This is a genomic window from Sphingobacterium sp. Ag1, assembly GCF_000988325.1.
Taxonomy (GTDB): domain Bacteria; phylum Bacteroidota; class Bacteroidia; order Sphingobacteriales; family Sphingobacteriaceae; genus Sphingobacterium.
In genome coordinates this window covers 115,344-173,014 of record NZ_LBGU01000041.1, presented here as the reverse complement: position 1 = coordinate 173,014, position 57,671 = coordinate 115,344, and the positions used below count along the sequence as shown (strand labels likewise).

General features: G+C 40.4%; 45 protein-coding genes (2 of these 45 cut by a window edge). 25 read left to right on the top strand and 20 right to left on the bottom strand.

What is annotated here, in order from left to right:
* The 3 genes from AAW12_RS15545 to AAW12_RS15535 all read right to left on the bottom strand — a co-directional run.
* On the bottom strand, window positions 1-1,388 hold the 5' portion of the coding sequence (locus AAW12_RS15545) for a BamA/TamA family outer membrane protein (protein ID WP_046674557.1). The gene continues 1,168 nt to the left of window position 1, outside the view; the window shows 1,388 of its 2,556 coding nt (coding positions 1-1,388); it begins with the start codon at window positions 1,386-1,388; its stop codon lies beyond the left edge, outside the window.
* A 90-nt stretch (window positions 1,389-1,478) separates the two neighbouring features.
* The gene (locus AAW12_RS15540) at window positions 1,479-1,904 is read right to left on the bottom strand and encodes a GNAT family N-acetyltransferase (protein ID WP_046674556.1); all 426 of its coding nucleotides are present in this window, start codon (window positions 1,902-1,904) and stop codon (window positions 1,479-1,481) included.
* A 55-nt stretch (window positions 1,905-1,959) separates the two neighbouring features.
* On the bottom strand, window positions 1,960-2,415 hold the full coding sequence (locus tag AAW12_RS15535; RefSeq protein WP_046674555.1) for a DUF1572 family protein: 456 nt from the start codon (window positions 2,413-2,415) through the stop codon (window positions 1,960-1,962).
* Window positions 2,416-2,916: 501 nt separating this feature from the next.
* Here AAW12_RS15535 and AAW12_RS15525 point away from each other — a divergent pair.
* The 13 genes from AAW12_RS15525 to AAW12_RS15465 all read left to right on the top strand — a co-directional run bounded on the left by AAW12_RS15525 (window position 2,917) and on the right by AAW12_RS15465 (window position 21,781).
* A complete protein-coding gene (locus AAW12_RS15525) occupies window positions 2,917-4,233 on the top strand; it encodes an ATP-binding protein (RefSeq protein WP_231585281.1) in 1,317 nt (438 codons plus the stop codon).
* Between the two features lie 90 nt (window positions 4,234-4,323).
* Window positions 4,324-4,923 (top strand): TetR/AcrR family transcriptional regulator, encoded by a 600-nt coding sequence (locus tag AAW12_RS15520; RefSeq protein WP_046674552.1) that lies wholly within the window; start codon window positions 4,324-4,326, stop codon window positions 4,921-4,923.
* 78 nt (window positions 4,924-5,001) lie between these two features.
* Entirely contained in the window at window positions 5,002-6,204 is a 1,203-nt protein-coding gene (locus AAW12_RS15515; protein WP_046674551.1) for an efflux RND transporter periplasmic adaptor subunit, read from the top strand.
* Window positions 6,205-6,218: 14 nt separating this feature from the next.
* On the top strand, window positions 6,219-9,407 hold the full coding sequence (locus AAW12_RS15510; RefSeq protein WP_046674550.1) for an efflux RND transporter permease subunit: 3,189 nt from the start codon (window positions 6,219-6,221) through the stop codon (window positions 9,405-9,407).
* A gap of 24 nt (window positions 9,408-9,431) precedes the next feature.
* Entirely contained in the window at window positions 9,432-10,859 is a 1,428-nt protein-coding gene (locus AAW12_RS15505; RefSeq protein ID WP_046674688.1) for an efflux transporter outer membrane subunit, read from the top strand.
* Between the two features lie 263 nt (window positions 10,860-11,122).
* Window positions 11,123-11,605 carry a DUF4822 domain-containing protein gene (locus AAW12_RS15500; RefSeq protein WP_046674549.1) on the top strand — a complete coding sequence of 161 codons (483 nt, stop codon included), beginning with the start codon at window positions 11,123-11,125 and terminating at the stop codon, window positions 11,603-11,605.
* A 386-nt stretch (window positions 11,606-11,991) separates the two neighbouring features.
* Window positions 11,992-13,095 carry a sensor histidine kinase gene (locus AAW12_RS15495; protein WP_046674548.1) on the top strand — a complete coding sequence of 368 codons (1,104 nt, stop codon included), beginning with the start codon at window positions 11,992-11,994 and terminating at the stop codon, window positions 13,093-13,095.
* Window positions 13,095-13,856, top strand: a complete 762-nt coding sequence (locus AAW12_RS15490) for a LytR/AlgR family response regulator transcription factor (RefSeq protein ID WP_046674547.1) — start codon at window positions 13,095-13,097, stop codon at window positions 13,854-13,856. The genes AAW12_RS15495 and AAW12_RS15490 overlap by 1 nt, the downstream gene beginning before the upstream one ends.
* Before the next feature lie 241 nt (window positions 13,857-14,097).
* Window positions 14,098-15,216, top strand: coding sequence for an efflux RND transporter periplasmic adaptor subunit (locus tag AAW12_RS15485; protein ID WP_053003740.1), 1,119 nt, complete (start codon window positions 14,098-14,100; stop codon window positions 15,214-15,216).
* Window positions 15,217-15,402: 186 nt separating this feature from the next.
* Window positions 15,403-18,564, top strand: coding sequence for an efflux RND transporter permease subunit (locus tag AAW12_RS15480; protein WP_046674546.1), 3,162 nt, complete (start codon window positions 15,403-15,405; stop codon window positions 18,562-18,564).
* A gap of 1 nt (window position 18,565) precedes the next feature.
* A complete protein-coding gene (locus tag AAW12_RS15475; protein ID WP_046674545.1) occupies window positions 18,566-20,002 on the top strand; it encodes an efflux transporter outer membrane subunit in 1,437 nt (478 codons plus the stop codon).
* Window positions 20,003-20,307: 305 nt separating this feature from the next.
* The gene (locus tag AAW12_RS15470; RefSeq protein ID WP_046674544.1) at window positions 20,308-21,177 is read left to right on the top strand and encodes a DMT family transporter; all 870 of its coding nucleotides are present in this window, start codon (window positions 20,308-20,310) and stop codon (window positions 21,175-21,177) included.
* Between the two features lie 238 nt (window positions 21,178-21,415).
* A complete protein-coding gene (locus AAW12_RS15465) occupies window positions 21,416-21,781 on the top strand; it encodes a VOC family protein (RefSeq protein WP_046674543.1) in 366 nt (121 codons plus the stop codon).
* 72 nt (window positions 21,782-21,853) lie between these two features.
* On the opposite strand, the gene AAW12_RS15460 is transcribed toward AAW12_RS15465, so the two are convergent.
* From AAW12_RS15460 to AAW12_RS15450, 3 genes are all read right to left on the bottom strand, one after another.
* Window positions 21,854-23,080: a DEAD/DEAH box helicase gene (locus tag AAW12_RS15460; protein WP_046674542.1), complete on the bottom strand. Its 1,227-nt coding sequence runs from the start codon at window positions 23,078-23,080 to the stop codon at window positions 21,854-21,856.
* Between the two features lie 143 nt (window positions 23,081-23,223).
* On the bottom strand, window positions 23,224-24,411 hold the full coding sequence (nhaA, locus tag AAW12_RS15455; RefSeq protein WP_046674541.1) for a Na+/H+ antiporter NhaA: 1,188 nt from the start codon (window positions 24,409-24,411) through the stop codon (window positions 23,224-23,226).
* A 513-nt stretch (window positions 24,412-24,924) separates the two neighbouring features.
* On the bottom strand, window positions 24,925-25,905 hold the full coding sequence (locus AAW12_RS15450) for a hypothetical protein (RefSeq protein WP_053003739.1): 981 nt from the start codon (window positions 25,903-25,905) through the stop codon (window positions 24,925-24,927).
* 272 nt (window positions 25,906-26,177) lie between these two features.
* On the opposite strand from AAW12_RS15450, the gene AAW12_RS15445 reads away from it, so the two are divergent.
* Complete coding sequence (locus tag AAW12_RS15445; protein ID WP_046674540.1) at window positions 26,178-27,803, top strand: ABC-F family ATP-binding cassette domain-containing protein; 1,626 nt, start codon at window positions 26,178-26,180, stop codon at window positions 27,801-27,803.
* 134 nt (window positions 27,804-27,937) lie between these two features.
* Here the strand turns inward: AAW12_RS15445 and AAW12_RS15440 are convergent, their stop codons facing one another.
* Window positions 27,938-28,924 (bottom strand): endonuclease/exonuclease/phosphatase family protein, encoded by a 987-nt coding sequence (locus AAW12_RS15440; protein WP_053003738.1) that lies wholly within the window; start codon window positions 28,922-28,924, stop codon window positions 27,938-27,940.
* 203 nt (window positions 28,925-29,127) lie between these two features.
* Here AAW12_RS15440 and AAW12_RS15435 point away from each other — a divergent pair, with 203 nt between their 5' ends.
* Genes AAW12_RS15435 through AAW12_RS15425 form a run of 3 tightly spaced genes read left to right on the top strand, consistent with a single transcriptional unit; the run spans window position 29,128 to window position 32,433 of the window.
* The gene (locus AAW12_RS15435) at window positions 29,128-30,303 is read left to right on the top strand and encodes a glycosyltransferase family 4 protein (RefSeq protein WP_046674539.1); all 1,176 of its coding nucleotides are present in this window, start codon (window positions 29,128-29,130) and stop codon (window positions 30,301-30,303) included.
* Window positions 30,291-31,292, top strand: coding sequence for a lysylphosphatidylglycerol synthase transmembrane domain-containing protein (locus tag AAW12_RS15430; RefSeq protein ID WP_053003737.1), 1,002 nt, complete (start codon window positions 30,291-30,293; stop codon window positions 31,290-31,292). The genes AAW12_RS15435 and AAW12_RS15430 overlap by 13 nt, the downstream gene beginning before the upstream one ends.
* Window positions 31,293-31,341: 49 nt before the next feature.
* Window positions 31,342-32,433 carry a glycosyltransferase family 4 protein gene (locus AAW12_RS15425; RefSeq protein WP_231585280.1) on the top strand — a complete coding sequence of 364 codons (1,092 nt, stop codon included), beginning with the start codon at window positions 31,342-31,344 and terminating at the stop codon, window positions 32,431-32,433.
* Window positions 32,434-32,606: 173 nt separating this feature from the next.
* On the opposite strand, the gene AAW12_RS15420 is transcribed toward AAW12_RS15425, so the two are convergent.
* The 6 genes from AAW12_RS15420 to holA all read right to left on the bottom strand — a co-directional run bounded on the left by AAW12_RS15420 (window position 32,607) and on the right by holA (window position 40,021).
* The gene (locus tag AAW12_RS15420; protein ID WP_046674537.1) at window positions 32,607-33,836 is read right to left on the bottom strand and encodes a sterol desaturase family protein; all 1,230 of its coding nucleotides are present in this window, start codon (window positions 33,834-33,836) and stop codon (window positions 32,607-32,609) included.
* Window positions 33,837-34,173: 337 nt separating this feature from the next.
* Window positions 34,174-35,757: an MDR family MFS transporter gene (locus tag AAW12_RS15415; RefSeq protein WP_046674536.1), complete on the bottom strand. Its 1,584-nt coding sequence runs from the start codon at window positions 35,755-35,757 to the stop codon at window positions 34,174-34,176.
* A 2-nt stretch (window positions 35,758-35,759) separates the two neighbouring features.
* Window positions 35,760-36,863 carry an HlyD family secretion protein gene (locus AAW12_RS15410; RefSeq protein WP_046674535.1) on the bottom strand — a complete coding sequence of 368 codons (1,104 nt, stop codon included), beginning with the start codon at window positions 36,861-36,863 and terminating at the stop codon, window positions 35,760-35,762.
* Between the two features lie 14 nt (window positions 36,864-36,877).
* Window positions 36,878-38,188: a TolC family protein gene (locus tag AAW12_RS15405; RefSeq protein WP_046674534.1), complete on the bottom strand. Its 1,311-nt coding sequence runs from the start codon at window positions 38,186-38,188 to the stop codon at window positions 36,878-36,880.
* Window positions 38,178-38,795, bottom strand: a complete 618-nt coding sequence (locus tag AAW12_RS15400) for a TetR/AcrR family transcriptional regulator (protein WP_046674533.1) — start codon at window positions 38,793-38,795, stop codon at window positions 38,178-38,180. Before AAW12_RS15400 ends, AAW12_RS15405 begins: the two co-directional genes overlap by 11 nt.
* A 218-nt stretch (window positions 38,796-39,013) precedes the next feature.
* Window positions 39,014-40,021: a DNA polymerase III subunit delta gene (gene holA, locus AAW12_RS15395; protein ID WP_046674532.1), complete on the bottom strand. Its 1,008-nt coding sequence runs from the start codon at window positions 40,019-40,021 to the stop codon at window positions 39,014-39,016.
* 499 nt (window positions 40,022-40,520) lie between these two features.
* On the opposite strand from holA, the gene AAW12_RS15390 reads away from it, so the two are divergent.
* From AAW12_RS15390 to AAW12_RS15355, 8 genes are all read left to right on the top strand, one after another.
* On the top strand, window positions 40,521-40,982 hold the full coding sequence (locus AAW12_RS15390; protein ID WP_046674531.1) for a type I restriction enzyme HsdR N-terminal domain-containing protein: 462 nt from the start codon (window positions 40,521-40,523) through the stop codon (window positions 40,980-40,982).
* 168 nt (window positions 40,983-41,150) lie between these two features.
* Window positions 41,151-41,852, top strand: coding sequence for an ATP-dependent Clp endopeptidase proteolytic subunit ClpP (gene clpP / locus AAW12_RS15385; RefSeq protein WP_046674530.1), 702 nt, complete (start codon window positions 41,151-41,153; stop codon window positions 41,850-41,852).
* A 2-nt stretch (window positions 41,853-41,854) separates the two neighbouring features.
* On the top strand, window positions 41,855-43,105 hold the full coding sequence (gene clpX, locus AAW12_RS15380; RefSeq protein WP_046674529.1) for an ATP-dependent Clp protease ATP-binding subunit ClpX: 1,251 nt from the start codon (window positions 41,855-41,857) through the stop codon (window positions 43,103-43,105).
* A 122-nt stretch (window positions 43,106-43,227) separates the two neighbouring features.
* Window positions 43,228-44,061 (top strand): AMP nucleosidase, encoded by an 834-nt coding sequence (locus AAW12_RS15375; protein WP_046674528.1) that lies wholly within the window; start codon window positions 43,228-43,230, stop codon window positions 44,059-44,061.
* A gap of 245 nt (window positions 44,062-44,306) precedes the next feature.
* The gene (locus AAW12_RS15370; RefSeq protein WP_231585279.1) at window positions 44,307-45,470 is read left to right on the top strand and encodes an efflux RND transporter periplasmic adaptor subunit; all 1,164 of its coding nucleotides are present in this window, start codon (window positions 44,307-44,309) and stop codon (window positions 45,468-45,470) included.
* Window positions 45,471-45,547: 77 nt separating this feature from the next.
* Window positions 45,548-48,700, top strand: coding sequence for an efflux RND transporter permease subunit (locus tag AAW12_RS15365; protein ID WP_046674683.1), 3,153 nt, complete (start codon window positions 45,548-45,550; stop codon window positions 48,698-48,700).
* Window positions 48,700-50,166, top strand: a complete 1,467-nt coding sequence (locus tag AAW12_RS15360; RefSeq protein WP_046674526.1) for an efflux transporter outer membrane subunit — start codon at window positions 48,700-48,702, stop codon at window positions 50,164-50,166. Before AAW12_RS15365 ends, AAW12_RS15360 begins: the two co-directional genes overlap by 1 nt.
* Before the next feature lie 25 nt (window positions 50,167-50,191).
* Entirely contained in the window at window positions 50,192-50,404 is a 213-nt protein-coding gene (locus AAW12_RS15355; RefSeq protein WP_046674682.1) for a DUF6965 family protein, read from the top strand.
* Window positions 50,405-50,436: 32 nt separating this feature from the next.
* On the opposite strand, the gene AAW12_RS15350 is transcribed toward AAW12_RS15355, so the two are convergent.
* The 7 genes from AAW12_RS15350 to dinB form a co-directional block, all read right to left on the bottom strand.
* Window positions 50,437-50,769: a response regulator gene (locus AAW12_RS15350; RefSeq protein WP_197084054.1), complete on the bottom strand. Its 333-nt coding sequence runs from the start codon at window positions 50,767-50,769 to the stop codon at window positions 50,437-50,439.
* Window positions 50,770-51,063: 294 nt separating this feature from the next.
* Complete coding sequence (locus tag AAW12_RS15345; RefSeq protein ID WP_046674525.1) at window positions 51,064-51,267, bottom strand: YwbE family protein; 204 nt, start codon at window positions 51,265-51,267, stop codon at window positions 51,064-51,066.
* A gap of 264 nt (window positions 51,268-51,531) precedes the next feature.
* Window positions 51,532-52,857, bottom strand: coding sequence for an RIP metalloprotease RseP (gene rseP, locus AAW12_RS15340; RefSeq protein ID WP_046674524.1), 1,326 nt, complete (start codon window positions 52,855-52,857; stop codon window positions 51,532-51,534).
* A 16-nt stretch (window positions 52,858-52,873) separates the two neighbouring features.
* On the bottom strand, window positions 52,874-54,031 hold the full coding sequence (locus AAW12_RS15335; protein ID WP_046674523.1) for a 1-deoxy-D-xylulose-5-phosphate reductoisomerase: 1,158 nt from the start codon (window positions 54,029-54,031) through the stop codon (window positions 52,874-52,876).
* A 15-nt stretch (window positions 54,032-54,046) separates the two neighbouring features.
* Window positions 54,047-54,853 carry a hypothetical protein gene (locus tag AAW12_RS15330; protein WP_046674522.1) on the bottom strand — a complete coding sequence of 269 codons (807 nt, stop codon included), beginning with the start codon at window positions 54,851-54,853 and terminating at the stop codon, window positions 54,047-54,049.
* Window positions 54,854-55,061: 208 nt separating this feature from the next.
* Window positions 55,062-57,188 carry a DPP IV N-terminal domain-containing protein gene (locus AAW12_RS15325; protein WP_046674521.1) on the bottom strand — a complete coding sequence of 709 codons (2,127 nt, stop codon included), beginning with the start codon at window positions 57,186-57,188 and terminating at the stop codon, window positions 55,062-55,064.
* 144 nt (window positions 57,189-57,332) lie between these two features.
* Window positions 57,333-57,671, bottom strand: partial view of a DNA polymerase IV gene (gene dinB, locus AAW12_RS15320; protein WP_046674520.1) — the 3' portion only. 759 nt of this gene lie beyond the right edge of the window; only the last 339 of its 1,098 coding nucleotides appear in the window; the start codon falls outside the window, past its right edge; the stop codon is at window positions 57,333-57,335.

Genomic DNA, 57,671 nt, shown 5'->3' with positions numbered 1-57,671 from the left:
TAAACTTTGCTGCCATTGGCAAATTTGTCTGTTGTACGGTACAAATCCTGACCATCACCACCGATAATCCGAACCTTTATGGGCGATTTGCCCGATCCATGGAACTTATATTCATCAGCGCCCGATATACCATATATGCGAACTTCTTTGGTCTGATCAGGTACAAAAGTACGTTTTAGCAATTTTCGCCCTTCGGTCCCATCCTTTTTCTTGTTATGGATATTGACAGTGACCGAACCATCACTATTGTAATCGACATCTACAAATTCAGATTTGGCGGACAATGGTAGTTCAACGACACGGGCTAGAAATCGGTAGTAGGTTAATCCACTTTCCATCAGTTCGTCCCTTCTTGAACGAATATTTGTTTCCAGTTCATTCGCGCTCATTTTCACAATGGTATCAGGCATCGTTAACATAGCCTGATGAATCAACGAATCCGTCAATGTTTTCTGAACAAATTGTATTTCGTCAATCCACTCGTCCTCCGTAAGATGCGTGAGAAAAAAATGATCAAAAGTACTTGCATTAAAATTCCAATGTGGTACATTGCGGATATGTGGACTAAAGGGTTGCAAATGGGCCTTCAACCATTGATAGGAAAGTAACGTTGGAAATACCCCCGAAGTTTTATAGTACACCTTATCCCTATCCCTAGGGACGGGGGTATAGATCTTTTTACCTTTTTCTTTTTCAGGATCCCAACGCCAGTTATCTTGATGGCGATCCCAGTCGCCCAACGTAAAGTCTAACAATCGTGCACGTAGCGTGAGCTTCTGATCAATTTGTGTATCATTGTCTTCCAACACTTTACGCATGACTTTTGCGCTATTATCCGTTTTTTGATCCTCAAAAGGGGTACGCGCCTCAAACATATAGGCTCTATTCTTAAATACCTCACGATACTCGCCAAACCTTGGGTCATCTCCCACAAAAACCAGTTCCGGCGAGGCTGAAGGAATTCCTAAGGCTTTGTTAAATGGCGGAACGGTCAATGCTCCAAATGGATGATGTATCGAAATCTGATCCTGTACAATATCTTTTGCAAATGTTTTTCGGAGGCTTTCCGGGAGACTGCGTTCAGGGTATTTCTGAATGGACCTGAGAACCCACTCCCTACCCGAAGAATCTACCAGTCGAAGCGACTGGGTCTGCATCCCGCCGCCCAACTTGACGATCTGAAGGCCACCTCGCTCTGTAGCGAGATCCATCACACGCATCTTAACAGGAGTATTGTATAATTTACGGTAACTATCTCCAAGCCAAAATCGATGCAATAATCCCACTCGGTCATACTCAGGTGCGATCACCGTGGTAATACTGTCCATACGCTGCGCATGCGAATTAAAAACACAGCAACAGGCAATTAATGTAAAGATTCTTCTCATTTTATCTAAGTCGGGTCCTCGAGAAATCAACAGTCGATACAGGTAGAATGTTTGATGGTCTCGATATCTATTTGGGCTAAAGTTCACCTTTTAAAGCAAAGAATCAAAAACTTTCTGCTCCTTTTTTAGTATAAAACCGCTATTTTGATAAAACTTATGGCTCTCGGTTCGAATGGTATTACATCTAACACGCAAACGGCGACATCCTATTGACCTAGCCCAATCGGATGTCGCATGCAATAATAATCGACCCGGCCCCCGACCTCGATATTCCTCATCGACAACCAATCCCATGATTTCCGCATAAACATCAGTCTCCATACTGATAACCTGATGAACTTGAATCCAGCCAACAGCTTTATTGTCAATGGCCCCCACAAATACAGCATACTCCTGCTGCCGCAACAGATCGTCCAAAATAATTTTCATTCCTTCAATATCGGCTGGATACCCCAGTTGCTCGGTCAACCTTACGAGCTCCAAGGCATCAGATAATACCGCTTTTCTTAAGTCCATACTATAAATTTGTTTCCTATGTTTTAGAATAAGAATAGATCACCCAATACTTCAGTTATGCATCAGGTTGATCCAACAATCGGCGGTGATAATTTATTTGGCCAAGGTGATAAGTTAGATGGGTGGTCAGATGAACGAGCAAATACTGCGTCGTTGTTTTTTCTTCAAACACGAGTATGGGATATATCTCTTGCAGATTCTCTTCTGACAAGAGATCCAAAGAGCGGGTAACCACATCAATCGTATCATCTACCTGTTCTATTAATCGTGTTCGAGGAATATCTTTTAACGAAAACTCAGCAGCTCGATCCCTAATATACCCTGTCTTTCCTATTTCGGCACCGATGTACGTTTGAAGATTTCCAATCAAATGTAGACATAGATTGCCCGCTGAATTGGCAATATTTGGTTCAATAAGCCATATATTTCCTTCTTGTTTGTACAATGAAATTTCATCCCGCAGCCTGTTTAAGTCCCGTTGGAAAAGGCTTTTTAAAGTTTCTATAAGCATAGACTAAATTTAGATATATTTCTACTCAAAAAAGCAATTTCTATATCAACACATCAGCTTAAGCGTTAAATAGCCATATTGATACGAATCAGAAATATACATCTCCGCATGATATTATGTAATTTTAAACAACTTAAAGAGCTATAACCATGAAGATAGTTTCAAATTTCCCAAAGAAAACCTGGGTAATTTTTAGTGTAATAACAGTTACGACCACCATTCTCTTCGCCAAATGCGATAGCCTATCCGATGGAAATGACAGATTGGGTTTTCCATTTCCTTTTTATGAATATATTGGTGGCAAGCGCTCAGTGGAACCTGAGAATCGAAGTAGTTTCAATTCTATTTATCTTCTTTTCGATCTTATTATCTATTGTGGACTTGCTTATTTTTTCACATTTCTAATCCAGAGATCTAAAAAATAGCGTACATTGAAATGGAATTAATCGACCAAATTATTTCCATCTGTTTTATATACAAGTTTTAAGCTAAACTGTTTTTATGATGAAGAAAAGCACAAAAATAACGAACCAAAGTATCGAATCTGCAGGGCTCCCCAAAGATCCCAAACATGCCATTGCTGAATACATCTGGAATGGATTTGATGCCAAAGCCACACAGATCGAACTCTTCATAGACAGTAATGAATTAGGCTACATTAATCGTATAAGCATACAGGACAATGGCGAAGGCATACACCTAGAGACACTTTCTTCCTCATTTGGAAACTTTTTGGATTCTATAAAAAAGAATAGTCTCAAACGGAGCTCCTATACAAGAGGAAAAAAGGGAAAGGGCCGATTTTCTTTCTCGCTTTTTGCAACACGCGCAATTTGGAGTACCGTTTTTCAAGAGAATAAATATTTCTCAAACTACCGAATTCAAATCGATCGCGATAGTAAAGAGCAATACGATATCAGTGAAAGCACACCAGTAGCACATAACAATACAGGAACACAAGTTACTCTTGAAGGCGTTTTTGGACTTAATGCTACATTTTTTGAAAGCGACGACTTTAACAATTTCCTCGCACAAGAGTTTGGCTGGTTTCTCTACTTGAATAAGGATAGGAATTACGCCATACGCGTCAATGGAAAGCTATTAGCTTATGACCATTTAATCGAAGAGACAGACCAGATTTCTTGGACAGGCTATAGCCCTGATCGTGATACTTCTTATCATTTTACCATCAATTACATTCGATGGAACCAACAAATTGGTGATCGATATTATTATTATTTTCTGAATAGCGATAAAAAGGAAATTGCAAAAGTACTCAGCAGTTTCAACAATAATGCCATTAATTTCCACCATTCTGTTTATGTGGAATCTGGCTTCTTTGACCATTTTGAACAACAAGATATCTTCCTTTCTACAGAAGATAGTCTTTTCTCGGGGAAGGCCAAACAAGTTATTTATCGGAATTTACTTGCTGAGTTACGTGATTTACTCGATAGAAAGCAAAAAAAATATGTACTAGAGCACGCTGTCGCGGTAAAACTAACAGATCTTGAAAGAAAGGGCCTATTGCCCGAATACAGCAGCTCGGAACAAGATAAAAAAAGAAAAAAACTATTGTTAGCATTAATACAGGAACTATATATTGTAGATCCACGCATTTTCTTCGGCATTAAAACAGACCTTATCCGCACCTATCTCGGTTTCATAGACCTGTTATTGCAGTCGGAAAAAAGCACGGAAATCCTCCCTATCATCGAACAGGCACTTCCCTTAACTGACAAAGAAAAGAATCGCATAAAACAGCTTATAACTCGTGCTGAGAAGAATGAAAGCGCTTCCGCCGAGCAGAAAAAATAATGTATTTTTATTTAATGACTTTTAGATGTCAATAATTAAAATTAAAAGTATCACTTTTGCTTAACACTGTTAAATTATTTACGCATTAGCATGGGTAGTAAAGAACGCATACAACGGCTCAAAGATGAGAATAGAACCAATATTCTAGATGCTGCGCTCCAAATCGTCAAAGAAGAAGGATGGCAAGCCTTGAGTATGCGCAAAATTGCGGATATCATCGAATATACCGCCCCCATGATATATGAGTATTTTGCCAATAAAGATGCCATTTTAATGGAGCTTGCTAACCAAGGCTATCTCCTGCTTGCCAAAAAGGTAAAACAAGCCAAATCAACTGAAACCGATTTGGAGAAACAATTGGAAGCAATGTGGTTTAGCTATTGGGATTTTGCTTTCGAAGAACGCGAATTGTACCAATTAATGTTTGGTGTGGGAACGGCCTGTTGTGGTTTTGAAAAAACCTATAAATGTGCTGAATCCCATGGAAAATTGATAAGTGATGTCATCCGTGAAATCATGAAAGAGAAAAATCCATCCGAAGAATTGATCTGCAGAAAGTATTTCACCTACTGGTCTATTATACATGGATTGATTTCGATCAATTTGGTGAACCAAGGCAATGGCGACAATACCAATCAAGAGGTTTTAAAGGATGCGATTTACGGCATCACACGCTCCCTGACTGACTAATTTTTTTTACACCAAAAAATACAACGTTAAGAAATCTAACACCGTTAAATATACCAAAACTTCAATTTTTAATATCACATGAAAACAAATTTATCCCCAAGTCTTAAAAGGATTTACGTTCCAACACTTAACAGTGTTAAACGAATTAATATCGTAAAGACTGCATATGTGCTCAGTGCAATCTTTCTATATAGTTGTTCAACAGGCACGAGCAAACCCATTGATCCACCACCGGTTAACCTTCCGGTCGTTACCATCGAGAATGGTAATGAGACGGTTTATCAAGAATATCCAGCAACTATTGAAGCTTCGGCCAATATTGAGATCAGGCCACAAGTAGAAGGGATTTTGGAAAACATCTATGTCGATGAAGGCGCTAAAGTAAATAAAGGTCAGGCGCTTTTTAAGATTAACGACCGCCCCTATCAGGAACAATTGAATCAAGCGAAGGCAAATTTGCTAGCAGCAAAAGCTGCCTTAGAAAACGCCGAGTTAGAAGTGGAAAAGAAAACAAAGCTGGTGAACACCAAAGTACTGACAGACTTTCAGTTAAAAACTGCAATTAGCGCACGTAACGCCGCTAAAGCGAATGTACAACTGGCACTGTCGGCGGTTGAAACGGCGAAAATCAATGTCGGATACACGCTAATACGGGCTTCAGCCGAAGGATACATCGGTAGATTGCAGCGCAAACAAGGGAGTTTAGTGGGACCTACAGACTCCCAACCACTTACAGCATTGTCAAATGTAAGGGATCTCCATGTCTATTTCTCATTGGGAGAAAATGACTTTATCGCATTCAAAAACAATACAGAAGGTAGTAATTTACAACAAAAGCTTCACAACCTCCCTCCGATCAGCTTAGTTCTTTCGGATCAGACAATTTATGATCAGAAAGGAAAAATTGATATGGTGGATGGCCAGTTTGATAAAAATACAGGTGCGATTACCCTCCGCGCGACGTTCAACAATCCGGAAGGGGTTTTACGTAACGGAAATACCGGCCGTGTAAGACTACAGAAGAAGTATGCACAAGCATTATTGGTACCTCAACTTGCTACCCTTGAAATGCAGGATAAAATCTTCGTTTACACCGTTGGCAAAGAAAATAAAGTTGTTCAACAGCCCATTACTGTCATCGGAAAAAGTGGTGCAAATTACCTCGTAAGCAAAGGACTGAATGCGGGAGATCGGATTGTCTACAAAGGCATTGACCTGCTTCAGGATGGGCAGAAAATTACGCCACAAGCTTTATCAAGAGATAGCATCAATTCATTATAATATTAGAAAATCACATGCTTAAGAAATTTATAGAAAGACCTGTACTCGCTACCGTTATCTCCATATTACTTGTCATATTGGGGGTGATTGGTATCCTCAAACTGCCTTTGCAGCAGTTTCCCGATATTGCACCGCCCGCGGTGCAAGTAACGGCATTATATCCCGGGGCAAATGCCGAAACGGTACTCCGTGCCGTAGCTCCCTCACTCGAAGAGTCAATCAACGGTGTTGAAAATATGAGCTACATGAGCTCTACTGCCAGTAACGACGGCTCGTTAATGATTACCGTATATTTTAAACTTGGCACTGACCCTGACCAAGCTGCTGTGAACGTCCAAAATCGTGTGGCTCAGGCAACCAGCCAATTGCCCGCTGAGGTTGTACAAGCCGGAATTACCACAGCAAAACAGCAAAACAGCTTGATCATGGTATTGGATCTCTATACGGAAGATCAGAGTAAATACGATCAGACCTTTATTACCAACTACGCGCAAATCAATATTATTCCCGAACTAAAACGGATACCTGGTGTTGGACAAGCATTGGCGTTTGGTGGTAGCAAAGACTACTCCATGCGGGTATGGCTTAATCCAAATCAAATGGCGACCTATAAACTAACGCCTGAGGAAGTTATGGCTGCAATTCAAGATAAAAACGTTGAAGCTGCTCCTGGTAAATTCGGCGAGAGCAGCCGCGAAGCTTTTGAATTTGTGATCAAATATAAAGGTAAACTCAACCAACCAAGTGACTACGAAAATATTATTATCCGCTCCAACACTGACGGCTCAGTACTTAAACTCAAAGACGTCGCTCGTGTTGAACTGGGATCCTATACCTATGCGAGCCACACCCGTATCAATGGCAAAGCAGGATTGAATATTGGGGTAATGCAGCTGGCAGGTTCGAATGCAAATGAAATTCAGATCGCGATTCAAAAATTCATGGAGAAAGCCTCTTTAAGCTTTCCGAAAGGTGTCAAATATCTCGTTTTATACAACACAAAAGATGCACTTGATCAATCTATTGACCAAGTAAAACATACACTAGTTGAAGCATTTATATTGGTATTTTTAGTTGTCTTTCTATTCCTTCAGGACTTTAGATCGACATTAATACCAGCGATTGCAGTACCAGTAGCCATCGTGGGAACATTTTTCTTCATGCAGCTCTTCGGCTTTTCAATCAATCTATTGACCTTGTTTGCCCTGGTGCTTGCCATTGGGATTGTCGTCGATGATGCAATTGTGGTCGTCGAGGCAGTGCACGCCAAGATGGAACATGAAAATCTCCCACCTAAGCTCGCTACAACATCTGCCATGAGCGAAATCACCGGGGCAATTATCTCGATTACATTGGTGATGTCTGCCGTATTCCTTCCCATCGGCTTTATGGAAGGTTCTACCGGAGTGTTTTACCGACAATTTGCTTTCACGTTAGCGATTGCAATCGTTATTTCAGCAATTAATGCCTTGACACTAAGTCCTGCGTTATGTGCACTCTTCTTAAAACCAACGCATCATGGTCATGCTGATGCTAAGAAACTTAATTTCAAGGAACGTTTCTTTGCTGGATTCAATGTTGGATTTGACCGGTTGACTAAAAACTATTTAGGAAGTCTGCGCTTCTTGATCCGTTACAAGTGGGTTGCATTTGCAGGATTGGCGATTACCCTACTTTTGACAATATTTATGATCCGTAAAACACCTACTGGATTTATTCCGTCGGAAGACCAAGGATTTATTGCCATTTCTTTATCCATGCCTGCAGGCGCTTCTTTAGATCGTACTTCTGGGGCATTAGCCGAAGCTGAGAAGCAACTTCAGCATGCTGATTTTACCAAAACTTTAAATGTACTTGCCGGCTTCAATATTTTAACACAATCCACAAGTCCTTCAGCGGGTGTTGCGTTTATCCTCCTTAAACCACATGAAGAACGTGGTCAGATAAAAGACATCAATGCGATTATGGCCGATGTGAATCAACGCCTGGCAAATATCAAAGGCGCAAATTTCTTTGTCTTTACCTTCCCTACAGTACCAGGGTTCAGTAATGTTGACGGTCTGGATATGGTATTGCAGGACAGAACTGGTGGACAACTTGGAAAATTCAGTGGCGTAGGCCAGAAGTTTATTGGCGAACTGATGAAACGTCCTGAAATCATGATGGCTTTCACAACCTTCAAAGCGGATTATCCACAATATGAGCTCCAGGTAGATGATATCAAGGCAGAGCAACTTGGCGTAAGCACAAAAAGTATATTACAAACCATGCAGGCCTATTTTGGTAGTGCCCAAGCTTCAGATTTTAATCGTTTTGGAAAGTACTATCGTGTGATGGTCCAAGCTGATGCCAAGGATAGAAGTGAACCTACTTCAATGGACGGTATTTTTGTAAAAAACAGATTAGGTGACATGGTTCCCATTAATACATTAGTCAAATTAGAACGTGTATATGGGCCGGAAACAGCATCGCGTTACAACTTGTTTAATTCAATTGGCATAAATGCAATACCAAAACCCGGATATAGTTCTGGTGACGCTATCCGTGCAGTTGAGGAAGTTGCAAAACAACAATTGCCTACTGGATTTACCTATGAATTCTCAGGTATGACCAAGGAAGAAATTGTCTCCGGAGGACAGTCTACATTGATTTTTATTCTCTGTCTGATATTTGTTTACTTCTTGCTTGCGGCACAATATGAAAGCTACATCATTCCGTTAGCGGTTATTCTATCCATTCCGACCGGTATATTTGGCGTCTTTCCAGCAATTAGCTTCACTGATATCGCCAACAACATCTATGTACAAGTCGCACTTGTCATGTTGATTGGTTTACTGGCCAAAAATGCCATTTTGATTGTGGAATTTGCTATTCAAGGGCGCAAACAGGGGCTATCGATTCCTAGCGCTGCACTTAAAGCCGCAAGATTACGTTTGAGGCCTATTATCATGACTTCTTTAGCCTTTATTGTTGGTATGATTCCAATGATGACAGCCGTAGGTCCGTCTGCTCAAGGAAATCATTCCATCAGTATTGCCGCTGCGGGTGGGATGTTCACCGGAGTAGTTTTAGGGCTCTTTATTATCCCGATTCTCTTTATTTTCTTCCAATTTATCCAAGAGAAAATAGCTGGTGTCCCGAAGCAAAAACAGTATGAAAGCGAGACCGCTTCGTTGGAAATACCCGTGCATACAAACAATTAGTATATCATGACAAAATTTAAATATATGAATAGTAAAGCAAAGTTACTGACGGTTTTCATCTTATCTTTTGTCGTATGGTCCTGTAAAACAGATAAGTTGGTCAGCAATCAACACCTTGCCCCTAACTTACCCGAACAGTACCGCGACCAAGCTAAAGCTCCGCAGGAAACTAGCATTGGCTCTATTCCATGGCGCGATTTTTTTAAAGATCAAATCCTACAGACATTGATTGACAGTGCAATACAACATAACTTAGATATGAAGTTAGCACTGAAAAACATAGAAGCGTCTCAACTGAGCCTGAAACAAGCAAAAGCGAACTATCTTCCCTCAGCCCAATTACAGATCAGGGGAAATAGCACCAATCCATCCAATAACAGTATGAATGGATTGAGCCTCGGACAGTTTTTAGGCCAACATCATGTGGAGGATTATACGGCATCCTTAGGTTTATCCTGGGAGGCCGATCTATGGGGTAAAATCAAAAATCAAAATATCGCTGCTTTAGCTTCCTATCTGCAAACAGAAGAAGCTAAAAAAGTAATTCAAACCCAATTAATTGCACAAGTTGCACAAGGTTACTATCAACTGCTGATGTTATATCAATTGCGTGATATCGCCAAACAAAACTTGCAATTAAGCGATACAACCTTACGCATCGTCCAACAGCAATATGAAGTTGGTGACATTACGCTGCTTGCGTTGGAACAGGTTGATGCGCAACGATTGTCCGCAGCGGCGTTAATCCCTGACTTTGAACGGCAGATCACTATTCAGGAAAATGCCATTCAGATTCTTAGCGGAAAACTCCCACAAGAGATTAAAACAGCGGAGAAATTGACGGACATCCAGTTCCCCGAAGAGCTAGCAACTGGCATACCAGCTGATTTGTTGAGCCACCGTCCGGATGTAAAACAAGCCGAACTAGCTATTACAGCTTCACAGGCCTATCAACAGTATGCAAAAGCGCGCATGTATCCTTCCTTGGTAATTAGTGCCGAAGCTGGGGTAAATGCATTCAAAGCAAGTAATTGGTTCAACTTGCCCGCATCATTATTTGGTGCAATTACAGGGAGTATTACACAACCTATTTTCCAACGCAAGGAATTAAAAACGCAATATGAGCTAGCGCGTGTCGAACAGGAAAAGAATGTATTGATCTTCAAGCAAAAAGTAATTTCAGCCGCTGGGGAAGTATCCGATGCTTTAATTTCAATTCAAAAATTGAAAGAAAAACAAAAGATTACTTCGGATAGAACGACGCGTTTAAAGCAAGCGACAAAGCATGCCAATCTTTTGTTTGAAACAGGAATGGCCACCTACTTGGAAGTAATCACAGCGCAAAGCAATATCTTACAAAGTGAGCTCGAACTTGCTCAGGTAAAAAAAGCGGAGCTTTCTGCTGTTGTTGATCTATACCGTTCATTGGGAGGTGGATGGAGCAATAACTAATGCGGTATAAAAAGCAATTTTCTAATTTTATTATACATATCTGGTAGATGGGGGGCCCTTAGGGTCCCCTGTTTTATTTTTAAACATAACGCCCTGTAAAGCAAACTTCAAATCAGGCAATACATAAGCTTTTTCTATTTTTTAGAATTTCTTCAACAACCCGATCGCATTCAATTTATAAATCCTTCAAACCTTGGAATAAAAGAGACAAATGCCGCTGAAACAATGCGATTACTTTTGTGACATCATATAAATTTTATAAAATGAGAGATTTAAAAAAAATTGCATTAGCGATATGTATCGCCTTAAGCACGTTAGTAGCGGTGAGCTGCAGTAAAGATGACGAAACTGTTGTTGAACCCCAGTTTACCCCAAGCGAAATATTAGCCAGTACGCCATGGGAAACAACAAACGCAAAGAATAATAAAGGTGAAAGTGTAGTATTAACAGATGCTAACGTGGCAAATTTTGTAGGATTTGCTTATTTCAAATCTGATGGTACTTTTACAATGTTCAATCTTGACAATTCTCCAAAAATGCACGGCGACTGGACCGTATCTGCAGATGGTAAAACGAGAACAATTGTTGCTAAAAATGCTGCTGGAGAAACGTTGTTTACTCGTGTGGTTGATATTACGGTATTAACAAAGAAAGAATTCACTTATAGAGTTTATCCAAACGCTAATGACAAAACGATCTATTTCGATATCATCCATACACCAACAACTCATCAAGAGCCAAAATAATTTATAGGATAATACTTCGAAAAAAATAGTAACCACAATAAAACAGAAAGGCTTGACGAAATGATGTCAAGCCTTTCTGTCTATCGCTAAAAACGAATTCCATATTCAAAGTCACTCTTTGACACTATTAGATCAAATGATTACAAAACAAAAGATAACTACAAGATTTACAATATATTAAAAAAAATATCACAGGGATTTCATTATGAATTATATACTGATAGGCCAAGGTTAGATCATCTATCAGCCTTCGTCAATATACGCCTGAGTGCATCAAATTGATATTTCAGTCAGGGCTTTATACGCTTCAGCAGAAATTTGTCGTCCAATACTAAAAGGAATTACGAAATTTGCATAGATTTCACCGATACAGATAAGTTAAAAGAATGCAGGATATAGCGATCTATAAAAACGATAAGACTCTAATTAGTACAAATAAAAAAAGGCTGATATTTACCTTTCTGTCCTTTCTGCTTATTTATCTCGTCGCCTATATTATTGATCCTTTCTCGAGTTGCTGGGATGGCTATTTTAAACGGAATATGTTTGAAATACTCGGTGAATGGACATTTACGATCATTTATAGCTTTATCATTTCCGAATTTAGTATCATTGTCCATGACAAGCTTAATAAGTTCTTAACCTGGAAAGATAGTCCGACAGAGCGACTTCTACTCGAAACCGTCATCAACCTTTTTGCAGTACTCTTTATCAATTTACTTCTGGAGTACCTGATTTCAAAATATTATTTTGGACCTCAAAATGTTACTATAGCACCATCTTTGGAGGAAAAAAGGGGGATGATTCAAAACATTACAATCAGTGTATTGATTGCGTTGATGATCATGGGGATCAATATTGGTAGTCATTTGATCACCAACTGGAAGAATGAATCCATGCGCGCAGCAAAGCTTGATCAGGTCATTCTTGAAACAGAACTTCAATCGTTAAAATTACAGATCGACCCCCATTTTGTCTTTAATAACCTGAGCGTGCTCTCAGAAATCATCCTCGAAGACCAACAATTAGGCTATGAATATGCAGAAAACTTCTCCAAAATATATCGCTACCTTCTTGTCAATTCCAAAAAGGACATTATCTCACTCGAAGAAGAACTCAACTTTCTAAATTCATACATATTTCTCATCAAAAACCGATTTGGCGATGGGGTAAACTTCGAAATAAACGTCAATCCCGCCAAACGCAATTTTCAATTGCCCCCGCTCACCTTACAGTTATTGGTAGAAAATGCATTAAAGCATAATCAGACGAATAAGAAAAAACCGCTGAAAATTAAAGTCTACACCAACGCCCAGAATCAACTTGTTGTTGAAAATATATTAATTCCTATTGAGAATGTATCCGAATCATCGGGAATCGGAATTTCAAACATCATTAAAAGATACGATTTGCTATCCAACTTAAAACTGCAAATAAAGAATGATGGCAAAACATTTAACGTTATCCTCCCACTTTTAGCGCAAGCATAATGAATATAACCAAAGTATTAATCATCGAGGACGAAAAGCTCAATGCCGATCGTTTAAAGCGACTTTTGAAAGAAATAAAACCATCCATCGTTATTTTGGATGTACTTGATAATATTGCGGATAGCATCAATTGGTTCAATAGCAATGAACTTCCCCACCTGGTCATGATGGATATTCGTTTATCCGATGGCTTAAGCTTTGAAATATTAGAGACTATAAAAATAGACTGCCCAATCATATTTACAACAGCATTTGACGAATACGCTGTGAGGGCTTTTAAATTCAATAGCATAGATTATTTGCTCAAACCTGTAGAAAAAATAGAGCTGGGAAATGCCATCCAAAAACTTGACTATCAAAAAGATCTCCAGATCAACCAACAACCGCTTCAAGGTTTATTGGATTTTATCTATCCAAAAGATTTTCGCTCACGTTTTCTAATTCCATTCAAAGACGGTTATAAGACCATTCTCGTTGAAGAAATATTATACTTTTACTCCGAATTTAAACTTACCCATGCGCAACTCAAATGTGGTACTGTCGAAATTGTCCCTCAAACAATGGAAGAACTCGAACAGCAATTGAATCCAAAAGTATTTTTTCGCGCCAACAGGCAATTCATTATACATATAGATGCGATCAAAAGATTACATAACCACTTCAACGGAAAACTAAAAATAGAAATTAAAAATAACGATCAAGTGGAAATCCTTGTGAGCAGAGAAAAGGCTCAACTGCTAAAAAATTGGTTAGACTATTAATGCTAAACTGATCCGCTTGCTCCTTTTTTTCTCAGAAAGGTAAAGTAAGTTTTTCGCGATGAAGAAGGGAATGTCAATCGATAAGACCAATATCTTCAACACAATTGGATCGTACCATTTAATATCGTAAAATTCAGCTCATCACTGTGACGTTTCAGTAAGCAATTGTAACGTCTCGGTAGATTTCTTTGCCTTATGGCTTAAAAGAATTCTTTTCTTTGTTTCATTATAAAATGATAAAATGGCACAAAGAACGATGACTTTAAAACCTTTCCTTACACTTATTACAGCAGCAGCATTATTATCGTCCTGTGGAGGCAACCAAGATCAACCGCAAGAGCAGGCAGTTACTGTTGACTTTATCGAATTATCTCCTACCCACGCGGAGACCGAAAAAAAATATCCTGGTACATTAGAGGGGACCGTCAACGTCGATGTCAAAGCGCAGGTAACGGGATATCTGGATCAGATTTATGTCAAAGAAGGAGACTATGTATCCCAGGGTCAACCCCTTTTCAAAATAAAAGCTGATGTCTACAACGAACAAGTAAACAACAGCAAGGCAGCTTACCAAGCTGCTTTATCGGCAGAACAAAACGCGAAATTGGAAATTGAAAAAATCAAACCACTTGTTGAAGGTAAAGTGTATACCGAATTACAGTTAAAAACTGCAGAGGCCAATTATGCAGCAGCTAAAGCACAGGTAGCGCAAGCACAAGCTGCACTCGGTTCATCTCAAATAAATGCCAAATTTACGTTGATCAATGCTCCAGTGAGTGGTTATATCGGCCGTATTCCTAATCGGATCGGAAATTTAATTACCGCAGCAGATGCGACACCGTTAACAACGCTATCTGAAATCAATACCGTAAATGTGTATTTTTCATTGAGTGAGGCCGATTTTATAGCCTTTATCAAAGATCAGAATAACAAATCATCCAATCAACAAGCAACGCTATTACTAGCTGATGGAACGGCATACAACCATTCGGGGAAAGTAGAATTAGCCAGTGGTAACATCGACAGAACAACCGGAAGCATGGCACTTAAAGCAAGTTTCACCAACCCTGATAAAATTCTCCGTTCGGGTGGTTCAGCCAAAGTAATCTTGAAAAAAGCGCACGAAAACGTTTTGTTGGTACCTATGGCGGCTGTCAAGGATATTCAAGACCGCTACTTCGTTTATGTTATTGGCGAAAAGAACAAAATTTCCATGAAACAGATTGAAATTGCGGGAAATACAGCCGACGCCTATTTACTTAAATCGGGACTTACAGCTGGTGAAAAAATCGTTATGAATAGAATTGACATGCTTAACGATGGAATGCAAGTTCAACCCACTAAAAAATCCACCATGTAACCAGATGGAGCGTAGATAGCAACGACAGAGCTGCTGAAAAAGTTCCTTTTTAAATAAATGGGAGAAATCCAGGCAATAGCAATCATGGCAAAAGCTGCAACGTCCAAAGAGCGGTAACACGCCTATACGTTCCGTATGCACTTTTGAAAAAAATGGTACTAAAAGCTTTATAAAAATTATACTAAAATGTTAAAGAAATTTATTGACAGGCCAGTTTTGGCAACTGTTATATCGATCATATTTGTCATACTGGGGGTCATCGGCCTTTTTAGGCTGCCTCAAACGCGATTCCCGGATATCGCCCCACCCACGGTCCAAGTTACCGGGAGCTATCCCGGAGGAAATAGCGAAACAGTATTGAGATCAGTTGTTACACCCCTTGAAGAGCAAATCAATGGTGTGGAGGACATGGAATACATTACATCGACTGCAAGTAACGATGGTACATTCTCTGTGCGCATTGTCTTTAAAGCAGGTGTAAACCCAGATCAAGCAGCCGTCAACGTGCAAAACAGAGTACAACAGGCTACTCCGATCTTGCCACAGGAAGTTGTCCGAATGGGATTAACGACCTCCAAGCAACAAAATAGTATGATCATGATATTTAATATCTATACAGAAGATAATAAAAAATATGATGAACTATTTTTACAAAATTATGTAAACATCAACTTGATCCCACAGATCAAGCGTGTACCCGGGGTTGGTCAGGCCATGGTATTCGGTTCCAAAGACTATTCGATGCGTGTATGGTTGAATCCGCAAAAAATGGCAAGTTATGGACTTGTGCCGCAAGAAGTCATTGCTGCAATTTCCAAACAAAGTCTGGAATCTGCACCTGGAAAATTAGGGGAGGAATCAAAAGCACCTCTTGAATATGTTATACGCTATAAGGGGAAAAAGAATCTTCCAGAGCAGTATGAAAACATTATCGTTAAAAATAATAATGTTCAGATCGTACGTTTAAAGGATGTCGCACGTATCGAGTTTGGCTCGATCAGCTATAGCGGTAATTCCCAAAATAACGGTCTCAATACCGTCACCATCGGTATATTCCAGACATCAGGCTCCAACGCCAATGAAATTGAAATTGGAATCGACAAACAGATTGAAATAGCGCAACGCTCATTCCCTCCTGGAATCAAGATTTTTAAATTGATCAGTACCAAAGAGCGCTTGGATGAAAGTACAGCCCAAGTACGCTCGACATTAATTGAAGCCTTCATTTTGGTTTTCCTCGTTGTATTCTTATTCTTACAAGACATACGTTCGACTATTATTCCAGCAATTGCAGTCCCTGTAGCTATCGTAGGTACCTTCTTCTTCCTGCTCGTATTTGGCTTTACCATCAATATATTGACGTTATTTGCCCTCGTACTCGCCATTGGTATTGTTGTCGATGATGCAATTGTCGTTGTCGAAGCAGTACATGGAAAGATGGAGACTTCCAATTTAACAGGTAAACAGGCTACCCATAGTGCCATGAGTGAAATCACGGGAGCTGTAATCTCCATCACCTTGGTGATGTGCGCTGTTTTTATTCCCATTGGATTTATGACAGGTTCATCGGGTATGTTCTATAAACAGTTTGCCTATACTCTTGTGATCGCCATTGTGATCTCTGCGATCAATGCCTTGACGCTGACACCTGCACTATGTGCATTATTACTTAAAAATACACACGCCGAAAATCAAGATGGACAGACCTCAAAAACTGGGTTTTCTCAGCGTTTTTTCAAAGCGTTTAACGCAGGCTTCGAAAACATGACCAATCGATACGTTGGTTCATTAAAATTCCTGGCAAAGAAAAAATGGATTTCGGCACTTTTGATCCTGGCTACAATTGGCGTTGCAGGGTACCTCATGACAAGCACTTCCAAAAGTTTCGTACCAATGGAAGATGATAACTTTGTCGTATACAGTTTGGAAATGCCCCCAGGAACGGGACTGGACCGAACAACAAAAGCAGTAGAAAAAATCGAAAAACTACTGGCCGATATCCCTTCGATTGAAAGCCATACAAGTATCACTGGATTCAATATGATCGGTAACAACTCCAGCGCAGCCTATGCGACAGGATTTATACGCTTGAAAGATAAAAAGAAACGTGGTGAGATGAACGATATTGATCAGATTCACCAAGTTATCTCACAAAAATTATCCAGTGTCAAAGAAGGTAACGCAATGGCTTTTCGCTCCCCTCCTGTTGACGGTTATGGTATGATGAATGGCGCGGAACTCGTTTTGCAGGACAGAGCTGGTAAATCGCCGGTAGAGCTCAAAGCAATGTCCGACTCCGTCATTGCGCAGATTATGAAACAACCGGGAGTGCAATTTGCCTATACCATGTTCAGGGCAGATTATCCTCAAATGGAACTGGAAGTCGATGAAGACAAAGCCGCTCAGCTTGGCGTAGATGTCAGTGAAATGCTTTCGTCCGTACAAACTTACTTTGCGGGTGACCAATCATTGAATTTCAATCGTTTCGGTAAATTCTATCGGATAGCAGTTAAAGCGGATGGCATTTATAGAACCGATAAAGAAGCATTCAACGAAATATTTGTCAAGAATAATCTAGGCCAAATGGTCCCTGTGAATACCTTGGTCACACTTCGTAAAGTGTATGGTCCTGAGTCGGTAACCCGTTATAATTTATACAATTCGCTCACGATAAACGTTGTTAGTACGCCTGGTATCAGTAATGGTGCGATCATGGAAACATTGGAGAAAAATGTATTGACCAAGTTACCCGGAGACTATAGCTACGAATGGACGGGACTTAGCTTGGAAGAGAAGTCTTCGGGCAATCAAACCGTACTTATCCTAGCATTAAGCTTGCTATTTGTCTATTTCTTACTATCAGCACAGTACGAAAGTTATTTATTGCCCCTTGCCGTCCTGTTATCGATCCCAACAGGTATGATTGGCTCTTTCTTAGGAACACGTGCCATTGGATTGGACAACAATATCTATGTCCAGGTCGGCTTGATCATGCTCATCGGTCTTTTGGCAAAAAATGCCATTTTGATTGTTGAATTTGCTTTACAGCGGAGAAGAGCCGGTTCCTCACTCATTGATTCGGCCTTAGAGGGAGCACGGGCTCGTCTACGCCCAATCCTGATGACTTCGTTGGCTTTCATTGCCGGTATGGTACCCTTGATGTTTGCGACTGGCGGAACGGCTACTGGTAACCATTCCATCAGTACGGGAGCAGCAATGGGTATGTTAAGCGGTGTTGTCCTTGGCGTAATCATTATACCGTTACTATACCTGGTATTCCAATATTTGCAAGAAAAAGTTTCAGGTAAAAAACTTACGGACAATACAGTACACAATACAAACGATTAAAATGAAAAAATTTCATCACTATATAACAATTTTCGCAAGCACTACCCTGTTGTTGTCCGCATGCAGTGTGGGCAAAAAATACACCCGTCAGGAGATAGCCATGCCCGAAAATTTTAAAAACAGCGACGTGGTTCTCACGTCCGACACCCTGCAGCTATCCTGGCGTAAATTTGTACAGGATCCCTTGTTGACATCACTCATTGAGAAGGCATTATCTAATAATACAGACGTCAATGTAGCACTCCTCAACATGCAACAATTGGAACTCGCGTACAAGCAGTTTAAGAAAGGATTACTGCCAACAGCTGATTTAAGCATTGGAGCGAATAGAACCTGGTTATCGAGCAACTCCTTAAATGGCTCACTAAGTGACCAATTTATCGGGACACCTTATATGGACGATTATAGTGCCACGCTCAGATTGTCTTGGGAAGCCGATATCTGGGGAAAGGTAAAAATGCAAAAAGAAGAATCCTTGGCCAATTTTTTTGGCCAAAAGGAAAATTTATCGACTTTGAAAACCCGGGTTATTGTACAGGTCATCCAGTCATATTACAATCTGATTGCTTTGGATGAGCAGCTTAAGATTGCACAAAGAAATGTTCAATTGAGCGATAGCACATTAAATATGATACGTTTGCAATACAACTCGTCACTGGTCAGTTCGCTTGCTGTGGAGCAAGCCGAAGCTCAGAAGAAAACTGCTGAATTATTGATTCCCCTAGCCCATCAAAATATGGCGGTCGAAGAAAATGCGCTGAGCATTCTTTGCGGAGGTTTCCCCGAGGGCATTCAACGTACAGCAAGTTTAGATGATACGATTGTTGGAGACGGACTTGCCACAGGGGTGCCGGCCGAACTATTAAGCCGCAGACCAGATGTCAGAGCAGCTGAATACGCTGTTGTGGCTGCGACAAGCAGAATGGGACTCGCTAAAGCAGCAATGTACCCCTCCATAAGCTTGACTCCATCCATTGGTACAAACTCCATTCAATTTAGCAAATGGTTTGATCTACCGGGTTCTATTGTGAAAACAATAGCAGGGAATATTGCTCAACCGATTTTTCAGAAAGGGGCCTTGAAAACAAACTATGAGATATCGGTCATCGAACGCGAAAAGATAGCTTTGCAGTTTAAACAGTCGGTTATGGTCGCAGTTTCGGAAGTTTCGGATGCCTTGGCAAAAATCAAACATACAGAACAGCGCCTGCAACTTATCCACGCCAAATCAAATGCCCTCGCCAAAGCCACCGCTGATGCGGCCTTACTTTACAAAAGTGGGATGGCAAACTATTTGGAAGTGATAACTGCCCAAAATAATGCACTTCAAAATGATTTGGAACGTATTACAGTAAAACGGGAAAAGCTCAATGCAGCCATAGATCTTTACCGTGCACTGGGTGGCGGAACGGATACTTTACCGCCAAATACGCCGTAAAAGCAGAAAATAAAAAGCACAAAATAAAGGCAACTGAATAAATATACGCCCCTAGAAGCAAAAACTTCCTAGGGGCTTTTTCATTAGTTTTTTGCAGCTGCGCCCAAAATTCCCTACCTTCGGGTAAATACAAATATGATGAATAGAACGAGTTGTCTTCCTCCTCCAGTAGCGTAATATTTTTTCCCGATATTACTGAAGCCCAATACCAGAAATGGACCGATTTGCTGTGCTTCTTATTTTCTATCAAATTTATTATTTAACATCTTTCGTCCTTATTGGACGGAACTGGAAGACAATTTCTTATGAAACATTCATATTTCATGCTGCACCTTGCTGTGCTGTGCCTGGGACTATCTGGCGTATTTGGAAAAGTGATTTCACTCAACGAGGGGATACTCACATGGTACCGTGTATTTTTAGCTGCCGTTATCCTATTTTTTATTCTAAAATGGTATAAAATACCTACAGATTTTACTTTCAAAGAGAAACTGCATATTGCAAAAAATGGGCTACTATTGACAGCATCCTGGCTATTATTCTATGCTAGCATCAAATATTCAAACATTTCCATCGGCGTGATCTGCTACTGTATGGCAAGTTTTTTTACCGCTATTTTTGCACCGATGATCAATAAAACGAAATTTAGATTGTCAGAACTTCTGTTGAGTGGACTAACATTGTGTGGTATAGCACTGATATTCCATTTTGACACTTCACATCAACTGGGAATAATATTCGGTATAATCTCGCCTGCTTTTGCTTCTCTTTATGCCATTAACAACGAACGATTGACCAAAAGGTACAATGCCATCTGCATCAACTATTACCAAATGGTCGGCGGTACAATCGGACTGGCTTGCCTAATCCCTTTTTACATTCAGCACTATCCAACCCGCACTTTCATTCCCAATGCCTTGGATATTTTCTATCTGATCATCCTCTCTTTATGTTGCACTGTTGGCGTCTATCTCGCGTTTACAGAAATCTTAAAGAAGATATCCGCTTTTACATTGAACCTAAGCTTAAATCTCGAGCCCGTGTATGCCATATTAATTGCTTTTCTATTTCTGAATGAAGCAAAAGAATTAAATCTATCCTTCTATGTGGGATTGTTTTTAGTCGTTTCATCTGTGCTATTGCAATATTGGATAAGTAATAAAAAGAGCGCCTAACAGCCTATCTCCATTTCCCAGTCCGATCCAGATTGGGAAATGAATGTTGTTTTCTCCTCACTCGAGGCAGTGATACCCGGAGCAAAATCAGGTAGACGCGAAAAAAAATGTTGAAAAGAAAAATGCCTGTCATTTTCAACAAAGCCTTATATTTATGAAGCGATTCGGGTTTTAATTCCGAAATCGGCACAAGCAATCAAGCAATTTATTATACATACATTAAACAGATATCTCCGTTATGAGCAACAGCAGTACAGAAAACAAATTTGTTAACCAGCAGATCCAATACCTCGAGTTTGTATCAAGCGACCTTGAACGTGCCAAAGCATTTTACTCAACGAGTTTCGGTTGGGAGTTTACGGATTACGGACCAGCATATACGGCTTTTGGCGGAAAATATGTTGATGGTGGTTTTACACTTGGTGACCCCAGAAATGGCAGTATTCTCGTCGTTATCTATGCCGACGATCTGCAGGCTACGCGTGATCAGGTTATCCGTGCTGGCGGGACCATATTAAAAGATATTTTTAGCTTTCCCGGAGGAAAAAGATTTCAGTTCCAGGATCCTGATGGATATGAATTAGCCGTATGGACTGTTGAATAAAAGTTAAATACAATATATACTCAAATACAAAGCCCCCATATTTTTCTCATATGGGGGCTTTGTATTTTAAAATCAGGCTCTTTTAGCTTTCTGATAGTTTTTATTTTTATTCCTATTGAAACGCTTCTTCTTATGCTGTGGATTCTTTTTGGCAGGATTGTAAGTAGGTCCCGCTTCAAACCCCTCTGGCAATGGAAGTTGTTCAATCGGATAACCTATTAAATTCTCGATCTGAGCGAAACGGTTTTGGTCTTTCTCATTGACAAAGGTAATGGCTGTTCCTGTAGTTGCTGCCCGTGCCGTACGTCCAATACGGTGTACGTAGTCTTCCGGATCCGGTGGAACATCGTAATTAACGACCAAACTGATCCCCACCACATCGATACCGCGAGATATCACATCTGTCCCTACCAGTACCCGTACCTGACGAGACCGGAATCTAGCCATGATATCTTCCCGTTTTGACTGCTCTAGATCCGAATGGAAACCCTCCGCATCAATCCCCTGCTTCTGTAATTCCTGAGCGAGAAGTTTGACCGTAGTTTTTTGGGACGCAAAAATAATAACAGATACATAGTTGGGATCCTTCAGTATATTCTTCAGAAGCTCCATTTTCTGTTGATCATACGCAAGATATACACGTTGATCTATCCCTTCCGAAGGTTTAGAAATGGCAATATTGACTTCCACAGGCTCTTGCAGAATTTTTCGAGCAAAAGACCTGATCTTCATCGGCATCGTCGCCGAAAACAAAAGCATCTGCTTTTTCTTCGGTAGATAACTTACAATACGTAAAATATCGTCTTGAAATCCCATATCCAGCATACTATCGGCTTCATCCAAAACAAAGTGCTTTAAATGAGAGAGATCAATCTTCATGGAGGTAAGATGGCTTATCAACCTTCCCGGCGTAGCAACAATAATATTTACCCCCTCTCGTATGGCCCGTTTTTGCTGTTCATAACCCATACCATCACCACCACCATAAATGGCTATGGATGTTGCACCCGTATAATAAGACATGCCCATAATCTGCTGGTCAATTTGCATAGCAAGTTCCCGGGTCGGAACAAGGATAATAGCGAGGATAGATTCCCTTGAATTCCGTGCTATTGCATCGAGGATCGGCAACATATAAGCTGCTGTTTTACCTGTACCTGTCTGTGCACAGGCAATCATATCTTTTCCCTCTTTAATAATCGGGATGGTCTGTTCTTGGATCGGCGTAGCCTCCTCAAACATCATACTTTCTAAACCTTCTTCCAAAGCCGGAACAAAGCCAAATTCATCAAATCTCAACGTATTGTTTTTATTGTTGTGCCCTAAATTACTAAATCTAATTCATAAAAGCCTAAAATTAATACCTATAGCTCGTTATCCGCTTTCAAATAGATGTCCAAATAGGATTAATCTTTAACCTACGTCTGCTAACTATTCAAAATTTAATCAATAACCTCTGTTTTCTTTGCAGCTGACACTGCGCTCAAAACGACGTAGCCTAGCAGGCCGGCGCATAAAGAAGCGATCAGAACCGCGAACTTGGCCTCTTCAATCAGCATGCTATCATCAAAAGACAGTATCGAGATGAAGATCGACATCGTGAAACCGATTCCCCCCAATAAGCCTACTCCAAAAATCTGTTTCCAGCCAGCCCCTTCCGGTAATTGCGCAATCTTCAACTTCTTCGCAATATAACAGATCAAAAATATACCAATTGATTTACCAGCGATAAGACCAAGGATAATACCAATCCCCAATTTTGAAGTCAAACCACCAATCATTTCCCCATGGATTGGAATAAGCGTATTCGCAAATGCAAACAGCGGAATGATAATAAAATTGACGGGTTTGGTCAATAGATGCTCCAGTTTTTCCAGGGGAGATTCTTCCGCATCCGGTGTTGTTGGTAACGTCATAGCCACCAACACGCCAGCTATTGTTGCATGAATTCCCGAGTGATGAACAAAGTACCAAATAAATAGACCCGGAATAAGGTAAGCCCATATCGCTTTAACGCCCAGTTTATTCAACACGATCAAAAACAGAAAGATGCCTAAAGCAATAAATAAATAGGTCGCATGAATACCATTGCTATAAAAGATCGCAATGACTAAAATGGCAAGTAAGTCATCAACAATGGCCAGAGCAGCCAAAAAGATTTTAAGACTGGCAGGAACCTTATTTCCCAGAAGCGTGATAACAGCTAAAGCAAATGCAATATCCGTCGCCATAGGAATACCCCAGCCGTTTGCCGTATTGGTTCCCTGATTTAACACAAAATAGATGATGGCTGGCAAAAGTGCCCCACCAACCGCAGCCAAAATGGGCAGGATTGCTTTACTTGGCGATGAGAGTTCACCCTCTACAATTTCACGTTTTATCTCGAGCCCCACCAGTAAAAAGAATATAGCCATCAAACCATCGTTGAGCCACAATAACCACGAATATTTTAAATGAATATGATCGCTCTCAAAGCCTACTTCCCTGTTCAGAAATTCCATTACACTGCCATACAAAGGTGTATTTGCAACGATCAATGCCAGAATAACACAAGAAAAAAGAATAATTCCGCCAGCAAAGCTGGACTTTAAGAATTCTCTAAAGACAGTTAAATTGATAAGTTTTGACATGATTTGAATATCTAAAAACGCTTACAAAGGTTCACAAGATACGATTTTTAGGACCATTTACCGAATTCGAGCGACGATATCCCGAGCTATATCCAATGTAACTACCCTTTTATTTTTCGAACCTAACAAATCAAATGGGAGAAACAGACATTATACATTCAATTTTTATAAAAAGCTTTGTCATTTTTTAATGAAATAATTTGGCTTTGTTGCAAAAAATACTTAGCTTGCTACTATAGTTAATAAACCGTTTATTATGTGCAAGAAGTGGATTTTCATGGTACTTCTTTTCGTAGCAAATTTTACATATGCGCAGACGACAGAGGATAAAACCCAACATTCAGGTTCCCATTACATTATTTTAGCAATCATCGCTATTATTGTCATTGTTTATATATTATACAGGAGGCAAAAGAGGAAATTTAATGAATAAGGGTGATCAGTAGATCACCCTTATTCATTAAGTTTCCTTTCCCCCTCTCTTTCCTATTGACCTTTTCAATGCCTCACATCTTAATCACGAATCGGTTCATTCGTTTGTGCTAACCGTTGCGATCCCGTATTTGCCGGACATGCAATATCATCTGTTGCATCATATACAAGCTTCTTTCCATTCAATTTTGTAATCAATTCTTGAGGAACATACACCTGAACTTTAGTAATCGCATATCCACTTGGAAAATAGCGAACATAATAACCGTCAGGGTGAAGTGTCCAAATACCACTTGGCACATCCGTACGAGGCTCAGCCATACCAGCTAAGATTGCATATTGTTCAAAATCAGCGTACGAATAGTTTCCTGAGGAAACGAGCTGCCGAATATTATTTTCGGCTTCAAAGATTGTCTGTACTGCAGGAGGCATTTGGTCTTTTGCCTTTTGGACAACATCGAATGGCAAAACGCCGAGCGCACCACCTTCCAAATGCAAAATTTGTTCAGCTGTAAGCAATTTTAAGGCTGTCTCTTTCACCGGACCCGAATAATCAATAAATTTTGTCTTCGCTATGATCGTCCACAATAGCATCTGTATGTCAGATTGTGCAACTTCCGGGTGCTTTTCAGCACTTTTCAAAATTGCAATGACCACTTCTCTCTTCTTGCCCAGTGTAGGTGCATACATATATCCATCACCTTTCGAAGGCGCATAAGTACCTGCTTTCAAGCAATAGCTCTTATTGGTCATTTCAAAATGTCCAGCCTCCAATAAGTAACCATCACTGCCATTCTTTTGCAAATTTTCTAAAGGTTTATAAACAGCCGTATTTTGAAAATCGGGCATTTGCTCCCCCTTTCTATTTACATCTTCAAAACTTGTACTAATCGCTTCTGGTTCCTTTAGCAGTTTATCCAAACCCAACATTTTGCTTCCCTTGGAAGCAACGGCTTTGCTTGCCTTATCCAATAGCCCTCCAAATTGAGCCGAGGCTCCTTGGATATTAAATAAAAAAGCAACTGTAAGTATAACGACACCGGTTATTCTATTTCTTTTCATAATTGATTTCATTTCAGCTCTTGTCCACAAAAAAGAAGCCAATTTAAATCACCAACACAATATTTATAATTTATTAATTCATTGTTTGCACACATTGCCGGATTTCACACGTCATTTCAAAGATCCTCTTCATCCTTCGAAATTTCACACCATACAGGTTTTCAAAAGAAGCTAAAAACAGTTGATTTCGCCAACATTACTCTCCGCAATTTCTCCTGAAACTGATCACCGTAAATAGTTAAAAATACAATATTAAAACGTATCTTTGCAGCATGATTAATGTGTCAAATCTCTCCCTTCGTTTTGGTAAACGTGTACTATTCGAAGATGTCAATCTAAAATTCACACCTGGAAACTGTTACGGTATTATTGGCGCTAATGGAGCAGGTAAATCTACTTTCTTAAAAATTATCTCAGGGGAAGTTGATCCTTCGACAGGTTCCGTGGCATTCACGCCAGGCGAACGCATGTCTGTTTTAAGTCAGGATCACTATGCTTTCGATGAGTTTACTGTTCTTGAAACTGTCATGATGGGTAACCAAGAACTTTACAAAATCATGAAAGAGAAAGATGCCATTTACATGAAAGAGGATTTCTCTGATGCCGACGGCGAACGTGCCGGCGAATTGGAAAGTCTTTTTGCTGAAATGGATGGATGGAATGCCGAATCAAATGCCGCAACTTTATTGAGCAGTTTGGGCATTAAAGAAGAACTGCATTATAAGTTGGTTTCTGAAATCGACGGTAACCAAAAAGTACGCGTACTCTTAGCGCAAGCTTTATTTGGCAAACCCGATATTTTGATTCTCGATGAGCCTACCAATGATTTGGATATTAATACCATCGCATGGTTAGAGGATTTTTTAGCGAGTTATGAAGCAATCGTCCTCGTTGTATCCCACGACCGCCACTTCTTGGATGCTGTATGTACGCATACAGTGGATATTGATTTTGGTAAGATGACAATCTATACGGGTAACTACTCATTCTGGTACGAATCTTCTCAATTAGCGTTAAAGCAACGTTCTGATCAAAACAAGAAAATGGAAGATAAAGTGAAAGAACTCCAGGAATTTATCCGTCGGTTCTCTGCCAATGCTTCCAAATCCAAACAAGCTACTTCGCGTAAAAAAGCTTTGGATAAAATTAATATTGACGAGATTAAACCGTCCAACCGTAAATATCCTGCCATCATGTTCAATACCATGAATCGTGAACCAGGAGATCAGACACTACAAGTCGAAGGATTAAGCAAAACGGTCAATGGCGAGGTATTCTTCAAGGATATCACCTTTATGATCAATAAAGGCGATAAAATCGCTGTTCTAGGTCCAAATTCATTGGTTACCACAGCATTTTACGACATTATCACCGGTAGAGACACCGATTTCGGTGGTGAATTTAAATGGGGCGTTACCATCACTCCTGCCGATATGCCGATTGAAAATGCCGCATTCTTCGAAGGAAAAAATGATAATTTAGTCGATTGGTTGAGAAACTATACAACGAACCCAGAAGCAGACGAACAATTTATTCGGGGATTTTTAGGGAAAATGTTATTCTCAGGTGAAGAAGTTATGAAAAAAGTTTCTGTGCTTTCCGGGGGAGAAAAAATGCGCTGCATGTTCTCGCGCATGATGCTTCAGGGTGCTAATTTCCTCATCTTCGATGAACCCACCAATCACTTGGACTTGGAATCTATCACGGCGTTGAACAATGGAATGTCTGATTTTAAAGGATCCATGTTATTCACATCCCGTGACCACGAATTGACTGAAACTGTTGCCAATAGAATCATCGAACTGACGCCGAAAGGTATCATCGACAAATTGATGACCTACGATGAATACATTAATAGCGATGTGGTTAAAGCACAACGTGAAGAAATGTATAAATAAGATAATTTATCCCAATTTAATAAAGGCTCCATAATTCATTTTATGGGGCTTTTTTGATACGCAATAAAAAAGCACTGCGGTATTCAGTGCTAATCGCAATTGTTAGGAAAGATTTGAAAAAGTACTATTTTATTTTACTGAACCGAAGATTTAACAACACGCCAGCCTAATTGTAAAGAAACGGCACAATGATCTGATAAATCCTGCCCCTTTTCGTTTTGAAAAAGCTCTTTTTGAACCTGATAATTCTTTGCCTCAAATAGCAAATGATGATCATTGCGATAGTAAATTTTATCAATACCTTCGCAATCTTCCGTCAACTCCAATGCAGCTTTCGCTTCAAAATTCATTTGGTGACCGGGAATATCACCCTTATTACGTAAACTTACCCATGCATCCACCAAACCTAAGTCCTTCTGAAAAGAAGCGATGTTATCCAGCTCGTAAGCATAATGTGCATTAAAGTCACCCATAATCAAAAGTGGTCTGCCAGCCGAATACTTTTTGATATAGGCTTTTAGCTGGTTTATATTCTTCTGCCGGGCAATCGTTGCATTCCGATCATCCTGCGCTGTCGCATGTACATTATAAACGTCGATAAATACCGACTTGGCCAATTGTATTCGAGCATAAGAAAAGCCCTTAGGAGTCAGACAATCTGTGCCATTGCAATCAGTCCAGCCTATCCGCTCAAACTCAACAATCGGATATTTTGAAAGTGTACTCAGTCCGTCTCCAAAAGGTACCCCACCCATATTTGCCGTTCGGTAGCTATGCTTATTTTCGCTGTAAAGAAACTTGTTGTAGTTAAAATCCTCCTGCACATTGACAATATCAAACCCATTGATCCGATTGCCGATCGACCTAATACTGGAAGACCGCTCGGTTACAGCACTGGAAATTATTTCAGGGAGGCCAGCTATATTGTACGTTAACAAATTTAGCTTTCCGTATGTCGCCTCCGGCATAGCTGCATACACCGAATTACTGAACTTCGGCTGTTGTTTTGGCTTCAACTTAAAACCCAACATAACACCTGCAAACGCACAAATAAATAAAATGACAAGTTTTCGGATACCCTTGGATCTAATTTTTTTTTCGAACAATAGATTTAATAGCATAGACTGAATATTTTGTTCACTCCAAAGCTACTGCATCAACATTAGCGCTGTTATCATATTCGATTAATTCTACTTTTAATAATTATGCACAAATCATTAAAAACTAATAATTCATAAACACTATAATGACAAAAGGTTAATACCACCGTAAAACAGACGTTACAGCTTTCAACTATTTTTATACAACCCCTAATAAGAATAACATGAGAAAGGTAGCCTTCTTTACAGAGATACTCGTCGAGGATTTTGACGGTGCATCACGAACAATGTTTCAGCTGATAAACCGTATAGACCAGCAGAAATTCAACTACTTCTTTATTTATGGCGGCGGCCCTACGCAATTTCGAAATTTCCATTCTTACAAGGTTCCCACATTCAAAATACCGGTCAATGACGATTATTGTCTCGCTATTCCACAGCTTATTAAAAAGAAACTTGAGCTCGCTTTAGATAAATTTGCTCCCGACATGATCCATATTGCAACTCCTTCCCTTTTAGGTTTTTTTGCATTGAATTATGCCAAACGGAAAGGTATTCCTGTCCTTACAATCTATCATACACACTTCATTTCATACATTGCCTATTATTTCAAAAACATATTACCCTTAGTCAAACCGACTGAACAATGGATGAAAAAAGCAATGAATAACTTTTACAACAAATGTGATATTGTCTATGTACCGACCAAATCCATTCTAAATGAATTACAGCAGATCGGCTTACAACAAGAAGGATTAAAGCTGTGGCAAAGGGGAATAGACACAGCTCTGTTTAACCCCCAAAAAAAGAATCTATCTCAACTGCAGACCATCACAAAGAATGACAAACCAACAATCCTTTTTGTCAGTCGTATCGTCTGGGAAAAAAATATTAAAACGCTTATTGAAATCTATCAACAGATACAGGCTCAAAACCTCGACTATAATTTCATTGTTGTCGGTGAAGGAACAGCCAAAATAATTGCGATGCAAGAGATGCCTAAAGCTATTTTCTTAGGAAAGAAAAGCCATGATGAGCTCGCAATTTTATATGCTTCGGCCGATGCCTTTGTTTTTCCGTCGGTCTCAGAAACGTATGGAAACGTCGTCGTCGAAGCATTAGCATCCGGACTTCCTTGTGTTATCGCCAACGGCGGAGGCTCGGCCTCCTTGATTCAGCACGGAAAAAATGGATTTAAGTGTCAACCTGAAAATGCGGCTGGATATGTTTACTACCTCAAAAAAATTCTCTCCGACGCAAGCTTAAAAAAGAATCTCGTCATTGAAGGTCTATCCTATGTTGGGCAACTGGATTGGAATAGACTAGCTGGACGCTATTTTAATGACATTGAACTATTGATAGACAAAACACAGGAAGTCGATTTGGCATGGGCAAATTAACAAACCCAAGCCAACTCATCAAAGGTGTTTTTTTACTTTTGATTCTGGCGTCCATCACGATCTTTTTAGCGAAAAGCGATTTAAATGCGTTGAAAAAAGAGCTCTCCTCTGTTGGTTATCGCTTCATCGTTATTTTGTTTACAACTTGCGCGGCCTATTTTTTAGGTACATTAGCTTGGTGGATATGTTTAGGCCCTGCAAAAAAGAAGGTCAATCTGCTCGAACTCTTTGCCGTCCGTCAAATCGGGGAAACCGTTGGACTATTCAATCCCACCAGCATTATCGGTGGCGATTTATTAAAGGCACAATTGATAACCCGTTATGACATTCCTTTAAAAGAAGGATTGAATTCGGTTGCAATATCCCGTATTACTGCCGTACTGTCTCAATTGACACTCTTTTTGATTGCTATGATTTGGTTGATATTTTCTCCTTTAAAAAATGAAATTATACGCTACGCAGGCCCAGTAATTTATATGATCTGTATGTTCTTATTTCTTTTGATGATCTTGATACTTTACTGGTTAATAGCTGCAAAAAGTCCCTCACAAACCAAGGCTTCAACAGCAACACCTTTTGGAAAAGCACGAGCGCATGTTCAGTCACTCCTTTGGAGTGTAAAAGACTTTTATAAACATCAAAATAAGGTTTTTTGGTATTCTTACTTACTTTTTGCACTACATTGGATTATTGGCAGCCTTGAATTCTATTATATTCTACAATTTTTGGGTGTTTCAGTACAACCAATACATGGTTTAATAGTAGATATGAGCGTCATTGTGCTAAAAAGCATCGGTGCTTTTATTCCAGGACAACTGGGTATTGAAGAAATCGCCAATAAGCTCCTACTCCATATGATCGGTATTACAGGAGGTAGTATTTGGCTCAGTGCTTCATTATTACGTCGCGGCCGACAGCTCACCTGGGTAGCACTGGGTTTTATATTTTATCTATGCATCAAAAAGAAACCAGTACATGTACCCCTCTGAAATAGAAATACTTTTTGTCAGCCACAAATATCCCCCAAGTGTTGGCGGTATGGAAAAACAAAGCTTTGAACTGATCAATACTGCGGCTCTTTACTTGAAGGTACACACCTTAGTCTATGACAATAGGGAACCTCTTTTAGCCTTCTTCTTCCTACTGAATCGCCGCATTCTAGCCAAAATTAACGATAACCCCGGCATCAAGCTTATCCACTTTAATGATGGATTAATTGCGTCCTTCGCCTCTTTTCACAAAGGATATACCCATTTAAAACGTGCTGTCACGCTTCACGGTCTGGATATCGTTTTTCCACTTCGTTATTTTCAACGTAAGATTATACCGCGGTTTAACACTTTTGATCAGCTTATTGCCGTTAGCCAAGCCACCGCCGACGCCGCACAGTTACGCGGTATCGATCCATCCAAAATCATTGTTATACCCAACGGTGTAGATCCGATACACTGCTCCACTCAAAACAATGAACCAACCTGCGAAAGCAGGCCCTATTTTATCACTTTGGGACGCCCTGTTAAGCGGAAGGGCTTCTCGTGGTTGATGAAACATGTCATCCCCGCGATTCAGGGCGATTTCAAATTACTAATGGTGGGGCCATTCGATCAAAAACCGCAATGGAAAGAACGCCTATTGCAGCTTACACCAAAAAAGATAAATCATTTAATCACCCTATTCCTCGGATTTCCCACCGATCAAGGGGCCATCCGAAAATTACTGAAAGCATACCCCGAAAAAATTGAACATCTTGGAAAAGTTCCATTCGAACAACTGCAAAGCCTCCTGACCAACGCACAGGCCTTTTTGATGCCCAATATTGAAATGGCCGGTGATATGGAAGGCTTTGGGCTCGTCTGCCTAGAAGCTTCCACAGCAGGCACAATTGTTGTTGCCGCCGAATTAGAAGGAATTACAAGCGCCATTACACACAATTACAATGGGCTTCTCCTGCCAAGCGAAAACCAAAACGCATGGATTGAACAACTTCAAGCCATTTTAGAAGACCCAGCCCACTATAAAAAGCTAAGCCTGCAATTTAAACAAAATACCCTAAAACAATATAGCTGGGATATTATGGCCAGATTTTATTGCCAATCATTTGTAGACTTAGTTACAGCAGCAGACAAATAATTAATATCATCTCATAAATTTGAGAGTGTCAATCATTCAAAGGATTGAAAGACTGGACGACATTTTTATAGTGCTTACTTGCTTGCTTGCGATACAGAAAAAGATCAATTAAATGATGAAATATGAAACAATAGGTGCTTACTTCCAACGACAAGAACTCATGCGGATAAAATTTAACGTCTTTCAAGACGCAAAACTTTTTTATAGCGACCTGCTAACGGTCGATAAAAAATCAATTGAATCAAAGCGAAACATCCTACCAAAACAAGCCCCAATAGGGAATAAAAAGTTAGACCGATGTACAGTAGTAATAAGAATAACCGCAACATCTCAAGTGGAAAAACCCAGTCTTCATGTTCTAGAAGTCCTCCAATACAAATAACACTACAAAGAATAAATCCCCCGCCAATAACGAGTTGTATCAGTTGCTGATAATTACCATAAAGCAGGAAGAAAAAAAGAAGTGTCATCGTCAACATGGACTGAAAAAAGATATAGCGGCTTAACGCCTGCGCATGAACTTGCGGCTTAGCTCCGGCAAATATGCGCTCTTCCAGTTCTTCGCGAATTTCAGGCTGTATATCGTCAGGCTTACCGAATATAGTCCGCATTTTGTTCCTAAATCCTTTCGCTCGCTTAAATGACAAACCAATTTCAAATAAATAATGAAAATGCTGCCATAGAAAAGTATAGCGGTGAATGGGCTTTGTGAGTCCGTAAACACAAGGTTCTTCCTTTTGTTCCGGTATAAATGTTCCAAACAGCTTATCCCAGATAATCAGGATGTCTCCATAATTCTTATCCAGATAGATTTCATTGCTGCTATGATGCACCCGATGATGGGAAGGCGTTACAAATAGCCGCTCCAAAATTCCCAAATTTCCAACAGTTTGCGTATGGGAGAAAAATGGATATACGCCATGAATCAACAAAATAGCGGTCATCATAAAGGGCGGGAACCCCAAAAGGGGAATAAAAGCCCAAAATAGTGAACGAAAAATGGCTTGGAATATGGTGATCCGGGCCGCCACCGTAAAGTTATAATCTTCACTTTGGTGATGCACAACATGAGCCGCCCACAAGAGATTTATTTCATGGCTATAGCGATGATACCAATACCAAAGGAAATCAGTAAATAAGAAAAGTATTACCCAAGTCCAAACATTCGCTTCAATATGAAATATCGCAAAGTTTTGATACACCCAAACGAAAAAAAAGTAGAATAAACTAACGGAAAACATATCACACATACGCTCAACGATGCCAACATTGAGATTTGAGATCGATTCATCAAAAGAATAAAAACGTTTCTGTTTTTTGAGGCTATACCAATATTCCAACACCATCAAGATTAAAAATAAAGGAATGATAAATGCCAAAAAATTAAGTTTTTCCGTATACATGCAGTCGCTATTTTGAAGATAAAAAATCTACCTTAATCGCAATTCGACAAGAACAGTCTTTTCTGATGCCAAAAAATAAATTCTTCCAAACTCTTTATTATTAAACAATCAATTTTAAATCAGGTTTTTCAATTTATGGTTTTTAAATGGACAAAAATCTATGTTTTCGCTGTTCAGGCAATAGCAAACGTCGACTCCAAGTACTTTTCCACGGCTAAAGAAAATGCACAAAAAAATCCTCAAAAAGCTAAACACTTTTTGAGGACTTCCGACTGAACGATAAGCAGTACTTTACTGACAAGTCACCGTGATACCAGCTTACCGGACTATTTAAATGCTAATGCACACTGGACATATCGATCTGCGTCTTTCCTTGTTTAATCATCAAAACAAAAGGGACGCACAGCAAAAATATAACACCGAGATACAAAAACACATCCATGTAGGATAATACAGTAGCCTGTTTCATCACGCTCATATCGAGTATCTGGTGTGCTTTGGCCAAAGCTTCATTGGGCGAAAAACCTTTCGCCTGAAAGCTCATTTGCAATTGCTGCACCCGTTGCTGCACATCAAACTTACTTGGATCTAAATTAGCCACCAGATCAACGCGATGTTTTTGGCTATCACGGGCAATAAATGTCGTGATTAAAGCAATACCAAAAGAACCACCCAGCTGGCGCATCATCCCTGTAAAGGCAGCTCCTTCACCGATTGACTTACCATGTAATGTCGATAGTGAGAGTGTCATGACAGGTACGAATAACAATCCTAAGCCAACGCCACGGAGAATTAGGGGCCAAAACATGTGCTCTGCTCCCGTATCATTGGTCATGAGACTGTACATCCAAAAACAGAAGCCAAAAAAGATACTTAGTCCTACGGCAACCATATATTTTTGGGGAACACCATTTTGGATCATCTTCCCAATAAAAGGCATCATGATACCGGTCATGATTGAACTTGGCAACAATAACAAACCTGCGTCTGTGGCCGTCCATCCCAATATCGACTGTGTATAGATTGGAATAATAAAAGTCGATCCAAACAAGCCGAAACCAAGAATAAAACTCATCACTACACCAACCTGCAAATTCTTATCCTTCAATACCCGCAAGTTGACAATCGGTTTATCATAGACCAATTCCCGCCATATAAAGAATAACAGTCCGAAAACAGACAAGATTGATAAGCCTAAAATCAATGGATCGTCAAACCAATCATCCTGCTGTCCGTGCTCCAAAACGAATTGAAGAGAACCGATAAACATGATCAGAAAGATCATACCAAACCAATCCACCTCCTTTGCAGATTGTTTTTGGCTGTATTTAGGGCTTCGTACGAAAGACAAGGTCAACAACGTAGCGATAATCCCTAAAGGTACATTGATGTAAAATATATATGGCCAGGAGAAATTATCGATAATATATCCACCTAAAGGAGGACCTAGCGTAGGACCAATAATTACCCCCATACCATAGATAGCCTGAGCCATACTACGTTTTTCTTTCGGATAACTTTCTGTAATGATGGTTTGTGCGGTTACCAACAGAGCTCCACCGCCCATCCCTTGTATAAAACGAAATGCAACAAGCTCCCAAATATTGGTCGCGTTACCACATAAAAATGAAGATACTGTGAATATGATAATAGAAGCCGCGAAGTAATTTCTTCGTCCAAATTGTTGGGACAACCAGCTGGTCATCGGAATCACAATTACGTTGGCAATTGCGTAAGCCGTGATAACCCATGCCACATCCGTCAATGTCGCCCCCAAAGAACCTTTCATATCGTTCAGCGCCACGTTGACGATGGTTGTATCCACGATTTCCAACAGCGCACAAAGCACCGCCGTAATCGTGATTACAACACGTCGAAAACCATATTCAACCAGACTATCTTGTTGATTTAAATTTTCCATAGTTATTGAACATGCACATCTACGTCAGCATTCATGCCCGGTCTGAGCAAAGCCACATTTTCTGCTTTATTGTCTTTTGTCAATTTGATTTTTACAGGTAAACGCTGAACAGTCTTCACAAAGTTACCAGTCGCATTATCTGGCGGCAATAAAGAAAAACGCGATCCTGTCGCTGGTGAGAAAGAATTTACTTCACCTTCAAATTCGATATTAGGATAAGCATCCACTTTGATTCCCACCTTTTGACCAGGCTTCATTTTTTCCAATTGCGTCTCTTTAAAATTGGCTACTACCCAAGTTTCAATATTATCGACAATGTAGAATAAAGACTGACCTGGGTTGACCATTTGTCCAGGCTGAACCTTAATATTGGATACCTGACCATCTACCGATGCAAGTACAGCTGTATAAGACAAGTTTAACTTAGCTGCTTCAAGCTGCGCATTCGCCCTCTTTATATTTGCCTCAGCAACAGAAGTTTGCTTTGCCGCTACTGTAGTCTTACTAACGATTGCATTGCGTTGTGACGCACTGGCATTGCGTTGTTGTTGCAAAATTTCAACCTGCTTGTCCGCTTCCAATTTCGCTGTTAATGCCTGCTCATATTGCTGCTTCGTAATGGACTGGTTATTGTATAAGTTTTGGTAGCGAATATAATCATTGTTCGCTTGCTTAGCACGAATACGTGCCGCATCGATGCTGCCCAAATTGGATTGGATCGTTGCATCTGAGATGGCCACATTAGCCGAAGACGCAGATACATCTGCCTTTGAAACATCAAAGCTACTTTGAGCTGCTGCCAAGGCTGCTAATGCCTCGTCCACACGAACCTGATAGTCTTGACTCTCAATGGTGAACAGCGTATCCCCTTTTTTAACCAAATCATTGTCCTTTACATAGACTTTAGCGATAAAACCACCCACCCGTGGAATGATCGGGCTCATGTTTTTCTCTACCTGCGCATCGTCTGTAGTCTCATGCGCCTGGCCATGCATATATTTATACGCCCCATAAGCCCCTCCGAAGATGACCAATGCAGCCAAAACAATTGTAAATTTTTTATTTGTACCTTTTTTTTCAGGTGCGTTTTCTACTGTATTTTCCATGTCTAGATTAATTGCTATTTAATGTTTAAAGACCCATTTGCTAACAGCAGGTCGTAATATTTTTCAATGGTGTTTGCTTTGCTGATTGCCAGATTGATCTTACTCTGCAGCTGCTGCACGTCTGCGGTCAACAAATCGTCGGTATCTGCGATACCATTATCGTACTTATCTTTGGTGATCCGATAATTTTCAACCGCCTGATCCACCGCCTGATGATAGACCACATCCTGCTTTTGTGCCAGCATATAGTTTTCATTGGCCTGTTGAACCTGCACTTTTACCTTGTCATTTAATAATTCAATATGCTCATCAATTTCCTTGATACGGTTTTTTGCCACATTCACTTCTCTTTTATTTTTGTAAAGCGAACCGATATCGTAAGAAACGCCGATGCCAACCATGGCAGCATTCGTCACGGTAACCACCTTTTGAAGACCAAAAGCATTGTATCCAGCAGTTGCAGCAACAGTTGGCATGGCAGCCGCTTTTGTTACTTTCAACTGATCTTCAGCAACCAAACGTTGCGATTCCATCGATTTTAGATCTGAGCGCGAGGTTTTTGCTGCATCATATGATGCTTTTAAGCCCAAATCCACACCTGTGACTTCGCCCAAATTGATCTGATCCAGTTGGGTATCTTCATCAATTTTCAAGAAATTAGCCAATTGATAATTCAGCACCTTGATATTTTTCTGTGCTTCCTGAAGCGAAACCTGATAGTTTGAAAGCTGCAATTCTGCTTTTAATAAGTCATTACGTGCGATCAAACCATTATCCAACATCGCTTTAAAATCCGAAACACGTTGCTCCGACTGTTTGATATTCTCAGCTATCAACAAATTGGTTTGCTGAGCCTTATAAAGACTCAAATAAAGATTTACTGCACGTATAGCCAATTGTTCTTTGCTTGCTACAGCATTGTATTCCTCGGCTTTCAATACATCCTTTGCAATATCAATGCCGCCCTTAATTCTGCCACCGGTATAGATTGGCATACTCACCGAAGCCTGTCCTAACCACAATTGGTTTGCAGCGATATCTGGAGCAGATCCCCCCCCACCTAAAGCCAACTTTAAATTCACATTTGGAGTAGTCATAGCCATGTACTGTCCACTCAATTTTGCATCAGGAAGTTGTTTCGATTTGGCCGTTTCCACCTCGAGCTGCCTACCCAATATCTTGGTGTCGGCAGACTTCGCTTCCACGCTTTGATTTGCGGCCAAGTGAATTATTTCTTCCAAAGTCATGTGCTTGTTGTCCTGTGCCAACAAACCCATGGGACTTAAAAGCAATAAAGCACTCAAATTGGCCAACTTATTTTTCATATGTCAATAAAGCTTTAATTGTTGTCTGTATAAATTCTGTTAAAGTTGTTTCTATATAATTTGCATATTCTTCATCGTTATCGATATGCAACTGATCTTGCAAAAAGCAATGGTTCATCTGGAAATTCATAAAAGTTCCCATCATCATCGAATGGATTAAAATTGGATCATATCCACCTTTGAACACCCCCTGTTCTACACCTTCATTGATCACGGACGAGATAACCTCCAGGTTATGCAATTTGAGCTTCCTGAATGCTTCAGAGATCAGCATCCGCTGTTTTAGTGAACTTTCAATGGTAATAATATGATACAGCTTACGATGCGAATTCATCGATTTAATTGATCGATCTACCATCGCGTCTATTTTGTCCAGCGCATTGTCAATAAGCGCCAACTCATTCACATTGATCATAAAATCAGGGACACGCCACTCAAAAAACGTATCCAGCAACTTGTCCTTTGATCCAAAATAATAGTTGATCATTGCAACATTTACATTCGCTTCGTTGGCAATATCGCGCACGGAAGTCCCATCAAACCCTTTGGTTGCAAAAAGACGCTCAGCTACAAGTAAAATATCAATCTGTTTCTCGTTAAATTCCATTTTAAACCTCGATCTTTTAAAGATACCATCGCATATTCATAGCGATAATAAAAGACGTTCTCGCTAAATGCGCGACAAAGTTAAACAAACGTTTAATTTAAACAAGTGTTTAATTATTAAATTTGTGTAAAAAAAAACACCATTTCTGGTGTTCGCTATTTCAGATGGCATTTATTTCGCCAATGTTGGATGGGCTTGCTGCGCTATATTGGATGGGATTAGTTAAGGATCCGGTAGATCATTTCTTTTAAAATCTCTTCACTATTAAAATTGCTCGGCACATTCACACCTTTGGATTTCAAGTCGGTCTCCTTCAACACATGGAGCACATCGAAAGTTTTCCGTCTATTGTAATTTCGTGCGGCAAGCTCATATTCTTTCAGGAAGAATGGATGTACCCCCAATTCTTTTGCCGCAACCGATTTGTCGATTAGATAATGGTATTTGAGAATCTTCGTGAAGTAGGTAGCAATTTGTCCAATAACCATCACCAGTGGATTATTTTTGGGATTGGCCACAAAATAATCGACGATCTGATACGCTTTTAGGGCATTGCGTTTAGCCAATGCAGTATTTAATTCAAAAACATTATAATCTTTGGAAATACCAATATTCCGTTCAACATCTTCCATGCTTATTTCTTGGCTCTTTGGAACATTAAGCATCAGCTTATCAAGTTCATTGGCCACTTTTGATAGATCGTTACCAAGATAGTCCGCAATCATCACCGCAGCTTGCGGATGAATGCGCCAACCCGCATCTTTTACATATGTGCCGATCCAAGGGCCCACTTTATCGTCATATAGTTTGGCCGCATCGACGACTAAGCCTTTTTTTTCAAAAACTTTATAGATCTTTTTGCGTTTATCAAATTTTCCATGTTTAAAACAAAACACAAGAATGGTGGTCGGTGTAAGATGCTCCAGGTATTTCGTCAGCAGTTCTTCTGTATCCGATTTCCATTTCAGCTCCTGTGCTTCCTTGATGATAATCACCTGATAATCGCTCAACATGGGATACCGTTTTGCGGCATTGACAACGGTAGACATATCAATATCTTTTCCGTAGAAAATCGATTGATCAAAGCCCTTCTGTGCTTCGTTCAGTACGGTCGTCTCCAACGCATCAGCAATGGTATCAATGAAATAACTCTCCTCACCTTGCAATAAATACACTGGTTTAAAAGACCTGTTCTTAATATCGGATAAGATCGGATTGATGTTCATATGTAAAACTATCGATAGTATTTATTTTCACTGGGCCCAATTAAGCTCTTTACACGCGGCAACTTGTCTAAAGTTGCTATGGAGTACCCGGTCTATTTATTTATTTTTTCACTGCAGATCGGTTGCCCCATTACTTTCCCGCATCCAAACAATCTGCTACAGTCTAAAATGTCCCATGTTATTGCATCTTCACATGGTGTATCTAGTTCGACTATGGACATTTTATAGGAAGCAAAATTACGATTTTAATGGCAATTTAAACGAGTAACTCTGCCGAATTAACGCTTTTATAATTGATTCATCTACTGCCACCACTTTAAGCTATTGGTTTAAAGCCATGAACATTTAGCACCACAAGTTCCACAATTCTGGTCAAGCAATACTGCCATAAAAGCAGACCTGAGTTTTTTTACAAAAAATCATCTTCGTCAGCAAAAAAACACCATATTTCATGCCTGATGAATGTATTTCTTTTGCTAAAAATTTAGTATATTTGTGTATGTTTTCACCGACTCCACTGAACTTACCACCGTATCAAGCTAAAATATCCAAAAAGAATAATGCGATTTACATCTTTGATGAGCTCAGAAAAAAGGACCTGGTGTTAACGCCGGAAGAATGGGTTAGACAGCATTGGATCAACTATTTGTCGCTCATGAAAAATTACCCCAAGGCACTGATGCATATCGAAGGTGGTTTGAAATTAAATAACCTGCAGAAACGAAGTGATTTGTTGATTTACAACAGCAGCGGGCATAAGGTCGTTTTAGCTGAATTTAAAGCGCCACACGTAAAAATTACCCAACAAGTATTTGAGCAAATTGCAAATTATAACACGGTTCACCGCATACCTTACTTGTTAGTGAGCAACGGCATGAATCATTACTATTGTAAAATTGATTTTAACAGGGAGTCTTACGAATTTTTGGAAGACCTTCCCAACTACAATGAAATTGACTAAGGAGCTATGCATGAAATAGATAAAAATTAATCCGGAGATTCAGTCTCCCATAAGTCTTAAACGGGGAGCACCGAAAAAATGTAAAGTAGATGTAAAACATCTTTTCAATTTATTTGATTTTTAAAATATAGTTTTATATTAGTCCTACAGAATAGAAAAAATAAAAAGATGAATATAGATAAAAACGAATTCAGAAAATATGCAGTAAAGCATCACCGTATTGGAAGTCAACATGTTGATAGCTTCATTGCACGTACAGAGACTAGCATTCCGACAAACCTTACACCTTACATCGTCGAAGAACGTCAATTGAACGTTGCTCAGATGGATGTATTTTCACGTTTGATGATGGACCGCATCATATTTTTAGGCAGCGGTATTGATGATCAGGTAGCCAACATTATTCAGGCACAGCTCCTGTTCTTACAGTCTACCGATGCACAACGTGATATCCAGATCTACATCAATTCACCAGGTGGAAGCGTGTATGCTGGATTAGGAATTTACGATACCATGCAGTACATCACGCCAGATGTAGCAACCATCTGTACCGGCATTGCAGCATCTATGGGGGCTGTTCTTTTAGTTGCTGGTGCAAAAGGTAAACGTGCAGCCTTACGTCACTCGCGCGTCATGATTCACCAACCTTCTGGTGGCGCTCAAGGAGTCGCAGCCGATATGGAAATCAACTTACGTGAGATGATGAAATTAAAAGAAGAATTATACACCATTATTTCAGATCACTCTGGACAAACTTACGAATGGGTAGAAAAATCTTCCGATCGCGACTACTGGATGCGGGCCAACGAAGCCAAAGAATTCGGTATGATTGACGAGATTTTACTTCCTAAGAAGGAGATTATTAAATAACAATGGCAAAGAATAACGATAGAGACATTCATTGTTCGTTTTGTGGCATAAGCAAAAATGAAGCCCAGATGCTTATTGCTGGCAACGGTGCACACATCTGTGACCGTTGTATTCAGCAAGCAGGCGAGATCTTGGCAGAAGAATTAAAACAACGAAAAAGCAAAACCTTACAGACAGCTTTAAAGTTGATCCGTCCTTTGGAGATCAAAACTCACTTGGACCAATATGTAATCGGTCAAGATGATGCAAAAAAAGTAATTTCTGTAGCCGTTTATAATCACTATAAACGTTTAAATCAGAAAGTGGATAAAGATGAGATTGAAATCGAAAAATCCAATTTGATTATCGTAGGTGAAACAGGTACTGGTAAGACCTTGCTGGCAAAAACTGTCGCCAAGATACTCAATGTACCTTTCTGTATTGTGGATGCAACGGTATTAACAGAAGCAGGTTATGTAGGGGAAGACGTCGAAAGTATATTGACGCGTTTACTGCAAGCAGCAGATTATGATGTTGCTTCGGCCGAACGTGGTATCATCTATATCGATGAGATTGACAAAATCGCACGTAAAAGCGACAATCCTTCCATTACCAGAGATGTATCAGGTGAAGGTGTGCAGCAGGCGTTATTGAAGATTCTCGAAGGTACAGTTGTAAACGTTCCACCACAAGGCGGCCGTAAACATCCCGATCAAAAAATGATCGCAGTCAATACAAGTAATATTCTATTTATCTGTGGTGGTGCATTTGACGGTATTCAAAAGAAAATTGCAAACCGTTTGCGTACGCAAACAGTAGGTTATAAAATGAACGAAGACGAAGAGGAAATTGACTTGAACAATCTGTACAAGTATATTACACCTCAGGACTTAAAGAACTTTGGTTTAATCCCCGAATTGATTGGCCGTCTTCCAGTATTGACTTACCTCAATCCATTGGATAAGGAAACATTACTGAGCATATTGACTGAACCAAAAAATGCGTTGGTAAAACAATATAAGAAATTGTTTGAATACGAAGGTATCGACTTAAAATTTGATCCGGAAGTATATACCTTTATTGTAGACAAAGCTGACGAATTCAAACTGGGGGCCCGAGGCCTGCGCAGCATCTGCGAAGCCATTATGCTGGATGCCATGTTTGAGATTCCGTCAACAAAAGAGCAAACGGGACAGAAAGCATTGGAAATCACCTTGGACTATGCGAAGAAAAAATTCGAAAAGTCCGATTTGAAAAAGCTTAAAGTCGCTTAAAAAAAATCCCGTTCGCTGAACGGGATTTTTTTTTAAAAGAATTAAAAATCTTATATTACAATAATAACATAGCCATAACGGAATGTTGACAGGAAGATAAGAGATTCAAGAAATTAAATTTAATGACTATGACAACAAAGAAAAGTGCAAAGAATACCGTAAATAGTCCGATCACACCCGGTTTAAAAACCAAAGAAGAAATCGTGAACAACTGGCTTCCCCGTTATACGGGAAGACCTTTGGAAGAGTTTGGAGAATATATCCTTTTAACGAACTTTTCAAAATATATCCACCTTTTTTCTGAAATGCATGATAATGCGCCCATCTATGGCGAAGATAAACCCATGCAATCTGTAACGGCCGGAGGAATCACCATTATCAATTTTGGCATGGGAAGTCCTATGGCTGCCACTATTATGGATCTTTTGGCAGCTATTGCTCCTAAAGCAGTGCTGTTTTTGGGAAAAACCGGTGGGATTAAGAAGAAGATTCCTGTTGGCGAATTAATTCTACCAATTGCCGCTATCCGCGGTGAGGGAACATCCAACGACTACTTTCCACCCGAAGTACCTTCATTACCAGCCTTCGCCATGCAAAAGGCTATATCCACCACAATTCGGGACCACCAACGGGATTACTGGACCGGAACGGTATACACCACCAATAGACGGGTCTGGGAACATGACAAAGCTTTCAAAAAGTATTTGAAATCAATCCGTGCCATGTGCGTGGATATGGAAACAGCAACGATATTCAGCGTTGGATTTGCTAATAAAATCCCAACAGGCGCATTGTTGTTGGTTTCAGACCAGCCGATGATTCCAGAAGGTGTTAAAACCTCAGTCAGTGACGTCACTGTTACCGCAAAATATGTAGAGGCACATATCAGTATAGGTATTGATGCCTTAAAACAGCTTATCAATAACGGATTGACCGTGAAGCACCTTAAATTCTAAACACCCTAAAAAACACATCATATTTTCCTTTACAGCGAAAATATGATGTATCCCTACGCGATAAGCAATTCTCTCACAGGTAATTACAACTATTAAACATTATTTTTGATTAATAATTGAACAGCGATTAACTATTAATCGGGATGTTAACAAATGTTAATCTTCACAATAATTAAACGATTTGTCGTTTATATTGTAATATTCATATTACTCAACACATATATCGTAAAAATTAATCAAGCATTGTGAAGAAAAAAACATTATCTATTTTTAAAGTATCCGTATTGATTTGTTCAGCCTTAGCCACGCAGGTAAGTTGTTCTTCAAGTTCTTCAAAAGAAAATAAAACCAATGAAAAAAATGTAGCCTTGCCAGTCTATACGGTCACTAAATCAGATGCAACCACCATCAAGGACTATTTAGGAACCATAGAAGGTAAAGTCAACGTAGAAGTGCGCCCGCAGGTTGAAGGACTGCTTCAGGAAATTTATGTCGATGAGGGTTCTTTTGTTCAAAAAGGCCAAAAGCTATTCAAGGTAGACCCTTCTACTTATCAGGAAAATCTCAATAATATGGTCGCTACGGAGCAGGTTGCCAAGGCCAAACTAAAAAATGCGCAGCTTGAAGTCGACCGCTTGAAACCACTGGTTCAAAACGAAGTCATTTCGGATGTCAGGCTGGCTTCGGCAAAATCAGATTATCAAGTCGCCAAAGCAACGCTGGACCAGGCCATCGCAGCCGTACGTTCGGCGCAGATCAGTAAAGACTTCACAGTTATTACGGCTCCCGTAAGCGGTTATATTGGCCGCATCCCAAAGCGTATCGGAAACTTGGTATCAAAGGGCGATAAAGAGCCCCTCACCTATCTTTCGGACATCCAGGAAGTGTATGTGTATTTCTCCATGAATGAATCAGATTTTCTTTATTTTTCCAAGGCACAGGCCAAAAAAGATAGTATCGAAGGGAAAAAGTATAACCAGAATCAAAAGCTTATCTTTCCAGAAGTGACTTTGGTGCTCGCGGATGGCGAAGAATATGCAAAAAAAGGTGTGGTTGATGCCGTCAATGGCCAAATTAACCGGACAACGGGAGCAATCTCCTTGCGTGCGACATTTCAAAACCACGACAATATTCTTCGATCTGGAAGCAGCGGCACCCTTAAGATTGCCGAAGTAAAAAAAGATGTTCTTCAAATCCCGCAGATTGCCGTCAATGAATTGCAGGATAAAACCTTTGTCTATATACTGGACCAAAACAATAAGGCGCAAAAACGAAATATCCAGCTTTCGGGAAAAAGTAAAAATAACTATATCGTCTATTCAGGCCTCAAGGAAAACGATCGCGTTATTACCAGTGGATTTGACAAATTGACCGACGGTTCTCCAGTAACTCCGATTTTACAGAAATAATTATCGATCATTTTTGCATACTACCCGGTGCCAGGCATGCTGTGCGCCAAAAGTAGCGTGTTTAAAATTCTATGTATATGCTAAAAACATTTATAAATAGGCCTGTATTAGCCACGGTGGTTTCCATTATCCTGGTTATCTTAGGCTTAGTGGGGCTAAAACTCCTGCCTGTCTCGCGCTTTCCAGAAATTGCTCCACCCAGTGTGCTTGTTTCACTAAGTTATCCGGGAGCTAATGCCGAAACCGTAGCAAAAAGCGTTTTACTACCTATCGAAGAAGCCATCAATGGTGTGGAGGATATGACCTATATCAAGTCGTCTGCCTCCAATTCAGGATCAGGAAGTGTGTCGGTGTACTTTAAGACAGGTACCAATCCTGATATTGCCTCTGTCAACGTACAAACACGTATTTCCAAAGCGATCAGCTCCATTCCCGCCGAAGTCAACGAAGCCGGGATCACTGTCATGCCACGGCAAACCGGTGTCATCATGACCATTAATCTCTACTCCGATCATCAGGATAGTGCCTACGACGAAACCTTTCTGCAAGCCTATGCACAGATCAACCTCATGCGTCCTTTACTGCGTGTCGATGGCGTAGCTCAGGTGTCCCGTTTGGGGGCCAGAGATTATGCCATGCGCCTTTGGTTAAATCCCGAAAAGCTAGCCCTTTATAACCTCGTTCCACAAGATGTTATGAATGCTATAAAAGATCAAAACTTTGAGATTGCCCCCGGTAAATTTGGAGAAACCTCGGATGAAGCTTTCGAAACAGTGATCCGTCACAAAGGGCGTTTCACCACACCGGAGGAATTCCAGAGTATTGTGATCAAAACCAACACCGACGGTTCAGTGCTCTATTTAAAAGATGTGGCCCGGGTAGAATTCGGTGCTACAAATTTAAGCAGCGACAACAAGGTAAATGGGCATCCCGGTCTTACACTCAACTTAACTCAGACCAGTGGTTCCAATGCCCATGATATCGACATTGCCGTCAGAAAGGTTCTTGAAGAACAATCAAAAACATTTCCAAAAGGCCTACACTATGAGGTGACCTATTCTGTACGTGATCAGATCGACGAATCGATTAACCAAGTGGAGCACACCCTTTTTGAGGCCTTTATCCTAGTATTTATTATTGTCTTTATCTTTCTGCAAGATTTTAGATCCACCCTGATTCCGGCAATTGCAATCCCTGTTTCCTTGGTGGGAACCTTCTTTTTTCTACAGCTTTTTGGATTTTCGCTCAATGTCCTCACGATGTTTGCTCTGGTACTGGCGATTGGAATCGTGGTGGATGACGCCATTGTCGTCGTCGAAGCTATCCATGAAAAAATGCACTGTACAGGAATGAAACCCAGGGCCGCGACATTGTCAACGATGTCCGAGATTACGGGAGCTATCCTGTCAATAACCATGGTCATGGCTGCTGTATTTTTGCCTGTAGGATTTATGGAAGGGCCAGCAGGTATTTTCTATCGACAATTTGCCTATACCTTGGCAACAGCGATTCTGATTTCAGCTCTCAATGCCTTGACTTTAAGTCCAGCCTTATGTGCGCTACTCCTGAAAGCCCCACAGCATGATACCAATCCAAAAAGCAGCAAAATCAATCAATTTAAAGATCGTTTCTTTAAAGCATTCAATACATCTTTTGATCGGCTGACCGCCCGTTATGTCGCTCTTGTAGAAATACTGATCAAGAATAAAAAAATAGCCTGGGCAGGCTTAATTTTAATTACAGCACTTGGCATTGTGTTTATGATTAAAACACCCAAAAGTTTTATTCCGACCGAAGATGATGGCTTTATTACATATAACATTGCCCTCCCTCCCGGCGCTTCATTGAGCCGGACAACTGAGGTTCTTCATCGTGCCGATAGTATTTTAAAGAAAAGAAAGGATATCAATGGCATGACAACAGTCTCTGGTTTTAACGCCTTGGACGGAAGCTCCAGCCCCGCCTTCGCTGCGGGTTATATTACCTTAAAACCACATGCCAAACGCGAGCACATCAAAAACATTAATACGTTTATGGATACCATCAGGCATGATCTGTCCCAGATCAATGAAGCAGCGTTTACGGTGTTCCCCCGACCTACCGTACAGGGTTTTGGAGACTTTGCGGGCATTGAAATGGTTCTTCAGGATCGGATGGGTGGTGACATTCGGGATTTCAACACCATTGCAGATACCTTTATTAACCAGCTCAATACGCTGCCTGAAATTCGCAGCGCCTACACAAGCTTTAAATCAAACTTCCCTCAATATGAAGTAAATATCGATGCCGTAAAGGCAAAATCGCTGGGCGTCGAAATCAAAGATCTTATGTCCACAATACGGTCTTATTTTGCACGTGTACAGGCGAGTGATTTTAACCGGTTTGGTCGCCAATACCGCGTTTATGTCCAATCGGATTTCGACTTCCGGAAGGATCCCGAATCCTTCAATTCTATTTTTGTGCGGAATAGTAAAGGCGAAATGGTTCCTATTAACACCATATTAACTTTAGAAAAGACGGTGGGTCCGGAAACTATTACACGCTACAATCTGTACAACGCGATAGCGGTTAATATTACACCTGCGGAAGGCTATAGTACCGATGATGCCATGCAGGCTATCCAAAAATTGGCCGACAATAAACTTCCGGGTAATTACGGTTTTGAATGGACGGGCATGAGCTATGAAGAAAGTCAGTCCGGTTCACAGACGATCTTGATTTTTGCGCTTAGTATCCTATTCGTCTACTTCCTGCTTTCGGCCCAATACGAAAGCTATATCCTCCCTTGGGCAGTACTACTGTCCATACCAGTTGGCCTGATCGGCGTTTTTGCCGTGATCAACCTTGTGGGACTTCAAAACAATATTTATGTGCAAGTCGGACTCATTATGCTCATTGGCCTCTTGGCCAAAAATGCGATTCTGATCGTGGAGTTCGCTGTCCAGGAGCGCAAAAACGGTAAGAGCATTGTCGAAGCAGCCATTAGCGGTTCAAAACTTAGGTTAAGGCCAATCTTGATGACCAGCCTGGCTTTTGTTGCAGGACTGGTCCCCTTGATGTGGACGGTCGGCCCTTCGGCGATCGGTAACCATTCGATCAGTTTCAGCGCCGCCGGCGGCATGCTGTTTGGTGTAGCATTCGGCATCTTTATCATCCCGGTACTCTTTGTCGTATTCAAAAATCTGGATGAAAAAATACATGATAAACTAGCTAAAGAAGAGGAAGAATAATGAAAAATATAAAAAAATACCTTTCGGGTATAGCTATCATCGTGGGGCTCTTAGGCCTAATGAATGCTTGTAAGATCGGCAAAGATTATGTGCAGCCCAAGTTCAAACTTCCGGAAAACTTTCGTGGCGATACATTGGATTACTTTGGGGATACTTCCAGCATGGGCCTTATCCATTGGAAATCCTTCTTTCACGATCCCACATTAAAACTATTGATTGATTCGGCCCTGGCCAATAATTTTGAAATGAAGACCGCTTTACTCAACCTTCAAATTTCAAACAGGGTATTAGCGCAGAACAAAGCCAATTATCTGCCCAGTGTAAATGCGACAATTGCCAATGGAAACCGTACTTGGCGATCGAAGGACTTTGGCAGCGGCCCACTCAGCAAATACTACGATCACAAGGGTGAACAAGCTCCTCAAAATATGTTCGTCTATCAGTCTATGTTTGGCTCCGATATTAACTTTAGCTGGGAAGTCGATATCTGGAAGAAAATAGGAAGCAAACAAGAGCAACTCTTAGCTGAGTATTTGGACACACAAGAGGCAAAAAATGCCATACAGACCTCGATCATCACAGCCGTGGCAAAAGGGTATTTCAATCTCCTGATGCTCGATGCCAAAATTGAAGTTGCCAAACGGAACGTCCAATTAAACGATAGCACCCTCCGCATGATCAAGCTCCAATATGAAGCCGGTGAAATCACGGCCTTGGCGATCCAACAAACGCAATCCCAACGCCTATTGGCAGCCTCCCTCGTTCCCGAGATCGAAAAGGAGATTGTCATCCAGGAAAATGCGCTGCAGACACTGACGGGAAAATTACCCGACAGCATCAAAAGAGGAACTTCTTACGAGCATCTCTTCGCGGAGAGCAAAGACATCTCCCTGGGCTCTCCGATCGAGATCCTGCGTAATAGACCTGATATCCGGTCATCGGAATTTCAACTGATGGCAGCCAGTGCGAATGCAAATATCCAACAGGCTATGCGTTATCCGTCATTGACCGTGGGCGGCGTATTGGGTGTAAATAGTATGCTCCCTAAAAATTGGTTCAATATCCCCGGCGCATTGCTCGGCGGAATAACAGGCAATTTAACAACGCCTATTTTCAAAAACAGGACATTGAAAACACAGTATGAGGTAGCCAAATTGGAACGTGATAAAGCCGAAATCCAACTGCAACAAAAAGTCATCGAGGCTGTCGCCGAAGTCTCTAATGCCGTGGTCACCGTGGATAAGCAACGTGAACAATTAGCTCTGGCTAAAGAAAGGGTCGAAAATGCGCACCTGGCGGTTAAAAATGCAGGTTTACTCTTTAAAAGTGGGTTTGCCACCTATTTAGAGGTTATTACAGCGCAAAGTAATGCCCTAAACAGCGACCTGGATCTCGTCGAATTACGACAACAGCATTTAGATGCCTTTGTAGATCTGTATCGTGCGCTCGGTGGAGGTTGGAGATAAGGATTTAAAACTTTATTTTTGTGGTATGACTCTAGAAGAATTACAACACTATTTTCAATCCAAAGACTTGCCTGAAACGCTGGAAATACAGCAAGATATGCAAGTTTTCGACGTACAGCGTTTCTTGAGCACAAGCTTCATCCATGTGAGCTTATGGAAAAAAGATTTAAGCAAATGTCCATCTTGGATTAGACTGCTGAAATTCAAGGATGCCCTAGAAGCAAAAGAAGAAGCCTAACATCTGTTAGGCTTCTTCTTTATTTATACGTTCTATAGGCTGGGCGCAAGTTGTTTCATTAATAAAGGCATCTGCTCTTTCGAAAAGATCTCTTCTGCCCCAGCGTCTCGCAATTCCATGCGCTCATTTTCATCACTACTTGATGTCAACCCAAATATTCTGATCGAGGGAAATCTTTCTCTCACAATTTTTGCTGTTTCTATTCCGTTTAATACAGGCATATGCAGGTCTAATATACATATCTCAGGAAGCTCATGCTCGTTTTCATGGAGGTAGTCGATCAACTCCCTCCCATTGGATGCACAATAAACCAAATCCAATAAATGTGATTGAGCCATCGCTCGCATCAACACATGATGAATCATCGCATCATCTGCGTAGACAATCGTACATCTATCTTTGGTATCCATTTGAATAAGCTGTCATTTAGTAATTATAAAAACAATATTATATAAATATGTAATAAAATAAAAAATACAGAAAAAAGTTAGCAATAATTATGTTATTATACAAATTTTATTTCAAAATGTCCAATATTAACAATCCAACAAACTTTTAGTTTGATTTATACAATAAGAACATCATAGGTAGCAATCTTTTCGCGTCAAAAGCGTTAGAAAAGACTTGGTAAAGAGAAACGAAGACCCGTTGAATATCTCCTAAAAATCATCTTCAATAATTTCGGCCACTCTTCCGACCTGACCGTCCGTCAACCTGACTTTAATCCCCCTCGAATGATAAGAGGATGATGTTAGCAGGTCCTTCACAATGCCTTCTGTTAGATTTCCCGTACGCTGGTCCTTTTTTAAGATTATATTCACCAACATACCTGGCTTTACATCTGCTCTATTTCTTCCATCCATGGTCAAACTTAGATAAATAGTTTTTTAAATGCAATATAAATAATCATTTATTGTTGGAAAGACCTTCATCCTGAATGCTGGAAAAAGCATATTGAAGTGAATGCAGGCTATTGCATAGATAAATGTTACAAATCAAATGTAAAGACCTTTTCCTGCTAGCACAGTCATATCACAAAAAATGGTCGGAAGAAATTCCGACCATCGTTGGCTTTTAGCTTTTTTTTAGAAATTGTCACCGTCAGCATTTTCCGGCGACCGTTTGACTTATTTAAATAACTTAAAGATATCGTTTCCGAATATAAAGACCATTAAGGCCAAAAGAATGAAGAAACCGACCATTTGTGCTTTTTCCAGGAATTTTTCACTCAATGGCTTGCCTTGAATCATCTCAACCAACAAGAACAACACGTGACCGCCATCCAAAGCTGGAATAGGCAATAGGTTCATAAAGGCCAATGCCATTGACAACATCCCTACTAAGGACCAAAAACGGATCCAGTCCACTTCCGTGCCGAACAAGGTTGCAATGCCAATAGGGCCAGATAATGCTTTATCAGCACGCACTTCGCCTTTGAAAATTTTACCAAATCCCTTGGCGTTATCGGTAATCACTGTAAACGCTTTCTTTGCACCGATCGGAAACGCCTCCATCAAGGTATATTGCGTTGTAAACGATTTGATGGAATAATCACGATTGATCCCTATTCCCAGCATGGCATCTGCAGGAACAATTCCTTGCAAGGAAACTTCGGCCCCTTTGCGTAAAACTTTAATCGCAACCGTTTTATTGCTGTTCGCTTTTATTTGCGCCTTAAATTGATCGAAGAAAGGAACCAGCGTCTCGTTCACAGCAATAATGCTATCGCCTTTCACAAATCCCATTTTACTTGCCACCGAACCGGGAGCTACTTCAGCAACACTGGTCGTTTTAACACGTGGCTCAATAAACTTCTCGCCTTTTTTGTCGGAAAGCGTGTTTAGTAAATCTGCTGGCACTTTGATATCTGTTATCGCACCAGCGCGTTCAACGGCAAGCGTGACTCCGCCCATCAATACCTTAGAACTGATCAGCTCGGAGTAATTTTCGATATGGTGACCGTCTATTGAAATCACCTTATCCCCAGCTTTCAAACCAATAGATTCACCAATGGACCCGGGCACAATACCGTTTACCAGCTGATCCATTTTGATGTCTGTATTGCCCATTTTAAAAGTCAGCATCCAAAAAACAACCACACCGACGACAATATTGACAATAATACCACCTAACATGACGATTAAACGTTGCCAGGCAGGTTTAGATCTAAATTCCCAAGGTTGTGGTTCACCTTTCAATTGCTCCGTATCCATCGATTCATCGATCATGCCGGCAATTTTCACATAGCCACCCAGCGGCAACCAGCCAATACCATATTCACAGCCCTTATAATTGAATTTAAATAATTTCACTCCCCAAGCATCAAAGAACAGATAAAACTTTTCTACCTTGATACCAAATGCACGTGCTGCTAAGAAATGTCCTAACTCATGTAGAACAATTAAAATTGACAAGCCTAAAATCACTTGTCCGACCATAATTAAAACACCCATGTATGCTTTCTAAAATTTAATCTTTGATTATTTCCTGTGTTATTAATCTTGCCACACGATCCGTCTCCAGATAATCCTCCAGCGTCGGTGTGGCAATGAATTCTACTTGATCTAACGTCTGTTCAATGATATCACTCATCTCCAAAAAACCAACTTGGTCTTTCAAGAAGGCATCCACAACTACTTCATTGGCTGCATTTAATATACAGCTTCTATTTCCACCGGCACGGAGGCTCTCATAGGCCAATGCCAGATTCCGAAAAGTTTCCATATCTGCTTTTTCAAAACTGAGCGTTGGATAGTCCATAAAATTAAAACGTTCAAAATTGTTTTCGAAACGTGCCGGGTAGGTCAGCGCATACTGGATCGGCAACTTCATGTCAGGAACCCCCATTTGGGCTTTCATGGAACCATCCTGAAACTGAACCAGCGAATGCACAATGGATTGGGGATGGACGATTACATCGACCTGATTTATGGAGAGGTTGAAAAGCCATTTCGCTTCAATGACTTCCAAACCTTTATTCATCAGGGATGCCGAGTCAATCGTAATTTTCGCACCCATCGACCAATTGGGATGTTTCAAGGCTTCAGCTTTGGTGACTTGTAGCAGATCGGCGCGTTTTTTACCACGAAAAGGTCCACCGGAAGCCGTCACATATATTTTCTCAATTGGATTATGATCCTCACCGGTCAAACACTGAAAGATCGCCGAATGCTCTGAATCCACAGGAAGCATGCGTACACCATATTCTTTGACTAAGGCCATAATTAGCTCACCGGCGACAACCAGCGTCTCTTTATTGGCCAGCGCAATATCTTTTTTGGATTGAATCGCTTTAACAGTAGGTTTTAATCCCGCAGATCCAACAATCGCATTCAGAACGATATCGACTTCTTCCAATTGCACCACTTCAACCAGCCCGGCTTCACCCAAAAGGACAGCGATATCATGTCCTTTTAAAGCATCCTGTACCTGATTATATTGCTGGGGATCTGTTACGACAACTGCTTTGGGCTTAAACTCCAAGGCCTGCTGAACCAACAGTGTGGCATTGCTACCGCAAGTCAGAACGATTGCTTCAAACGTATTAGGAAAGGCTCTTATCACATCCAAGGCTTGTGTGCCTATACTTCCCGTTGCCCCTAAAATGGCAATTCCTTTTTTACTCAAAACCTTTGCTATTAATTAAAATATATTATTTAAAATCTTTGGGTCCTCTCCCCCATGATAATCCGCCATCATGGATCGGTAAGCGACCGAAACAACCACACTAGCCAGAGGCACCACTAAGAAAGAACTCACGAGGTTCAAAATAATAAAAATTATGTAATATTCTAAATAATTAAAATACATCTGTAGTAACTGAAAAAAAGCAAATACCGCCAAAATCAGTAATAGTTTGAATACATTGCCTTTTGTAAGCGCAAAACTGAAGCGTAATGACCGCAATGTCCCCGCATGTTTATCAATAATAAAAAATGGATAAAATGCCACTCGGATAATCAGGATGAACGTCAATATGGCCGCCACAAAAACAACAAACATCGTAAAGTTGCTCATTAGCTCCATTCGATTGTCACCGTTTTCAAATAGGTAAAGGAATGGTAAAGAGATGGCGCCCAATAGCATCAGAAGTGCTATAGAAAGCACCATGATACTCAACATAGCGCCAAAAAAGTACGCAAGCTCTTTCGTACTCGGAATACATTGGACAAGCTTCTTTTCCTGGTTACCATCAATCAGACTTAAAATATATTTAAACAAAGTCATGTTCAATCCAAAATACATCACCATGAAAAAGAAAGCCATAAAACCACTCAATACCACATTGAAGTCGCTGATGGTAGTTGCAAGATAATTGGAAAGACCGGAGGTCACAAACAGCAAAAAACAAAGCCCGGCCACTGAAAAATAATGCCTTTTCAGCAACTCCAATGACTTATTAAAAACCTCGTTAACGGCAAAAGTACTTTCCTTTAGGAATTGAATCATTTTTTCTTTGAATAAACTTCTACAAAGATGCCATATTTTTTAATTTTCAACAATTTACACACCCAGAAAAATCACTTTTTTTGTCATATTTAACATAAAAAGAGAGGTAAAGGAAAATCTGTGATCCCAGATAGATGAAAATAGGCAAAAAATAGAAAATCCCTTATCCAGACGGATAAAGGATTTTCTATTTTGACCTTAACTCTTCCTATTTAAATTCTTTGGGAAGCGGTTTCTCCAACAAGTATTGGTAGTAGAAACGCGCACGCTCATTAAAATCATATTTACTTTTCGAACGATCAAATCCATGACGGCTTCCCGGATAGATCATCAATTCAAAAGGGACAGTTCGATCAGTTAATTTATCGACAAGTTGGGTTGTATTCTGCAAATGAACATTGTCATCCATATCGCCATGCATGATGCGCAACACGCCTTTATAATTATTGGCATAGGTTAACACAGAACCGGCTTTATAGCCTTCCGGATTATCCTGCGGCGTATCCATCCACCTTTCGGTATAATGGCTATCATACAGATCCCATGAGGTAACCGGTGCACCAGCAATACCAAAATCAAATACATCTGCGGCCTTCGTCATCGCTAAACAAGTCATATAGCCACCATAGCTATGCCCTGTAATAAGTACTTTGTTTTTAGCGACCCAAGGTTGCGATTTTAACCATTTGACAATTGTTGAGTAATCAATGATCTCCCAGTGACCAAGATTGCGGTGCATATAAGCAACGCCTTGTTTACCAAAATGACCGGATGCCCGGTGATCTGCGGACACCTGAATAATGCCCTCATTGGCCCAATACTGATTGGCGGTTCCTTTCCAGGTATCTTTTACCGTTCCTGCATCGGGCCCACCATAGATACTGAAAACAACGGGGTAAACTTTTGTTTGATCAAAATTTGTCGGATACGTGATGGTGAGCGGAAGATCGAACAGCCCGTCGTCTGATTTCAGATGTAAGTATTCGGTTTTACCGTACGTATACGAAGCAAAATCGGCAGCTTTGCTATCCGCTAGCTGACGTACGACTTTACCTTGATTATCCAACAATGCAAATCGATCCGGTGTGCTCACATTGGAGTATTTGGTAATAAAATATTTGCCATCAGGCGATACATTGACATCGTGCGAGTATTCACCGAACGTCAGACGTTTTAAGTTTTTACCCGAGTAATCCACGCGGTACAGATCAAAACGAGCTGAGTTTTCTTTACGTGCAGTAAAATAGATCACCTTGTTTTTTTCATCAATACGTTTTAATTCGGTCACCTGCCATTCGCCGGATGTAATTGGATTGACCAAGGTTCCATCTAACTTATAGAGGTAGTAATGGGCCCAGCCCGTCTTATCCGATTTTAAAATATAATATTTGTTGTCCGCCAGATACGTGATACGCTCATCGTGATCCAAATTGATCCAGGAAGCCTGACGCTCATCGTAGATTTCTTTTTTTGCACCAGAATTTGGATCCACCTGATAGAACTTTAAATTGTTCTGATCCCGGTTCATCCACTGTACCATCACATTTTTACTATCAAAGGCCCAATAAGGCTGGCCAAAATACTGATCGTCTTTCTCGTTGAAATCAGCCCAGGTAACGTTGCCCCCTTCGAGGTGAACGATTCCTACCTTCACTTCCGGATTTGGGTCACCGGCTTTGGGATATCTTGTCTCCTCCAGGTAACCATGCTGGCCTTTGGACGAATAAATCGGAAACATCGGAACCTTGGTATCATCGAAACGCATAAAAGCGATCTTACGGCTATCCGGAGACCACCAAAAAGCTTTATATTTTGTTGGGCGCCCAAGAATTTCTTCGTAATATACCCAGGATGACCAACCATTGTAGATCACATCAGTACCATCCTTTGTAAATTGCATTTCTTTTCCTGAAGTCACGTCTACGCTATACAGATTGCTTTTACGCGTAAAGGCTACATATTTACCATCCGGTGATAAGGTCGGATTCTGTTCAGCAACATCAGGAGAGTTGGTCAGCCTCTTTGCTACACCATCGGTACCTTTCAGGAAGATATCATTGTTCTCGACATAAACAACCGTCCCTTCTTTAGCGGGAACTGTATAAATGCTTCTGTGACCTGATTTAATGTTAACCTGATATAAACGACCATCATTTACATCATTTTCCAGATAAGCTGTCCCGTCTGCCCAGCCAGGATACTGATTGGTACGAACTGTCAACGATGACTTTTGCCCCCAGGACTGTGCAAAATCCAATTTCTTTTGTGCGAAACCAACCTCGTGAACAAAAAAAACGATAGACGCACCTAAGAGTACTCTTGATACCGTATTCATTAATTTTTGGATATGTTTATTAATTATTTTGGCTAAGATAAAGAATTGTGACAAATAACGACGATTTTGCCTGTAACAAGCTTAATTCACATATCGCGTACCATATGATTTAGCAAGGGCTCGATTAAACCGGATGATTCCTTACTAAGGATGTTGCTCGAAAAGTGCAAGCTGTATGCCTTCCTTTGGAAAATCAGCTTCTTCCACAAAATTTGATATCGAAACACCCAACAACCTCACTTTGTTCACCAGCTCAACCTTGCTCAACAAACTATGGGCGGTGGCGTAAATTTTGTCTTCCGAATCAAAACTATTTTCTAGGGTTATACTTCGTGTCAACTGAACAAAATCGGCATATTTAATTTTTAAGGTTAAGGTTCGCCCAGATATTTCCTTTTTCCCAATACGTGTCCACAACTGTTTGCAGAGCCGTTGCAAAATGGTATTTAATTCTTCAAAAACTTCTACATCCTCACCAAAAGT

What these genes read in the sequence shown, in the direction of transcription:
- AAW12_RS15360 (WP_046674526.1), top strand. Translation starts at nt 48,700, where the DNA reads ATGAAAAATATAAAAAAATACCTTTCGGGTATAGCTATCATCGTGGGG.
- AAW12_RS15390 (WP_046674531.1), top strand. Translation starts at nt 40,521, where the DNA reads ATGTTTTCACCGACTCCACTGAACTTACCACCGTATCAAGCTAAAATA.
- AAW12_RS15350 (WP_197084054.1), bottom strand. Translation starts at nt 50,769, where the DNA reads ATGATTCATCATGTGTTGATGCGAGCGATGGCTCAATCACATTTATTG.
- AAW12_RS15505 (WP_046674688.1), top strand. Translation starts at nt 9,432, where the DNA reads ATGAATAGTAAAGCAAAGTTACTGACGGTTTTCATCTTATCTTTTGTC.
- AAW12_RS15400 (WP_046674533.1), bottom strand. Translation starts at nt 38,795, where the DNA reads ATGGAATTTAACGAGAAACAGATTGATATTTTACTTGTAGCTGAGCGT.
- AAW12_RS15425 (WP_231585280.1), top strand. Translation starts at nt 31,342, where the DNA reads ATGGAAAAACAAAGCTTTGAACTGATCAATACTGCGGCTCTTTACTTG.
- AAW12_RS15420 (WP_046674537.1), bottom strand. Translation starts at nt 33,836, where the DNA reads ATGTATACGGAAAAACTTAATTTTTTGGCATTTATCATTCCTTTATTT.
- AAW12_RS15435 (WP_046674539.1), top strand. Translation starts at nt 29,128, where the DNA reads ATGAGAAAGGTAGCCTTCTTTACAGAGATACTCGTCGAGGATTTTGAC.
- AAW12_RS15450 (WP_053003739.1), bottom strand. Translation starts at nt 25,905, where the DNA reads ATGAAAAGAAATAGAATAACCGGTGTCGTTATACTTACAGTTGCTTTT.
- AAW12_RS15535 (WP_046674555.1), bottom strand. Translation starts at nt 2,415, where the DNA reads ATGCTTATAGAAACTTTAAAAAGCCTTTTCCAACGGGACTTAAACAGG.
- AAW12_RS15375 (WP_046674528.1), top strand. Translation starts at nt 43,228, where the DNA reads ATGACTATGACAACAAAGAAAAGTGCAAAGAATACCGTAAATAGTCCG.
- clpX (WP_046674529.1), top strand. Translation starts at nt 41,855, where the DNA reads ATGGCAAAGAATAACGATAGAGACATTCATTGTTCGTTTTGTGGCATA.
- AAW12_RS15470 (WP_046674544.1), top strand. Translation starts at nt 20,308, where the DNA reads ATGAAACATTCATATTTCATGCTGCACCTTGCTGTGCTGTGCCTGGGA.
- AAW12_RS15510 (WP_046674550.1), top strand. Translation starts at nt 6,219, where the DNA reads ATGCTTAAGAAATTTATAGAAAGACCTGTACTCGCTACCGTTATCTCC.
- rseP (WP_046674524.1), bottom strand. Translation starts at nt 52,857, where the DNA reads ATGGGTGTTTTAATTATGGTCGGACAAGTGATTTTAGGCTTGTCAATT.
- AAW12_RS15325 (WP_046674521.1), bottom strand. Translation starts at nt 57,188, where the DNA reads ATGAATACGGTATCAAGAGTACTCTTAGGTGCGTCTATCGTTTTTTTT.
- AAW12_RS15525 (WP_231585281.1), top strand. Translation starts at nt 2,917, where the DNA reads ATGATGAAGAAAAGCACAAAAATAACGAACCAAAGTATCGAATCTGCA.
- AAW12_RS15405 (WP_046674534.1), bottom strand. Translation starts at nt 38,188, where the DNA reads ATGAAAAATAAGTTGGCCAATTTGAGTGCTTTATTGCTTTTAAGTCCC.
- AAW12_RS15540 (WP_046674556.1), bottom strand. Translation starts at nt 1,904, where the DNA reads ATGGACTTAAGAAAAGCGGTATTATCTGATGCCTTGGAGCTCGTAAGG.
- AAW12_RS15500 (WP_046674549.1), top strand. Translation starts at nt 11,123, where the DNA reads ATGAGAGATTTAAAAAAAATTGCATTAGCGATATGTATCGCCTTAAGC.
- AAW12_RS15465 (WP_046674543.1), top strand. Translation starts at nt 21,416, where the DNA reads ATGAGCAACAGCAGTACAGAAAACAAATTTGTTAACCAGCAGATCCAA.
- clpP (WP_046674530.1), top strand. Translation starts at nt 41,151, where the DNA reads ATGAATATAGATAAAAACGAATTCAGAAAATATGCAGTAAAGCATCAC.
- AAW12_RS15415 (WP_046674536.1), bottom strand. Translation starts at nt 35,757, where the DNA reads ATGGAAAATTTAAATCAACAAGATAGTCTGGTTGAATATGGTTTTCGA.
- AAW12_RS15410 (WP_046674535.1), bottom strand. Translation starts at nt 36,863, where the DNA reads ATGGAAAATACAGTAGAAAACGCACCTGAAAAAAAAGGTACAAATAAA.
- AAW12_RS15490 (WP_046674547.1), top strand. Translation starts at nt 13,095, where the DNA reads ATGAATATAACCAAAGTATTAATCATCGAGGACGAAAAGCTCAATGCC.
- AAW12_RS15495 (WP_046674548.1), top strand. Translation starts at nt 11,992, where the DNA reads ATGCAGGATATAGCGATCTATAAAAACGATAAGACTCTAATTAGTACA.
- AAW12_RS15430 (WP_053003737.1), top strand. Translation starts at nt 30,291, where the DNA reads ATGGGCAAATTAACAAACCCAAGCCAACTCATCAAAGGTGTTTTTTTA.
- AAW12_RS15365 (WP_046674683.1), top strand. Translation starts at nt 45,548, where the DNA reads ATGCTAAAAACATTTATAAATAGGCCTGTATTAGCCACGGTGGTTTCC.
- AAW12_RS15520 (WP_046674552.1), top strand. Translation starts at nt 4,324, where the DNA reads ATGGGTAGTAAAGAACGCATACAACGGCTCAAAGATGAGAATAGAACC.
- AAW12_RS15345 (WP_046674525.1), bottom strand. Translation starts at nt 51,267, where the DNA reads ATGGATGGAAGAAATAGAGCAGATGTAAAGCCAGGTATGTTGGTGAAT.
- AAW12_RS15440 (WP_053003738.1), bottom strand. Translation starts at nt 28,924, where the DNA reads ATGCTATTAAATCTATTGTTCGAAAAAAAAATTAGATCCAAGGGTATC.
- AAW12_RS15475 (WP_046674545.1), top strand. Translation starts at nt 18,566, where the DNA reads ATGAAAAAATTTCATCACTATATAACAATTTTCGCAAGCACTACCCTG.
- nhaA (WP_046674541.1), bottom strand. Translation starts at nt 24,411, where the DNA reads ATGTCAAAACTTATCAATTTAACTGTCTTTAGAGAATTCTTAAAGTCC.
- AAW12_RS15355 (WP_046674682.1), top strand. Translation starts at nt 50,192, where the DNA reads ATGACTCTAGAAGAATTACAACACTATTTTCAATCCAAAGACTTGCCT.
- AAW12_RS15480 (WP_046674546.1), top strand. Translation starts at nt 15,403, where the DNA reads ATGTTAAAGAAATTTATTGACAGGCCAGTTTTGGCAACTGTTATATCG.
- AAW12_RS15330 (WP_046674522.1), bottom strand. Translation starts at nt 54,853, where the DNA reads ATGATTCAATTCCTAAAGGAAAGTACTTTTGCCGTTAACGAGGTTTTT.
- AAW12_RS15485 (WP_053003740.1), top strand. Translation starts at nt 14,098, where the DNA reads ATGGCACAAAGAACGATGACTTTAAAACCTTTCCTTACACTTATTACA.
- AAW12_RS15445 (WP_046674540.1), top strand. Translation starts at nt 26,178, where the DNA reads ATGATTAATGTGTCAAATCTCTCCCTTCGTTTTGGTAAACGTGTACTA.
- holA (WP_046674532.1), bottom strand. Translation starts at nt 40,021, where the DNA reads ATGAACATCAATCCGATCTTATCCGATATTAAGAACAGGTCTTTTAAA.
- AAW12_RS15515 (WP_046674551.1), top strand. Translation starts at nt 5,002, where the DNA reads ATGAAAACAAATTTATCCCCAAGTCTTAAAAGGATTTACGTTCCAACA.